The organism is Hydrogenophaga sp. (genome assembly GCF_030373225.1).
Classification (GTDB): Bacteria; Pseudomonadota; Gammaproteobacteria; order Burkholderiales; family Burkholderiaceae_C; genus Hydrogenophaga.
In genome coordinates this window covers 168818-213929 of record NZ_JAUCZG010000002.1, presented here as the reverse complement: position 1 = coordinate 213929, position 45112 = coordinate 168818, and the positions used below count along the sequence as shown (strand labels likewise).

At 64.9% G+C, this 45112-nt stretch carries 43 protein-coding genes (1 of these 43 only partly in view); 30 read left to right on the top strand and 13 right to left on the bottom strand.

Features of this window, described 5'->3' with window-relative positions; genetic code table 11:
• Positions 1–547 precede the first annotated feature (547 nt).
• Together QUV35_RS02240 and QUV35_RS02235 are read left to right on the top strand one after the other, a co-directional pair.
• Entirely contained in the window at positions 548–1255 is a 708-nt protein-coding gene (locus tag QUV35_RS02240; protein ID WP_300870516.1) for an antitoxin Xre/MbcA/ParS toxin-binding domain-containing protein, read from the top strand.
• Positions 1252–1728, top strand: coding sequence for an RES family NAD+ phosphorylase (locus QUV35_RS02235; RefSeq protein ID WP_226463135.1), 477 nt, complete (start codon positions 1252–1254; stop codon positions 1726–1728). The genes QUV35_RS02240 and QUV35_RS02235 overlap by 4 nt, the downstream gene beginning before the upstream one ends.
• A gap of 426 nt (positions 1729–2154) precedes the next feature.
• Here QUV35_RS02235 and QUV35_RS02230 read toward each other — a convergent pair whose 3' ends face one another.
• Complete coding sequence (locus tag QUV35_RS02230; protein WP_300870514.1) at positions 2155–4020, bottom strand: AMP-binding protein; 1866 nt, start codon at positions 4018–4020, stop codon at positions 2155–2157.
• 489 nt (positions 4021–4509) lie between these two features.
• The gene (locus QUV35_RS02225) at positions 4510–5544 is read right to left on the bottom strand and encodes an AraC family transcriptional regulator (protein WP_300870512.1); all 1035 of its coding nucleotides are present in this window, start codon (positions 5542–5544) and stop codon (positions 4510–4512) included.
• A 111-nt stretch (positions 5545–5655) separates the two neighbouring features.
• On the opposite strand from QUV35_RS02225, the gene QUV35_RS02220 reads away from it, so the two are divergent.
• From QUV35_RS02220 to QUV35_RS02155, 14 genes are all read left to right on the top strand, one after another.
• Positions 5656–6837, top strand: coding sequence for a lipid-transfer protein (locus QUV35_RS02220; RefSeq protein WP_300870511.1), 1182 nt, complete (start codon positions 5656–5658; stop codon positions 6835–6837).
• A 16-nt stretch (positions 6838–6853) separates the two neighbouring features.
• Complete coding sequence (locus QUV35_RS02215; protein ID WP_300870510.1) at positions 6854–7294, top strand: MaoC family dehydratase N-terminal domain-containing protein; 441 nt, start codon at positions 6854–6856, stop codon at positions 7292–7294.
• 13 nt (positions 7295–7307) lie between these two features.
• Positions 7308–7733: a MaoC/PaaZ C-terminal domain-containing protein gene (locus tag QUV35_RS02210; protein WP_300870509.1), complete on the top strand. Its 426-nt coding sequence runs from the start codon at positions 7308–7310 to the stop codon at positions 7731–7733.
• A gap of 18 nt (positions 7734–7751) precedes the next feature.
• Positions 7752–8582 carry an SDR family NAD(P)-dependent oxidoreductase gene (locus QUV35_RS02205; RefSeq protein WP_300870508.1) on the top strand — a complete coding sequence of 277 codons (831 nt, stop codon included), beginning with the start codon at positions 7752–7754 and terminating at the stop codon, positions 8580–8582.
• A gap of 10 nt (positions 8583–8592) precedes the next feature.
• A complete protein-coding gene (locus QUV35_RS02200) occupies positions 8593–9744 on the top strand; it encodes an acyl-CoA dehydrogenase family protein (RefSeq protein WP_300870528.1) in 1152 nt (383 codons plus the stop codon).
• Positions 9741–10799 carry a CaiB/BaiF CoA-transferase family protein gene (locus tag QUV35_RS02195; protein WP_300870507.1) on the top strand — a complete coding sequence of 353 codons (1059 nt, stop codon included), beginning with the start codon at positions 9741–9743 and terminating at the stop codon, positions 10797–10799. The genes QUV35_RS02200 and QUV35_RS02195 overlap by 4 nt, the downstream gene beginning before the upstream one ends.
• On the top strand, positions 10792–11577 hold the full coding sequence (locus tag QUV35_RS02190) for an ABC transporter ATP-binding protein (protein ID WP_300870506.1): 786 nt from the start codon (positions 10792–10794) through the stop codon (positions 11575–11577). The genes QUV35_RS02195 and QUV35_RS02190 overlap by 8 nt, the downstream gene beginning before the upstream one ends.
• Positions 11574–13529, top strand: coding sequence for an AMP-binding protein (locus QUV35_RS02185; RefSeq protein ID WP_300870505.1), 1956 nt, complete (start codon positions 11574–11576; stop codon positions 13527–13529). The genes QUV35_RS02190 and QUV35_RS02185 overlap by 4 nt, the downstream gene beginning before the upstream one ends.
• Positions 13526–14410 (top strand): branched-chain amino acid ABC transporter permease, encoded by an 885-nt coding sequence (locus tag QUV35_RS02180; protein WP_300870504.1) that lies wholly within the window; start codon positions 13526–13528, stop codon positions 14408–14410. Before QUV35_RS02185 ends, QUV35_RS02180 begins: the two co-directional genes overlap by 4 nt.
• Positions 14410–15459: a branched-chain amino acid ABC transporter permease gene (locus tag QUV35_RS02175; RefSeq protein ID WP_300870503.1), complete on the top strand. Its 1050-nt coding sequence runs from the start codon at positions 14410–14412 to the stop codon at positions 15457–15459. Before QUV35_RS02180 ends, QUV35_RS02175 begins: the two co-directional genes overlap by 1 nt.
• 39 nt (positions 15460–15498) lie before the next feature.
• Complete coding sequence (locus QUV35_RS02170; protein ID WP_300870502.1) at positions 15499–16731, top strand: ABC transporter substrate-binding protein; 1233 nt, start codon at positions 15499–15501, stop codon at positions 16729–16731.
• Positions 16732–16746: 15 nt separating this feature from the next.
• Positions 16747–17550, top strand: coding sequence for an ABC transporter ATP-binding protein (locus tag QUV35_RS02165; RefSeq protein WP_300870501.1), 804 nt, complete (start codon positions 16747–16749; stop codon positions 17548–17550).
• 4 nt (positions 17551–17554) lie between these two features.
• Positions 17555–18343, top strand: coding sequence for an enoyl-CoA hydratase-related protein (locus QUV35_RS02160; RefSeq protein WP_300870500.1), 789 nt, complete (start codon positions 17555–17557; stop codon positions 18341–18343).
• 147 nt (positions 18344–18490) lie between these two features.
• Positions 18491–19966 (top strand): AMP-binding protein, encoded by a 1476-nt coding sequence (locus tag QUV35_RS02155; protein ID WP_300870499.1) that lies wholly within the window; start codon positions 18491–18493, stop codon positions 19964–19966.
• A 230-nt stretch (positions 19967–20196) separates the two neighbouring features.
• Here the strand turns inward: QUV35_RS02155 and QUV35_RS18870 are convergent, their stop codons facing one another.
• Together QUV35_RS18870 and QUV35_RS02150 are read right to left on the bottom strand one after the other, a co-directional pair.
• The gene (locus QUV35_RS18870) at positions 20197–20277 is read right to left on the bottom strand and encodes a PEP-CTERM sorting domain-containing protein (protein WP_366945385.1); all 81 of its coding nucleotides are present in this window, start codon (positions 20275–20277) and stop codon (positions 20197–20199) included.
• Between the two features lie 288 nt (positions 20278–20565).
• Positions 20566–23268 carry an FAD-dependent oxidoreductase gene (locus QUV35_RS02150; RefSeq protein WP_300870498.1) on the bottom strand — a complete coding sequence of 901 codons (2703 nt, stop codon included), beginning with the start codon at positions 23266–23268 and terminating at the stop codon, positions 20566–20568.
• A 611-nt stretch (positions 23269–23879) separates the two neighbouring features.
• On the opposite strand from QUV35_RS02150, the gene QUV35_RS02145 reads away from it, so the two are divergent.
• The 9 genes from QUV35_RS02145 to QUV35_RS02105 all read left to right on the top strand — a co-directional run bounded on the left by QUV35_RS02145 (position 23880) and on the right by QUV35_RS02105 (position 31787).
• On the top strand, positions 23880–24224 hold the full coding sequence (locus QUV35_RS02145) for a DUF2946 domain-containing protein (protein ID WP_300870497.1): 345 nt from the start codon (positions 23880–23882) through the stop codon (positions 24222–24224).
• Between the two features lie 117 nt (positions 24225–24341).
• The gene (locus QUV35_RS02140; protein ID WP_300870496.1) at positions 24342–24824 is read left to right on the top strand and encodes a copper chaperone PCu(A)C; all 483 of its coding nucleotides are present in this window, start codon (positions 24342–24344) and stop codon (positions 24822–24824) included.
• A gap of 42 nt (positions 24825–24866) precedes the next feature.
• Positions 24867–25319 (top strand): DUF2946 family protein, encoded by a 453-nt coding sequence (locus QUV35_RS02135; protein ID WP_300870495.1) that lies wholly within the window; start codon positions 24867–24869, stop codon positions 25317–25319.
• A gap of 90 nt (positions 25320–25409) precedes the next feature.
• Complete coding sequence (locus tag QUV35_RS02130) at positions 25410–26039, top strand: hypothetical protein (protein WP_300870494.1); 630 nt, start codon at positions 25410–25412, stop codon at positions 26037–26039.
• Positions 26040–26103: 64 nt separating this feature from the next.
• Entirely contained in the window at positions 26104–28044 is a 1941-nt protein-coding gene (locus tag QUV35_RS02125) for a TonB-dependent receptor (RefSeq protein ID WP_300870493.1), read from the top strand.
• Between the two features lie 11 nt (positions 28045–28055).
• Positions 28056–29024, top strand: a complete 969-nt coding sequence (locus QUV35_RS02120; protein WP_300870491.1) for a ChuX/HutX family heme-like substrate-binding protein — start codon at positions 28056–28058, stop codon at positions 29022–29024.
• Entirely contained in the window at positions 29021–29911 is an 891-nt protein-coding gene (locus tag QUV35_RS02115; RefSeq protein ID WP_300870489.1) for an ABC transporter substrate-binding protein, read from the top strand. The genes QUV35_RS02120 and QUV35_RS02115 overlap by 4 nt, the downstream gene beginning before the upstream one ends.
• A complete protein-coding gene (locus QUV35_RS02110; protein ID WP_300870488.1) occupies positions 29908–30966 on the top strand; it encodes an iron ABC transporter permease in 1059 nt (352 codons plus the stop codon). Before QUV35_RS02115 ends, QUV35_RS02110 begins: the two co-directional genes overlap by 4 nt.
• Complete coding sequence (locus QUV35_RS02105) at positions 30963–31787, top strand: heme ABC transporter ATP-binding protein (protein ID WP_300870487.1); 825 nt, start codon at positions 30963–30965, stop codon at positions 31785–31787. Before QUV35_RS02110 ends, QUV35_RS02105 begins: the two co-directional genes overlap by 4 nt.
• 851 nt (positions 31788–32638) lie before the next feature.
• On the opposite strand, the gene QUV35_RS02100 is transcribed toward QUV35_RS02105, so the two are convergent.
• Positions 32639–34744, bottom strand: a complete 2106-nt coding sequence (locus QUV35_RS02100; RefSeq protein ID WP_300870486.1) for a reductive dehalogenase domain-containing protein — start codon at positions 34742–34744, stop codon at positions 32639–32641.
• Positions 34745–34824: 80 nt separating this feature from the next.
• Between QUV35_RS02100 and QUV35_RS02095 the strand changes: the two genes are divergently transcribed.
• Entirely contained in the window at positions 34825–34974 is a 150-nt protein-coding gene (locus QUV35_RS02095) for a hypothetical protein (protein ID WP_300870485.1), read from the top strand.
• 23 nt (positions 34975–34997) lie between these two features.
• Positions 34998–36062, top strand: coding sequence for an OmpA family protein (locus tag QUV35_RS02090; protein WP_300870484.1), 1065 nt, complete (start codon positions 34998–35000; stop codon positions 36060–36062).
• A 42-nt stretch (positions 36063–36104) separates the two neighbouring features.
• On the opposite strand, the gene QUV35_RS02085 is transcribed toward QUV35_RS02090, so the two are convergent.
• The 3 genes from QUV35_RS02085 to QUV35_RS02075 form a co-directional block, all read right to left on the bottom strand.
• Positions 36105–36392 carry a hypothetical protein gene (locus QUV35_RS02085; protein WP_300870483.1) on the bottom strand — a complete coding sequence of 96 codons (288 nt, stop codon included), beginning with the start codon at positions 36390–36392 and terminating at the stop codon, positions 36105–36107.
• Positions 36393–36427: 35 nt separating this feature from the next.
• Positions 36428–36790, bottom strand: coding sequence for an ankyrin repeat domain-containing protein (locus QUV35_RS02080; RefSeq protein ID WP_300870482.1), 363 nt, complete (start codon positions 36788–36790; stop codon positions 36428–36430).
• Positions 36791–36899: 109 nt separating this feature from the next.
• Entirely contained in the window at positions 36900–37571 is a 672-nt protein-coding gene (locus tag QUV35_RS02075) for a class I SAM-dependent methyltransferase (protein ID WP_300870481.1), read from the bottom strand.
• Between the two features lie 131 nt (positions 37572–37702).
• Here QUV35_RS02075 and QUV35_RS02070 point away from each other — a divergent pair, with 131 nt between their 5' ends.
• Positions 37703–38575: a LysR family transcriptional regulator gene (locus QUV35_RS02070; RefSeq protein ID WP_300870480.1), complete on the top strand. Its 873-nt coding sequence runs from the start codon at positions 37703–37705 to the stop codon at positions 38573–38575.
• A gap of 75 nt (positions 38576–38650) precedes the next feature.
• Here the strand turns inward: QUV35_RS02070 and QUV35_RS02065 are convergent, their stop codons facing one another.
• The 4 genes from QUV35_RS02065 to QUV35_RS02050 all read right to left on the bottom strand — a co-directional run bounded on the left by QUV35_RS02065 (position 38651) and on the right by QUV35_RS02050 (position 42009).
• On the bottom strand, positions 38651–40441 hold the full coding sequence (locus tag QUV35_RS02065) for a hybrid sensor histidine kinase/response regulator (protein WP_300870479.1): 1791 nt from the start codon (positions 40439–40441) through the stop codon (positions 38651–38653).
• The gene (locus tag QUV35_RS02060) at positions 40432–41097 is read right to left on the bottom strand and encodes a response regulator transcription factor (protein ID WP_300870478.1); all 666 of its coding nucleotides are present in this window, start codon (positions 41095–41097) and stop codon (positions 40432–40434) included. Before QUV35_RS02060 ends, QUV35_RS02065 begins: the two co-directional genes overlap by 10 nt.
• Positions 41098–41188: 91 nt before the next feature.
• Positions 41189–41596: a hypothetical protein gene (locus QUV35_RS02055; protein ID WP_300870477.1), complete on the bottom strand. Its 408-nt coding sequence runs from the start codon at positions 41594–41596 to the stop codon at positions 41189–41191.
• 11 nt (positions 41597–41607) lie between these two features.
• Complete coding sequence (locus QUV35_RS02050) at positions 41608–42009, bottom strand: hypothetical protein (RefSeq protein WP_300870476.1); 402 nt, start codon at positions 42007–42009, stop codon at positions 41608–41610.
• A 203-nt stretch (positions 42010–42212) separates the two neighbouring features.
• Between QUV35_RS02050 and QUV35_RS02045 the strand changes: the two genes are divergently transcribed.
• Together QUV35_RS02045 and QUV35_RS02040 are read left to right on the top strand one after the other, a co-directional pair.
• Positions 42213–43685: a hypothetical protein gene (locus QUV35_RS02045; protein ID WP_300870475.1), complete on the top strand. Its 1473-nt coding sequence runs from the start codon at positions 42213–42215 to the stop codon at positions 43683–43685.
• Between the two features lie 32 nt (positions 43686–43717).
• Positions 43718–44719, top strand: a complete 1002-nt coding sequence (locus QUV35_RS02040) for an alpha/beta hydrolase fold domain-containing protein (protein ID WP_300870474.1) — start codon at positions 43718–43720, stop codon at positions 44717–44719.
• Positions 44720–44745: 26 nt separating this feature from the next.
• Here the strand turns inward: QUV35_RS02040 and QUV35_RS02035 are convergent, their stop codons facing one another.
• Positions 44746–45112, bottom strand: partial view of a type 1 glutamine amidotransferase domain-containing protein gene (locus tag QUV35_RS02035; RefSeq protein WP_300870473.1) — the 3' portion only. 317 nt of this gene lie beyond the right edge of the window; the window shows 367 of its 684 coding nt (coding positions 318–684); its start codon lies off the right edge, out of view; it ends in the stop codon at positions 44746–44748.

Here is a 45112-nt window from a genome sequence, read left to right as displayed (position 1 = left end):
TCGCCGTCAACCAACCATCTCGGCTCGGAGACTACCGCGAGAGCGGTTTAGTACTCAGACTGAACTGAGGCCTTCACTGTTGTCGCGCGGCCGGCAGCTTCCGACCCAAAGGCGGCCTCCACAGGCCCGATCTGGTTACCTCGAAGCAGTCGCTGGGGCCGAGCTACGGTACAAATGTGTTGGCGCCGACTCAGAGTTGGCCCAGGGGGGCGGACAGATACAGCGGTGCGACAGAAATTGTCAGCCGAGCTCAAGGATGTCTTCGCAATCGTGGGGCGTTCGCATAGTCAGGGTGGAAGTCCGTCAGGGGCAAGACGCCGGTACCCCGGTGACTCGACGCGCAGCGCGACACCCGGACCCACCGGGATCTCCCAGGGTCAGATCCGCCGCAGTAATCGCCCCGGCGCCCCCAACGCCCCCGTTTTGTCGACGCAGTCGACCCGGCTCGCTGCGGGGCGACATCCCTCAACACCAGGCGGGGCGATCCTGCCGGCCTCCACGGTCGCCATAAGCCCACCCTTGCTGGCAAGTTGTGCAAATCGAGGCTATGATGAGCATCAACTTGGACGAGGCTAAAATGACAAACTTAAGCGAGAAGACCGCCCCCGCAAAGGCATCGGCCATGCGCCGTGCAGTGCAGCCAGCAACTGCCGCCGCAGTCGCAAGGAAGTCGGGGCGGGCTGGGGAGGCCGATGTCATGGTTTATCAGCAGGGCGCCGGGCACTCGAAGACTTTGGAAGAGTCGGTCGTCAAGCGAGTCAAGGTGAACATGGCGCCCGGCAAGGGCAGGTCGATCACTTACGTTCACTCCAAGGGCGTCGACGCATTTGTGACCCGCGTCGCCAAAGCGACCCCGATGGAGATCGTCGAGGTCGAGCGGCACGGGATTGACAGCATCTTTCTGAAAGACTTGTCCAAGTACATGGATGTCCCAGCTGTGCGCATCTTCGACATCGTCGGCATCCCCAAGGCGACGGCAGAGAAGAAGGTTGCGGCGAAGGCACTGATTGCAGGTGCCGGAGGCCAAGCGGCCCTCGGCCTCGCACGGCTACTGGCCATCGCCAAGGGCATCGTCGAGAACTCGACGGCCGCGGAAGCAAAGGGCTTTGATGTTGCCAAGTGGCTAGGCCACTGGATCGAGCGCCCCCAGCCCGCGTTAGGCGGCCGGAAGCCAGCTGATCTCATCGGCACGCCGACCGGACTCGACATGGTCACCAGAGTCCTAGGTGCCGTCGAGAGCGGGGCTTACCAGTGATCCTCTGGCGAATCGCTGCCGACACCAGGACTTATGGCGCCGGCGACCTAAGTGGCGCTGGCGCGGCGAAGAGTCCGGGTCGCTGGAACGATATTGGACAACCCGTCCTGTACACCGCACCGACGATCGCGATTGCGGTGCTGGAGACAGCTGCGCACATCGACGATGGCGGACTTCCACTGAATCGCTATCTAGTCGAGATCACGGTACCGGACACAACATGGTCTGCCAGAGACATTCTGGACACAAGCAAGCTCGACATCACCTGGTCGGCCATTCCCTCAGGACGCGGTAGCGTGAAGCCGGGCTCCGACTGGATAAGGGGAGGTACGGCAGCACTTCTCGTTGTTCCCTCGGTCATCGTGCCCGAGGAGCCGGCTGTGATCATCAACACGGGTCATCCTGACGCCGCTGGCCTCAAGGCACGAATCGTACGCCTGTTCGAGTACAACCGCCTGTTCCGCGCAGCTTAGACGCTCACCGCATAGGTAGACCTAAGGCCGACCCCCGGCTGCCCGCGCCGCTCCGGCAGGGTTTCCGCCATAAGCAGGCAGCTGTTTGACTTCTCCGCTCAAATGCCACGAGGGCATGGCACGCCATTGGCGACCGCATGATGGGCGGCATTTCCCCTAAGCAGTCTGCGTGCCGATCCCGCCGGATATGTGCCGGCATTGACGGAATAGGCTAACTCCGCAGCAGTCGCTCGGCGATGGCAGCTTATGGCCGGCAGCGCCAGTTCGCGGCCCTCTTCGGGAGCCGACCTTGGTCGGCAATGGCTGGAGCATTGGAAGTCAGCTTGCTGGCAAGCCCTTGTGCTCACACTGCCGGCCAGATGCCGACCTTGCTGGGTGGCCTGCCAATGCCTGCTTCAGAAGGTGTTTCCAGTCAGTTCAGCCTTGTCAACTGGCGATCGCGATGCGTGCCTCGAACAGGTAGCTGGCCAGCGCTTGCGTGATCGTCGGCATGGCGCTGGCTGCGGTGGCAGGCAAGGTCACGTTGACGATCAATCCCCTGGTCCCGCCGGCGCTGACCTCCACAAGCGCATCCGGCAACTGATGCTCTTCACTCAGTACGGTGCTGACCAGTCTCGCGGCGGCATCGCAGCGCAGCTCGGGTTTGAAAATCTTGCCTACCGATGTCACAGGGATGGCGTCGACAATGTAGAAGTGCTTGGGCCAGGCGGGGCGCTCGCCGATGTGTTGCTGTGCGTGGGCGTGCAACTCGGCATCACTCACAAGCGCACCAGGGCGCAAGGTCAGAAAGCACACCGGCAATTCGCCCGCATAGCCGTCGGGCATGCCCACCGCAGCGGCCAGCGCCACGGCGGCGTGCTCCGCCATGGCGTTCTCGATCATCACCGGGTCGATGTTGTGGCCGCTGCGGATGATCAGGTCTTTGGAGCGCCCGGCCATGTAAAGGCGCCCCTGTTCGTCGGTGTAGCCCAGGTCACCGGTGTTGAGAACGCCGTTGTCGAAGATGCCGGCGTCGTGCGACGGGTTGCGGTAGCCCGGCGACACGTGGGGCCCGCTCACACTGACCACGCCGACCTCCCCCGTGTTGCAAACCTCACCCAGTTGCCCGTCGGTGCCGAATCGGCGAACCTCCACGCGCGTGTAGGGCAGCGCCCAGCCCACCGATCCCGCCTGGCTCGCGCCGGCAAACGGGTCGTAAGCGATCAGGCCTGATGCCTCGGTCATGCCGTAGACCTCGTACAGGTTGCAACCCGTCACCTGACGGAAACGGTTGCCCACCGCTGGCGGCAACAGGGCTGCGCCGGTGACGCCGGCACGCACCGAGCTGATGTCGGCGCCATCCAGCGGAACCTCCAGTACGGCGCCCATCGAGGTGGGCACACCCCCCACCAGCGTGGCCTTGTACTGCGCCACCAGGCGCCAGAACCCTTGCACCATCGCGGGCGTACGCAGACCACCCGGTGACATCACCAGCAGCTCCATGCCCGCCAGGAACACGCCCAACCCACAGGCGATCGTGCCGGCGACGTGGAAGAGCGGGAAGGTGCCGGTGAAAACATCATCGGACCGGTAGTTGCCCATGGCCGCACCGCCAAACGCGGCGGTGAGTTGTCCACGGTGCGTATGGGCAACCAGCTTGGGTGTGCCGGTGGTGCCGCCGGTGTGAAAGTAGGCCGCCACGTCGTCGTCTTTGCCGGGTTCGCCGAAGACCAGATGGTCTTCCGGTTGCGCCGCCAGCGCGGTGTGAAAGTCGATCACGCCCTCAACAGCCGGTGTGCCGGGCGGCGCCACGCGGATCAGCGTGAGACCGGGCAAACGCTCCCGCAAAGCCAAGGCCTTTTGCCAGATGTCCAGCACCGGGTGTGGCCCCAGGGCCACCAGAATGCGCGAGTCAGACGCTTCAAGCAATGCGGCGATGTGCTCGATCTGCAGCAGGAAATTGATCGGTACTGCATAGCCAGCCGTCTCGGCGCCCCACAGCGTGGCGTGCGTCTCGATCAGGCTGGGCAGCATGTAGGCCACGCCCGGGCGGGGTCCGCCCAGGCTGTGAAACAGGTTGGCCGAGCGCCGCACCATGCCCAGCAACTGGGCGTAGTTGACGCGGCGGGGCTGTTCGTCCGGGGCGCCAGTCATGATCATGGTCACGGCGGTGCGCTCGGGCTGACGCGCGGCGGAGCCAATGAAAACGTCGAGCACACTGCGCTCGGGCAAACGCTGTTCCAGCGTCATGGCGGCTTCGAACTGCCTTAACTCGTCGAGTGTGCGGATGGGAAATTCGTTGAAGGTTGCCATGGCACGCTCCTGTTGGGTTGGTGTGCCATGGTGGCAGGATTGATCCAGGACTCCCGACGGAATACCCTTGGTTCGTGCCCATCAAGGGGCCTCGGATCGGTGCACGGCATCCCTGAACGTCGGGTGATGTCATCACTTGTGTGGCCCGAGGGTGGCCTCCTGATCCATTTTTATGGAGTTCAATGATCACACTGGTGGCCACGAGATTGAGTACGGCGGGGTTTTCGAGTCATCGCCCCCTCCCGCCAGACAGGCATTGCCGTTTCGTGGGCGAACTTCTGCTGCGGGTCGAGAGCGTCAGGCCAGGTCATGAGAAAGCGGTCGTACCTGAAACGAATCAGCCGCCCAGGGGCGGCTGAAGTAACGCCTTCGCTGAGTCTCGTTGGTGAAGGTCGTTCGCCGTCGTGCAGTGATCGACCATGCAAGCGACCGCTCTACTGATGGCACCAAGCCCACGGTGGAGAGAGTGGAACGTGCTTTTCCTCGCCACTACCGTGCCCGATAGGTCCCACAGGTTTGACCCGTCCAGCGTTTGAACGCACGCTGAAAAGTTGGGCTGTCGCTAAATCCCAATTCGCTGGCCAGCTGCACAAGCGACACCCGTGACGACGATAGCCGCGAAATGGCGAGATCGCGCCGCAGGTCATCCTTCAGCCATTGCAGCGACGTATGCTCTGCCGCCAGGTGGCGCTGAAGACTGGACGGAGTGGTGCGGATCCTGGACGCCACTTCTTCAAGGGATGGCCACTGCGGGTAACTGCGCATAAGGCAGTTGCGCACCCGCTGGCTCACTGTGCCAAAGTTTCTGGGTGGTGAGAGAACTTGGGTGTAGGCATCGGTGAGAAAGGAGCGCAGTGCTGGCTCGTCGCGGCTCACGGGCGTCTTCAGTTCTGAGCTTTTGAACCAAAAACCGAACGCGGCTTGTTCATAGAGTCTTGTCGCAGGGAAGACCAGGTCGTAGAGCTCTGGTTGGAGCGGCTTGGGGTACGTGAAGCTGAAATGCAGCACAGGCAGGGGAACGTTGATCAGCCAGGCCGCCAGGCGCCACATCACGCGCACCATGGTTTCCTCGGCAAACGGGGCGATGTGCCCTGAAGGGACCGTGGCTTGCATGTGCATGCCGGCTTCATCGCCCTGGACTTGAAGCGAGAACGTGATGTCGTCCTGCAAAACGTTCAGTGCCGATGTCATCCGCTTGATGGCGTCTCGCAGGTCGGATGCCGACAGTCCTTCACGCGCCGTCAAGGCGAAGCTGCCCGGCTTGAATGGACGGGAAAAAAGTCCCAGGCATTCGTCCTTTGAATCGTTCATGAGTGCATAGAAAAGCGCCGCGTATTGCATGGGCGTCACACCCGTGTGGCCGGGTGTGCGCAACGCCACCGGGTCCACCCCAATCTGGCGTAGATGGCCATCGATGTCGATCCCTTTGTTCTCCAGGCCCGAGAGCAATCCCATCACAAAAACAGGTGCAATCGACGTCCCGGTGTTTACCCTAGATTTTCGAGTTTTGAGGTCTTTTGCCATCGTTGTCCAATTTTCGCCTATCGCAGAGCCAAGGGTCCAAGCCTAGCATCCATCCCATCTTGCAGGCCCGATTTTTCGGGGCGTTGACCGTCGGTAAACACGAGGATTTTTATGACACGAGATGTGCATGTGGTCGGGGTCGGAATGATCCCGTTCACCAAGCCCGGGGCCAATGAGCCTTACCCCCAAATGGGGTCGGAAGCCACCCGCGCAGCGCTGACAGATGCCGGCATCGGCTACGAGTTGGTGCAGCAGGCCTATGTGGGCTATGTCTATGGCGACTCCACGGCCGGTCAGCGCGCGCTGTACGAAGTGGGCATGTCCGGCATCCCGGTGGTGAACGTCAACAACAACTGCTCTACCGGTTCGACTGCATTGTTTCTGGCGCGCCAGGCGGTGACCAGTGGTGCGGTGGATTGCGCGCTTGCGATGGGTTTTGAGCACATGAACCCGGGCGCCTTGGGTGCGGTTTTCAACGACCGCCCCAGCCCGTTTGAGCGCTTTGATGCGGCCACCGACGCGTTGGTGCAAGCCGACCTGCCGCTTGCCCTGCGTTACTTCGCCGGCGCTGGCAAAGCCCATATGGACGAATTCGGCACACCGCTCAACACCTTCGCCAAGATTCGCGCCAAGGCCAGCCGCCACGCCTCCAACAACCCACTGGCGGTGTTCCGCACCGTGGTGACCGAGCAAGAAGTGATGGAAGCCAAGATGCTGTGGCCCGGCGTGTTGACCCGACTGATGGCTTGCCCACCCACTTGCGGTGCTGCAGCCGCCATCGTCTGTTCGGCCGAATTCGCGAAGAAGCACGGCCTGGACCAGCGCGTGCGTATCCGCGCGCAGGCCATGACCACCGACCGCCCGATCACCTTTGAAGCGCATGACATGCGCGAAGTGGTGGGCTTCAGCATGGCCAGGGCCGCAGCGCAACAGGTGTACGAAGCCGCGGGTGTGGGTCCGCAGGACATCGATGTGGTCGAACTGCACGACTGCTTCGCACAGAACGAACTGCTGAGCTACGAAGCACTGGGCCTGTGTCCGATTGGCGGTGCTGAAAAGTTCGTGGACGACGGCGACAACACATACGGGGGCAAGGTCGTGACCAACCCTTCGGGCGGCCTGCTCAGCAAAGGCCACCCGCTGGGCGCCACCGGTCTGGCGCAGTGCTTTGAACTCACGCACCAATTGCGCGGCACTGCCGAGCAGCGCCAGGTGGACGGCGCACGTCTTGCGCTGCAGCACAACCTGGGTCTGGGCGGCGCCTGCGTCGTCACCCTGTACGAAAAAGCCTGAAGCTGGAGACACCTGCATGATCGACAAAAAATGGATCGGCCACGTGCTGCCTTCCTCGGAGATGGCACTGGACCGGAGCCGCCTGCGCTTCTTTGCCAAAGCGATTGGGGAGACCGCACCCGAATACATCGACGTGCAAGCCGCACAAGCAGCGGGTTACGCCGACCTGCCAGCACCGCCCACGTTCCTGTTCGGCGCCGAACTCGATTCGGGTGCCACCGACGAGCTGCTCAACCTGCTGGCGGTGCCCATCGCCAGGCTGCTGCACGGTGAACAGAGTTTCACCTTCCACCAGGGCGCCTGTGCCGGCGACACCATCACGGTGCAATCTGAAATCAGCGACATCTACGACAAGAAAAACGGCGCACTCGAGTTCGTGGTCAAGACCTCGCGCGCCACCAACCAGAAGAACGAAACGGTCGCCGAGATGCGCACCGTGCTCGTCGTCCGCAACTGAAACGATGACCCCCATGACACAACAAACGCCTACGTTCGCTCGGATTCAGGTCGGCGACACGCTGCCCGCGTTGCAGCTGCCCGCGGTGGACCGCACCACACTGGCCCTGTTTGCCGGGGCCTCCGGCGACCACAACCCCATGCACATCGACACCGACGTGGCGCGCCGCGCCGGCATGCCCGATGTGTTTGCCCAAGGCATGCTGGGCATGGCCTGGTTGGGCCGCGTGGTCACCGCCTGGGCGCCTCAAAGCCGGTTGCGCCGGTTTGACGCGCGCTTCCAGGGCATCACGCACCTGGGCAACGCCATGCGCTGCACAGGCCGCGTCACGGAGAAGCTCGAACACAACGGTGAGCACTGCGTTCGCATCGAACTGGCCAGCGCCAACCAGTTTGGACAAACCAAGATCGTTGGCGAAGCCCTGGTGGCCCTGCCTTAAACCCATTCAAGGAAAAACATGAGCAAGAAACTCGAAGGCAAAGTCGCCCTGATCACCGGGTCGGGCCGCGGTATCGGTCGCTCCATCGCCCTCAAGCTCGCCGCCGAAGGCGCCCGTGTGGTCGTGAATGACCTGGACGAGGCGCCGGCCCAGGAGGTGGTCGCTGCGATCCGCGCAACGGGTGGCCAGGCGGTTGCCTGCGTGGGAAGTGTCACCGCGCCCGACTTTGCCGAGCGCTTCATTGGCACCGCCGTGAGCGAATTCAAAGGCCTGGACATCATCGTCAACAACGCCGGCTACACCTGGGACAACGTGGTGCAGAAGATGACCGACGAGCAGTGGTACGCCATGATGGACGTGCACCTCACCGCGCCGTTTCGCATCCTGCGTGCCGCGCAACCGGTGATGCGTGCGCTCGCCAAACAGGAAAAAGAAGCGGGCCAAACGGTGGTTCGCAAGGTGGTCAACATCTCGTCGGTGGCGGGATTGTTTGGCAACGCCGGCCAGACCAACTATTCCACCGCCAAGGCCGGCATTGTCGGCATGACGCAGACGCTGGCCAAGGAGTGGGGCCGCATGAACGTGACGGTCAACTGCGTGGCTTATGGCTTCATCAAGACCCGTCTGACGGTGAGTGCTGACAGCGATGCGACCGAGAACATCGACGGTCGCGAGATCAAGGTGGGGGTGAACCCCGACCTGATGGCGGCCATGGAGCGCATGATCCCGCTGGGCCGCGGTGGCTCGCCCGACGAAGCGGCTGGTGCGGTCTATCTGCTGTGCATTCCCGAGTCCGACTACGTGAGCGGTCAGACGCTGATGTGCAGCGGCGGCTTGACGGGGATCTGACGCCATGAGCATGCTGCCCCAGCTTTACCGCCACGCCTGGATGGACGAAGAGATCGAGGCTTTCCGCGTACAGGCGCGCCGTTACATCGAGCGTGAGATGGTGCCGCACCTGGACGGCTGGCGCCGCCAGGGCTTTATTCCGCGCGAGGTCTGGCGCGCCTTTGGTGAACTCGGTTTTCTGATGCCTGAGTTGGCCGAAGCCTACGGCGGTGCCGGGGCCAACCTGGCTTACCAGTTGGTGGTGCAAGACGAACTGGCACGCGCCGAGGTGCCCGCCAACTCGGCGGTGCACACCATAGCCGCACATTACATCGTCGATTACGGCACCGAAGAGCAGAAGCAGCGCTGGCTGCCCAGGCTGGCCAGCGGCGAACTGCTGGCGGGAATTGCGCTGACCGAGCCCGGTTGTGGCTCCGACTTGAAAGCGCTGCGCACCAAGGCCGGCAAAGACGGCGAACACTATGTGATCGACGGCGCCAAAACCTTCATCACCAACGGCTACACCGCCAACCTGCTGGTGGTGGCCGTGCGCACCGGCGGGCCTGGCGGCAGCGGTGTGTCGTTGCTGGTGCTGGAAACCGAAGACCTCCCGGGTTTTCGCGTCGGTCGACGCCTGGAGAAGCTGGGACAGCATGCATCGGACACCGCCGAGCTGTTTTTTGACGGCGTGCGCGTGAGCGCAGACCGCCTGCTGGGCGAGCAGGAAGGGCAGGGCTTTCGCCAGTTGATGAGCCAGTTGCCTTTTGAGCGTTTGATGCTGGCCGTCCCCGCGGCTGCGGTGATCGAACTGGCGGTCGCCCTCACGGTCGAGTACACCCAGGGCCGAAAGGCTTTTGGCCAGAGCGTGTTCGACTTCCAGAACACCCGCTTCAAGCTCGCCGAATGCGCCACGCTGGCCCACGTGGTGCGCAGCTTTGTCAACGACTGCATCCAGCGCCTGCTGGACGGCACGCTCGACGACGAAGCCGCCTACATGGCGAAGTGGTGGTGCACCGAGCAGCAAGGCAAGGTGACCGACGAATGCCTGCAGCTCTTCGGAGGCTACGGTTACATGGCCGAGTACCCGATCGCGAGGCTCTATGCAGACGCTCGCATTCAACGCATCTATGGCGGCACCACCGAGATCATGAAAGATCTGATCGCCCGGAGGCTCGGCGCATGAGCACAGCGCTGTCTTCACCACTGGCCGGTGTGCGCATTGTCGAGTTCGAGGGCATTGGTCCGGGTCCGTTGGCTGCGCGCATGCTGGCCGACATGGGTGCCGAGGTCACGGTGATTGCGCGCCCGCAGCAAGGCGCCGTGACGGCGCAGCTGGGTGGCACTGGCGAGAACCCCATGCGGTTGGGCAAAGCCGTGGTGATTCTGGACTTGAAGCAAGGCGCGGCCCGTGAGCAGGCGCTGGCCTTGGTGGCGCATGCCGACGCGCTGATTGAGGGCAATCGCCCCGGCGTGATGGAGCGACTGGGTCTGGGGCCGGCGGAGTGCGCCAGGGCCAACCCGCGCATCGTTTATGGCCGCATGACCGGCTGGGGCCAGAGCGGCCCGCTGGCGCAGGTCGCTGGGCACGATCTGAATTACGTCGCGCTCTCCGGGCTGCTCTCGCTATCGGCGCACCGGGGCGAGCGTCCCATCGTGCCGCCGACCGTGGTGGGCGACGCCAGCGGAGCGCTGGGCTTGGCGTTTGGCATGGTGTGCGCGATTCTTCAGGCGCGCGGCAGCGGCCAAGGCTGTGTCGTGGACGCCGCCATTGTTGACGTCGTGGCCATGCTCGGCGGCATTGCGCATTGGATTCGCAGCAGCGGTCAGTTAGACGGTCCGCAGCCGAGTCCGTTTCACGACTCGCCCTTCTACGACGTGTACCGCTGCGCGGACGGTGGTCACATCACGCTGGGCGCGCTGGAGCCGCAGTTCTACGCGCTGCTGATCGACAAACTGGGCTTGACTGATGTTGAACTGAAACAGCAGTTTGACCACCGCACCTGGCCTGCGCTGAAGGCGCGCCTGGTGGCGCTTTTCGCCAGCCAGCCGCGTGCCCATTGGGAGGCGCTGCTGGAGGGTACCGATGTCTGCTTCGCACCTGTTCTGAGCGTGGAGGAAGCGGCGCAGCACCCACACAACACGGCTCGGGGCACCTTCCAGCGCACGCCCTCAGGCAACCTGTGCAGTGTGGCCGCTCCGCGTTTTCATCAACTGCCCGGAGCCAACACCCATGACTGAAGCGACGCGCCAACCGGCCATGCTGGAAGCACGTGGCCTCACCCTGAAGTTCGGCGGCGTCACCGCACTGGCCGACATCTCGGTGGACATCGGACAGCAGGAACTGGTGGCGCTCATCGGCCCCAACGGCGCCGGCAAAAGTTCGCTGCTGAATGTGCTGTCCGGGTTCTATCGACCGAGCCAGGGCAGCGTGCGATTTGATGGCGCGGATATCGGCCACCTGCCCGTGCACCGTGTGGCCCAGACGGGGCTGGTGAGAACTTTTCAGGGCACCCACTTGTTGCCGCACATGAGTGTGCTCGACAACATTCTGGTGGGGCGCTACATGCACATGAAGAGCACCCTGACCACCGCCTTCTTTTACTACCCCTTTGCACACCGCGAAGAGATTGCGCAGCGGGCCATTGCCGAAGAGATCCTCGGATTCCTCGAGCTGGAACACCTGCGTCACCAGAAGGTGGGCACGCTGGGTTACGGCATGCGCAAGCGGGTCGATCTCGGTCGTGCGCTGGCCATGGAACCGCGCATGCTGCTGCTGGACGAACCCATGGCCGGGATGAACGGGGAAGAGAAGGAAGACCTTGCCCGTTTCATTCTGGACATCCGCGAATCGCGGCAAATTCCGGTGGTGCTGGTCGAGCATGACATGGGTGTGGTGATGGACATCGCCGACCGCGTGATTGTGCTGAATTTCGGTCGCAAGATCGCCGACGCTTCGCCCGCCGCCGTGCAGCAAGACGAGCACGTGATCTCGGCCTATCTGGGAGGAAAGGCATGAGCGCCCACACAACCAAGCCACCACAGACACTGCCCCAGTGGCTGCTGCACAACGCGACCACCCGTTCGGCGGAAGTGGCGCAGCGGCACAAGCTTGACGGCGTGTGGAAAGAATTCACCTGGGCCGATGTGCGCGACGAGGTGTGCGCACTGACGCTGGGCTTGCGCGCACGCGGCGTGCAGCGTGGCGACACCGTGGTGCTGCTGAGTGAAAACCGGCCGCAACTCTATTGGGCGGAGTGGGCTGCGATGGCGGTCGGCGCCAAAGTCGTGGCTCTGTATCCGGACGCGGCAGAAGCTGAGCTGGATTACGTGGTGGCGGATGCGCAGGCCGTCTGTGTGTTCGCGGAGGACCAGGAGCAGGTCGACAAAGTGCTGCCCGTGATGGAGCGACACCGCGGTCTGCACACCGTCGTGTGGTGGGAACCAGGGGGCCTCTGGTCGTATGAGAACGAGGGCTTGCTGGGCTGGGAAGCCTTCAGGGGAACCGCGACGCCAGCCGACAGGACGTGGTTCGAGGAGGCGGTCGCCAAAGGGCAAAGCGGCGACATCGCCGTGCTGTCCTACACATCGGGCACCACCGGCGCGCCGAAGGGCGTGATCACCACGCACGCCTCCTTGTTGCACAACGCCGACCTGATCGGCAGGACGGTGCAGGTGCCCGCGGGTTGCGAGTACCTGTCGTACATCCCGCTGTCGTGGGCCACCGAACAATGGGTGGGTGTCACCCTCGGGCTCATGGCGCCCATGCGCGTGAGCTTCGCCGAGCGGCCAGACCAGATTCAGGAAGCGATTCGTGAGCTGGCCTGTGAGATGGTGTTCTTCGGACCGCGCCAGTGGGAGAGCCTGGCCGCACGTGTGCATGCGCGCATGCTGGATGCGGCCCCGTGGCGACAGAAAGTGGTCGACTGGGGCATTCGCATCGGTCGACTGGCGCGTGCAGATCAGCTCGACATGCGCACACGTGCGTGGTGGGTGCGTGCGCTGCTGCCCCTGGCAGACCTGCTGGTGCTGAAGCCCTTGCGCGATCAGCTCGGTCTCAAGGGCGCCCGGATCGCTTTCACGGGTGGCGCTGCTGTGGCGCCCGACATCTTTCGGCTGTTTGCATCCATGGGTGTGATGCTGCGCAACGTGTATGGCTGCAGCGAGTTCGGCCTGATCACCGTGCACCAGGGTGAGCGTGTCAACGCCGAAACGATTGGCGAGCCGGTCACGCTGCACAGCGCCTGGGGCGAGCCGATGGAATGGCGTCTGAGCGAGGGCGGTGGTCTGGAAGTGCGCGGCGGTGCAGGCTTTGCCGGTTACTGGGGAAAGCCGGAGAAAAGTGCGGAGAAGATGAGCGAGGGATGGCTGCTGACCGGCGATGCGGTCGGACAGGGGCCCAGCAAGACCGAACTGATCTACTACGACCGCCTGGAGCACATGACCCGGCTGCAGAGTGGTCACCTGTTTTCCAAGCAGTTCATTGAGGTGCGCCTGCGTTTTTCACCCTACATCCGCGAGGTGATGGTGGTGGGCGATCCGACCCGGGAGCGGGTCACCGCTCTGGTGAACATCGACGGCGATGTGTTTGGACGCTGGGCTGAACGCAATGGCGTGTCGTACACCACTTTCACCGATTTGTCGCAACGCCCCGAGGTGCTTGCTCAGGTGGCGAAGGAAATCGAGCGCGTCAACCAGGTCTTGCCGCAACCCGCGCGGCTCTCGCACTTTGTGAACTTGCCCAAAGAGCTGGACGCGGACGAAGGCGAACTGACCCGCACCCGCAAGCTCAAGCGCGATTTCATCGAGCAGCGCTACGGCGTGCTCATCGAGGCGATGTACGCAGACCAGCCCAGCACGTCGATCGAAATTCCGGTGCGCTACCAGGATGGCCGATCCGGCGTGCTCCGGGCCGACGTCACAACCGGGCATGTGTCCTCAGGTATGTCCAACGGAGACAAAAACCCATGATCGACTTTTTCAACTACGTGCTGAACGGCTTCCTTCAGGGGCAGATCTACGCCCTGCTGGCGCTCGGATTCATGGTTATTTACCGTGCCAGCAAGGTGTTCAACTTTGCCCAGGGCGAGCTCATGATGCTGGGTGCGTACACGGTCTGGACACTGACCCTGGGCGCGAACCTCTCGCCCTGGCTGGCCATTCCGCTGGCCTTCATCTGCGCCATCGCCTACGGCTGGCTGATCGAGCGGCTCTTCTTCGAGCGGCTGGTCGGCGAGTCGGTGTTCTCGATGGTGATGGTCACGATCGGTCTGGTGATCCTGATTCGCGGGGCCGTGCTGGTGGTGTGGGGCCCGGCGGACCGCTCGTTCCCGACGCTTCTGCCACCGGCGCCGCTGATTGTGGGCGACATGATCTTCCCCTCGTCGCTGCTGTTCGGCGCGGTGCTCACGCTGTTCGCCACGCTGGGGCTGTCCTGGTTCTTCAATCGCACCCGCGCCGGGCTCACGCTCACCGCCGTGGCAGAAGAGCCCACCACCGCCATCTCGCTGGGCATCTCGGTCAAGCGCGCCGTCACCCTGGCCTGGATGATGGGCTCGGTGATCGCGACGGCTGGAGCCATCGTGCTGCTCAGTGGCCGTTCGCTCACCGTGGGCACCGCTGACGTGGCGCTCGCCGCCCTGCCGGTGGCGTTGCTCGCGGGCCTTGAATCCATTGGCGGTCTGATCATCGCAGGCGCCATCGTTGGCATCGTGCAGGCACTGGTGGCTGCGTATGTCGATCCTGCCATCGGCGGTTCGGCCTCGTCCATCGTGCCCTTCGTGTTCATGTTGTTCATTCTGCTGGTGCGACCCACCGGCCTGTTTGGCTGGCGCCATGTGGAGCGTGTGTGATGGATCCGTCCGGTACTTTCTTCACGAACTACGCGGGTGACCGCTCCCTGGTGCGCACCCGCGCCCAATGGATCTGCCTGCTGGCCTTGGTGCTGGTGCTCGCAACACTGCCATGGTGGGCTTCGGACCGCTGGATCAGCATTGGCTACACCACCTTCATCACCGCTGTGGCGGTGGTGGGACTGCAGATCTGCACCGGTTACGCAGGGCAGATCAACCTGGGGCAATCCGCCTTCATGGGTGTGGGCGCCTATGGCGCAGGATTGGCCCTGCTGGCTGGCTGGAACGCCGTGGCGGCGCTGCTCATGGGCGGCGCGGGTGCGGCGGTTTTTGGCGTGATGTTTGGTCTCACGGCCTCGCGCATCAAGGGCTTTTACCTCGCACTGACCACCATTGCTGCCCAGGCCATTTTCCATTTCCTGGTGCTCAACCTGCCGGGCTCATGGCTGGGCGGGGCGGGCGGTCTGCACGTGGAGTCGGTCTCGGCATTCGGTCTGTCGCTCGGCAACGATCGCGCCATCTACTGGTTTTCGCTGGTGGTGCTGATCGTGATGGTGGCGGGGGCCTTCGGCATCGTGCGTTCGCGTCACGGCCGCAGCTTCGAAGCCGTGCGCGATGACGACGTTGCCGCCGGCATGATGGGCATTCCCGTGGCCGCCACCAAGGCGCGCGCGTTTCTCGTCAGCGCCTTCTACGCCGGTGTGGCCGGGGGGCTCTGGGTGGTGGCTCTGCGGCACGTGTCGGTGGAGCAGTTCACGCTGTTCAACGCCATCTGGATGATCGCCATGATGATCGTCGGCGGCCTCGGCTCCATCACGGGCGCACTGGTCGGCACCGCCATGATCCAGCTCGCCCGCGAGGGTGTCACCAGCCTTGGGCCCCGATTTGTGGAATGGGTGCCGGCCCTGGGGCAAGACTTCGTCTTCGCCGCGATGAATGTGCTGCTGGGCACCGTGATCATCCTTTTCCTGCTCTTCGAACCGAAGGGCGTGATGTACCGCGTCCAGATCACCAAAAAGGCGTACCGCCTTTGGCCTTTCCCGTACTGACCGCCGGGGGCGGCAGATTTTTTCAACCCAGGAGACATCATGAAAAACTTGAAAACATGGGCAGCCCGCGCCGCCATCGTGGCCGGCATGGCCTCATCCTTCGTTGCGCCCGCCAACGCGCAAACCGTGTACCAGGTGCCTGCGATGGCCGACTTTTCCGGGCCCTTCGCGGCCATCATGCCGATGGTCGGCCCGGGCCGCGAGAGCGTGGTCGCCTGGTGGAACGCGGAAGTCGGCGCTGGACTGGGTGTGAAGCTTGAGATCAAGGCCTACGACACGCGCTACGACACGGCGCAGACCGCCAGCCTGTGGCCTGGCGTGCTGGCCACCAAGCCCCTGGTCGGACTGGCGCTGGGCGGTCCCGACACGTCCGCGCTGCAACAGCGCCTGCCCACCGACAAGGTGCCCATGGTCCTTGCATCAGCGACCAACGGCTTTGGCTGGCGACCCAACCAGTGGGTGATGTCCACCCGGCCCACCTTTGTCCATGAGATCGGCGGCTTCGTCGAGTGGTTTCAGAAAAACAAGGTTGGCGGCACGCGCCCGGTGAAAGTCGCGATGTTCACCACGGAGGCGTCACCCACCTTCGCGGACGTGGGCAAAGGCGTCATAGCCTACGCCAAGGCCAACCCCGCGATGATGAGTCTGGTTGAGATGGTCTATGTCGAGCCGCAGCCGGCTGACCTGACGCTGCAACTGCGCCGCGTGCTCAACGCAGGCGCTGAACTGATCCTGGTGCCCACCAATATCCAGCAGGCAGTGGCGGTCAAGCGCGCGATGCAGGCCCTGGGGAAAAATGTGCCGATCGCTCTGAGCATTCACAACTCGCCCGCGATGCTGCAAAGGCTTCTGGGCAGCATGGCGGCCATGGAGGGGGACTACGAAGTGCATTCCGGGGTGATCGCAACCGAGGAAGACACCGACGCCAAGAAGTTCTACGACATGCTCGTGGCCAAGTACGGCATGAAGGCACCGTGGCACTCGCTCACCACCATCGGCATGAACCAGTCGATCGTGATGGTCCGTGCGGTGGAAGCCGCAGCGAAGAAACACGGCGGTGACAAGCTCACGGGCGAGCTGATCTACAACACGCTGATCGAGACCAACTTTTCAGCCAAGGATTTTCTCGGGATGACCGGCGGCGACATCGACTTCTCCGTCGAAGCGCCGTTCCCGACCAAAGATCCGCGCGTCAACATCGGCCAGGTGGTGGGCGGCAAGCTGACCACGGTGGCCAAGGGCGTGCCAGTGCCCAAGCTCGCCAAATGGTGAAAGTGAGGGCCCTCCGTGTCTGAACCGCTGATCGTTCTCAACAACGTCGAGGTGCTCTACGCCGACGTGATCCTTTCGCTCAAAGGCATCACGCTGGCGGTGGCCTCGGGAGGGTGCACTGTGCTGCTCGGCCCCAATGGAGCAGGCAAGAGCACCACCCTGAAGACCATCTCCGGCATGCTGGACGTGGAGGAAGGCCGCGTGTCTTCGGGCAGCGTGCGCTTGCTGGGCAGGGACATCACTGGCACGTCCACCGAGCAGATGGTGGCCGATGGCGTGGTGCACGTGGTCGAAGGCCGCAAGGTGCTGCGCCACATGACAGCCGAACAGAACCTGATCGTGGGCGGCCACCGGCTCGCACGCCTGTCTGAGGTACAGCAAGGTCTGGAGCGCGTCTATGGGTTGATTCCGCGCCTGGCAGAGTTGCGCACGCGCACCGCCGGATACCTCTCCGGGGGCGAACAGCAATTGCTCCTGATTGGGCGCGCCATGATGGCGCGACCCAAGCTGCTGATGATCGACGAACCGTCATTGGGCCTCGCGCCCATGATGGTGAGCGAGATCTTCGAACTGCTCGGCAAGCTGCGGGCAGAAGGGGTGTCCTTGCTGATCGTGGAGCAGCATGCCCAGGCCGGGCTGGACATTGCGGATCACGGCTACATCCTGGAAAACGGCCGCGTGGTGCTGGAAGGTACTGCCGCCGAGCTGCGGGCCAACGAAGACATCCAGGAGTTCTACCTGGGGCGACAGGCCGGGGGTGAGCGCCGCAACTACCGCGAGGTCAAACACTACCGCCGCCGCAAGCGCTGGCTGGGGTGAAGTCATGACCGAGTTGGACGGCATGGAGTGGCACGCCGATCCGGTCATTGGCCGGATCGTGCTCAACCGACCCGCGCACCACAACGCCCTGGGCCTTGCGACGGCCGGAGCTCTCGCGCGGGCCATTGACGAGGTGTTGATGATGCAACCCCGCGTTGTCGTCATCGAAGCGCGGGGTTCCATTTTCTGCGCCGGTGGCGACATCCGGGAGTTCGAGCAGGCGGGCGATTCGCTTGACCAACTGATCGACGACATCCTGAACCATTTGCTGCCCAGCTACCTCAAGCTCGCGCTGGCCACTTGCCCCATCGTCACGGTGGTGGGCGGCCCGGTGGGCGGCGCAGGGGTGGGCTTGGCGCTTTGCGGGGACTTTGTGCTCGCCAGCGACACCATGAAGCTGCACACAGGGTATGCGGCCCTCGGCCTGTCCCCCGATGTGGGCGCCTCATACTTCCTTGCACGGCGCATTGGCACCGTGCGTGCACAACAATGGCTGATGCTGAGCGACCCGATGGACAGCACGCAGTGTCTGGCTGCTGGCGCGGTGGATCAGGTGCACCCCACAGCCCAGCTGAATGCCATCGCGCAGGCCCTGGTGCAGCGACTGGCTGCTTGTGCACCGGCCTCGCTGACGGCGATGAAGCAACTTTCGCTCGAACGCTCAACACGGTCGCTTCAGGCCTACCTCTCCCTTGAGCAGCAACTGCTCAAGGCATGCGCGAAAACCGCTGACGCACGCGAGGGCATTGCAGCCTTTGTGGCAAAGCGCAAGCCGCTTTTTGGCGGTCACTGATTGCGCCCCGCCATCGCTCTGGACACTCAATGACATCCAAGCTGCATCGTTTTTTTGGGGCGGGTCTTCAGCTTGCGCAGCCCGTCTCCAGAGGAGCGGTCTTTCGGCTGCTGGTCTCACAAACACTTCATTTCTGACGAGCAAGCCATGACGCCAACCTTCTCCACATTGATCGACCTTTTCGCCCACAACGCCGAGGCACATCCGACCGGCGCTGCGGTGATCGTCGATGGCAATGTCCACTCCCATGAGGCGCTCTATGTGGCCATGCAGCGTCAGGCTGCAGCCCTCTCGGCTCTGGGCGTGCAGCAGGGAGACAGAGTCCTCGTGGTCGCCGGGAACCGTACCGAAGTTTTGGTGCTGCTCGGTGCCGCGGCGTGGCTTGGTGCGATGCTGGTGCCTCTCAACCTGCGCCTGTCGGAAGCGGAACTGGCTCAACAGGCCCGCGATGCAACACCCACGGTGGCCGTCGTGGACGCAGCCTGCGAACCGCTGTGGCGCAGCGCATGGCCGGGTGGCATGCCAGGCGTGAGCCTCGTGGTGCTGGAGCCAGCGGCGTGGCCCTCGATCACCTGCGCAGGAACCGCGCCAGCCGCGTCGGTGCCTCGGTGCGATGACGCCGGCTCTGGCGCGCTGATGTTGTACACGGCCGCCGTTGAAGGCCACGCGCGCGGTGCGGTGCTCGCGCAGTCGCAACTCACTGCGTCGGCGCAACAGATCGCACAAACCTGGGGACTGACCGAAGAAGACCGCTGGCTCGGCGTGCTGCCTCTTTTCCACGCGGCCGGCATCGGCCTTTCTCTGGTTTTACTCAGTGTCGGCGGCGCATGCGTGATGCTGCCTCGCTTCGACCCCGCAGCTGCAGTTGCAGCCGTGGAGCAGCATCACGTGACAGTCTGCGCCACCTTCGCGCCCATGCTCACCGGGATGCTTGACGCGGCACATGCCAGCGGCGCTTCGCTGGCCAGCCTGCGCATCGCGATGGGCATGGAACCGCCGGCCGCAGTCGAACGCCTGTGTGCCCTGAGTCCCTTGGTCGCGTTTTGGTCCGCCTATGGACAGGCCGAAGTCTCCAGCATGGTCTGTCTGGGGAGGCAATCTGATCGACCCGGCGCCGCAGGCCAGGCGGTGGCGCCTTCGCAGGTGCGCATTCAGGACGCAGCCGGCAAGCCAGTGCCTGTCGGCGCAGAAGGCGAAATCGCCGTGTCCGGACCCACGGTTTTCCTGGGCTACTGGGACCTGAAAGAGCAACGCCCCTTCAAACCGTCCGACCCCTGGCACCGCACCGGAGACCTTGGTCGCCTGGATGCAGACGGCTGGCTCTGGTATGCAGGCCGTGCACCTCACAAACAGTTGATCAAAACGGGCGGTGAGAACGTGTACCCCGCCGAAGTGGAGCAGGTGCTAATGGAACATCCAGCTGTTGCTGAAGCCTTCGTATTTGGTCAGCCCGACGAAAAATGGGGTGAAGCCATTCACGCCAGATGCGCGCTCAAGCCTGGTGCAAAGGCCACGACCGAGGATCTGATTGGCTTCGTGGAGCGTCGACTGGCAAGGTACAAGCGACCAAAGATCCTGGAAATCATGGATCCCCCTTTGGAGCGAACCGTCCGTCGTGCATAGGGTTGTTTTGATGGTTTTGGCCTGATGGGCTGGGACTCAAGCAGCGACTGCGAGATGGGCGGAACAGGGAAGCGTTCTGGCGCCCATCGCCACTGGCCAAAGACTGATTTGAGCCTGTTCGCGTGAAGTCGACTGACCGAGACGACTGACCGCAACCGCTGGCGGATTCAACCGGTCGATGCAACACAGTCGCTGAACATCTCCTCAAGTTGTCTCGGAATCGTGGGCCGTCAGGACCGGCGACGTCGCACCATGCGCGCCACGGCCACGCCGCCGGCCAGCATCAACGCCCAGGTGGCCGGCTCGGGCACCACCTTGCCCTGGATGGCGCCGAAGTGGTTGCCCGCCGCTCGTGACCCGCCGTGGTGCCCGAGGCCACGAAGGCAGCCGAGTTCACGTCGGTGCCGGAACGCATGGACCGGGTCACGTTGGTGAAGGTGAACCGCAGTGCACCGGTCTGGTCGCCATGAACATCCAGGCTTTCGACATTCCAACCCGGGCCGTTGACGCTGACGTTGTCGGCCGGTGCAGGACCGAGGTTTGAAGTGACGCCCAAGGTGCTTTGCACATCCGACACCAGGACCGACAGGCCACTGCCGTCAACCCAGCGTGTAATCGTTCAGATCGACTGTTTTCACGGCGTTGACGTACTCCCGCGTGAAGCCTGGAAACAGCGCGATCACGCGACCGCTCTCCAGCCGGTACCAACTGCGGCACTGGCTCCACACCGAGCCGCCCAGGCGGGCCTGCAGCCGCTGGTTGTGTGTGGTCATCACGTCAGGCCGCACGTCGATCCAGCGCTGGCCACCCCGGCGCACCGCCTTCATGCAGGCGATGGCGTGCTGCACGCCGGGTTCGATGTAGAGCAAGGTGGACGTGTGGCCCGTGGCGGTGTTGGGCCCGAGCATGAGGAAGAAGTTGGGAAAGCCCGCCACCGTGATGCCGTGGTAAGCCTCGGGACCGGCCTGCCAGCGGGCGCTCAGCGTCTGGCCGTGCAGGCCCGTGACCTTGATCGATGACAGCATGTGTGCCACGTCAAAACCCGTGGCGCAGATCAGGACGTCGACCGGGCGCTCGCGGCCGTCGGAGGTTTGTACGCCGTGGGGTGTGATGCGTTCGATGCCCTGCGTGACCAGCTCCACATGGGGTTGGCTGAGCGCACGGTAGAAGTCGTTTGAATAGATGATGCGTTTGCAGCCGAGCGGATACGTCGGCGTGAGGCGTGTGCGCAAGTCTTCGTCGGGGACCTGCTTCAGCCGGTGTACGGCCGCCGTCTTGAGCATGCCCTTGCGGGCCAGCGTGCCTTCATCGAAACCCCGGCGGCCCCATTCCAGCACCTGGACCCAGCTCCAGCGCACCATCCGGTTGTACAGACCGGACTGGGCGAGCCAGCGATCGACTGCGGTGTAGGGTCGGTCCATGCGGGGGAGAACCCAGTTGGCGGTGCGCTGGAAAACCTGCAGATGCGCTGCTTGTGCCGCAACGGGAGGCACGATTTGTGATGCCGTGGAACCGGTGCCGATCACCGCCACACGCTGGCCTTTCAGTGGGCAGGTGGCGTCCCAGCGGGCCGAGTGCAGTCGGCGGCCCTGAAATTCGTCGAGTCCGGGAATCTCGGGCCACCGTGGCTGACTCAGCGGGCCCGCGCTGCACACGAAGAAGCGCGAGCGCATGCTCTGTGCGTTGCTGGTGGTCAAGGTCCACTGGCCCGTGGCCTCGTCAAAGCTCGCTTCGCTGAGCTGGGTGTTGAAGCGGATGCGGGCGGTGATGCCATGGCGCTCGGCCAGCTCGCGCATGTAGGCCTGGATCTCGGGTGCAGAGGCGAAACGCCGGGTCCAGCGCGGGTTGGGCGCGAAAGAAAACGAATAGGCCGGTGCCGGAACGTCCACGTGTGCGCCAGGGTAGGTGTTGTCCCACCAGGTGCCTCCCAGCCCGGCCTGTTTTTCCAGCAGCACAACGTTGTGGATGCCAGCCTGCTGCAGCTGGATGGCCATGCAAAGACCCGACATGCCTGCACCCAGGATCACCACCTCGTGCTCGGGCATGCCCTCACGCGCGCGAGGCAGGTGCGCGTGCATGAAGGAGACCAGCCGCGTGATGGCTTCATCGGCGCTCTTGAGCACACCACCGTGCAACTGGAAGACATGCCAGCGTCCCTGTGTGATCTCGCAGCGTGATGTCACCCCTGCGGATTGCAGGGCCTCGTGCAGTGCGAGCGCCTGATCGTGCAGCAACTCGTCGGTGCCGGCCTGTATGAGGGTGGGCGGCAGGCCGCGCAGATCGCCGCGAATGGGTGAAATGCCCGGCTCGGTGACAGCGTGTGTGCCCCGGTAAAAGCCCGTGCACGCCAGCGCCCACGGCACGCTGAGCATGGCTTCGCCAGGGGGTGGCGTGGGCAGAGGATCGGGCATCACGGCATCGGCCAGCGGTGACAGCAGCAACAGAGAGGCTGGCGTTGCGCCCCCCGCATCGCGCAGGGCCAGTGCAGCGGCCAGCGCCAGGCCGCCCCCAGCCGAATCACCACCGATGGTGACCGGACCGTCGGCCGCAAGCGCTGCGAAGGCGGCCAGCGCGTCATCGATTGCGGCCGGATAAGGGTGCTCGGGTGCGAGCCGGTAGTCCAGCACGAACACCGGCAGACCGCTGGCCAGCGCCAGTCGAGCCGTGAGGGCGCGGTGCGTGACGGGCGAGCCGATGCAGTAGGCGCCTCCGTGCAGATACAGCAGGGCGCCGGCCGACGCGCCCGCCGTGCCGACCTTGCGACTGCGCACCCACTCCCCTGACACGCCACCCACCGTCCCCGGCGAGATGCTCACCGAGCGCGGAACCGGCAAGGTCAGACGCGCCAGGGCCTGCAGCCATCGGCGCTGGAAGCGGATGGAAAAGCGCGGCGAGAACACCGGCTTGATGAGCATTTGCAGGGCGATGCGCTGCAGCCCGGCCAGCAGGGATTCGAGCAAGCCTTGCGGCTTGAAAACGATGGGGGGTGTGTGTGGTGTCATCGCCCGCCAGTGTAGGCAATCGGCCCAGCCGCTGGCGGCGGCGGGCGATCTGTGCGCGCACCTGTGCGGGCGCCCGGCGTTCACCGTGATGCCACCCTCTTTCACGCCCGTGGCTGGGTTGGGCTGACCGCCCTCCATCTCCACGGAGATGCGCAGTGGGTCCTTCAAGGTGTCTGCTGTGTCGAACAGCGGCTGTTTGTCTTCCTGATTGTCCTTGTTGCAGGCCGACGGCTGGCCCATCATGAGCATGATCAAACCCATGAGGTGGTCGCCCACAAGGCCATCAGCGGTTGCAGACATATGCTGGACGTTGGCAGGCTGACTGACTGCAACGGGCCGAAAGCAACTATTCGCATTGGGGGGCAGCGGTCGCTCAAGGTGAAGTTCGGCAGCTGCATGCTCCAAGGACAGCTGTGCACCTGAAACCGGTCATCGGGCTTGCGAGCCCCTCACATCTCGGATCACGGCTTCAGTGAGCAGAGCGTGAGGTCATGGTGATCTCTTCGCCGGCAGCAATCGCTGCACCCCAGTCGGTCATCGTGACAACGTCGGTTCGAGGCTGGTTGCGGACGCACAGCCATCAAGTGGTCAGTAGTTGAGAGGTCAAATTCCTGTCGTTGGAGCAAGCCGAACTTTACGACGGGTGCGCTTCCTACAGCGGTCGCTCAAATACGAGAAATGAGGAATCCAGGTACGAGCCTTTTCCTTGCAGTTGTGTAGGGGTCCTCTTCATACATACGCAGGTTTCAATCTGCTTTCAGAGCTCCTACGCAGCGCTCACCTCTATGGCTTGGAAACCTGCGATTCATCCATAGAAGCTCGAGATCCAATCAACGGATCACACCCCGCTGATAAACTTCATGTAAATGTTATCGAGCCGACCGTTCCATCGAATCACCGCTTGGCTGGCCATGTTGGCAGTGCTGTGGGGTGCGCTCATGCCCACGCTGGCGCAGGCCGTCGTCGCCAGCTCGGACGGCCCGGGCTGGATGGAGGTGTGCAGCACGAGCGGGGTGGTGTGGGTGCGGGTCGACGTCGCGGTCGATGCTTCCATCCCCGAGCCTTCCCCGATGGCGGCAGACTCGTCTGCCTGCGCCTGGTGCCTGCTGCAGGGCAGTGCCGATGTGCCGCCGAACCACGCCTCCACGGCGCTGGTGACCCACGCGCCGGGCGCCCTGCCCGACACCCTGTTCGCGTCGATCGTGCCCGTGGCGGTGTGGTCGACGGCGCAATCGCGCGCCCCGCCGCTCGCCTGAGCTTTCCGGATCCGAGGCTTCGGCCCGTGCGGGTCTGTCGCGCCGTTCCCTGGTCTTGCTGCGTGCGCTTCGCGCCGACCCGAGCCTTTGCCTTTCCCCAACCCCCCTGGAGCTCCCATGAAAAAACTCATCATCGCCACCTTGCTGTCGCTCACCGCCAGCGCCTGGGCCCAAGCGCCCGCCAACGTCGAAGTCAAGGACGCCTGGGTGCGTGCCACCGTGGCGCAACAGAAAGCCACCGGCGCCTTCATGCAGCTCACCGCCAAGGCCGACAGCCGCGTGGTGCAAGCCACCTCGCCGGTGGCCGGCGTGGTCGAGATCCACGAAATGGCGATGGAAAAAGACGTGATGAAGATGCGCGCCGTGCCCGCACTCGCCTTGCCCGCTGGCAAGACGGTGGAGCTCAAGCCCGGCGGTTACCACGTGATGCTGATGGACCTGAAGTCGCCGGTGAAAGAGGGGGATGTGGTGCCCGTGTCGCTGGTGGTCGAGGGCAAGGACGGCCTGCGCCAGACGATCGAGATCAAGGCCACCGCCCGCGCGCTCAACACGCCGGCCGCGGCCAAGGCCGATGGCCACGGTGCCGGCCACAAACACTGAGCGCCTTTCTTCCGACCTGACACCGGCCTGCTTGCCGCCGCCATGACCCGCTGCGCCTGGTCCCGCTGCAGCCACGCCTTCGCCCGCTGGGTGTTGGCGCTGATGCTGCTCGCCGCCCTGGCGCCCGCCCTGTCGCGGGCCATGGGGGTGCAGACGGGCGGTGCGCCGCCGCCTGGCCAGGCGGGCGTGGACTGGATCGAGATCTGCGGACCCAGCGGGGTGCGCTGGATCGCGCTGGGCGGGGCCGAAACCGCCAGCGTCGCAGACCCCGTCAAATCGGTCGAGACGCCATCGCTGCCGTCTGCCCACGCGGCGGTGCTGGACCATTGCGCCCTGTGCAGCCTCGGCGTCGATCGCTGCCTGCCCGTGGACATCGCGCCGCTGGATGCCTCCGCCCGTGGGCCGCACGCGCAGCCTCCCACCCAGCTGACCCCGCGCCTTCCCGACTGGCCCCACGCCCGACCCAGGGCCACCGGCCCACCCCTCCTATCCTGACCTCGCGGGCAGCGGCGTCCCTTGCGGATGCGCCTGCCCCCAGCCGATCCCGTCCGCCGGGATCTGTCCTTGTCAGTGCAGGAGATGTCTTTGTCTTTCCAACATGTTCCTTCGGTGCGGGTGCTCGCCCGTGCCGACACCGCGTGGTCGCCCGGCGACCGCGGTCTTTTGTGGCGGGTCTCTTACGGCGTGCTGCGCCTGGACCGTCCCGCCCACGGTGATGCCGATGTCCGCTCGCTCGTGCAGCTGGCGCTGCCGGGCGATCTCGTCGGTCTCGAAGCGTTGTGTGTGCAGCCCTACCGGCTGGGCGCCTCGGCGCTGACCCCGGCACAGCTGGAGCCGGTGGAAACCGGCTCCGTCGAAGAACGCGAGTCCTGGTTGCAGGCCGCCGTGATGCAGCTGCAACGCCGCAGCCTGGACATGACCGCGTTGCGCAGCGGGCCTGTGCCCCAGCGGGCGGCCCAGCTGCTGCGCCTGCTCGGCCACGAGAACCACCTCGGCCTGTTGGGCAGCACAGCCCAGGCCGACGCCATCCGCGCCACCTTGCCGCGCCTGCGCGAGCTCGCCGAGGTGGTTGATGCCAAGCCCGAAACCGTCTGCCGTGCGCTCGCCAGGCTGTTGCCTTCCCGTGGCGGACAGCGCGGTCCTGTCGCGGCGCTCGCGCGTTGGCATGCCATACCCCCCCTTGCATCTGCCCTGTCTGAACGCCGCAGGTCATAGCTGATTACCCCTCGTATCGAATTCAGAGCCCTCACCCCGAACTCCTTATATGCCTCCAACAATCATGCAAGCTAGCCGCCTCACCATCTCCTTGTGCTTCGCACTTTCCGTTTTTCAAACTGCTCTCGCGCAACCCACTGCCTCCTCTGACGCAACGCTTCGGGCGGTTGTCATCACCGCCACTTCGCGCGAACAACCCATTCAGGATGTGCAGGCTTCGGTACAAGTCATCTCTGCCAAAGACCTTGAGGCCTATGCCGGTACCAGCGTGACCGAGGCGTTGAAGCTGGCGACGGGTGTCGATGCGCGCGCCAACGGCACCAGTGCATTTGTGGCCATGCGCGGCCTCATTTCCAACGCGGGCTCCCCAGTGCTGATCCTGGTCGATGGCCTGCGCCGCACGGGAAAATACGGCACATCAGGCTTGAACCTGCTTTCCACAGAAGATGTGGAGCGCATCGAAATCGTGCGTGGCCCCATGTCTGCGTTGTATGGGGCCGACGCCACCGGCGGCGTGATCAACGTGATCACCAAGGCCCCACAACCGGGCCAAGTAAAGCGGGGCAGCACACGCCTGACACTGGGCGCCGTACAGGGCGGTGATCGTGGGACGGCCATCGCCGGCGCCACCTTGTACGTGGGAACCCAAGGCGCGGGCCACCGCTTCAGCGTCGAGCAGCGCCAGCGCGATCTGTTTCGCTACCCAGGCACAGCAATGACTACCTACGACCTCAGCAAGATCGACGAAACCTACCTGAACTACGAAGGTGTGGTGCAACTGGTGCCAGGCCAACAGCTGCGCTGGTTGCTGGAATCTGTTGACCAGGATGACATGGGGCCGGGTCGCACGGCACGCGCACCCATCACCGACTTCACCACCCATGAACGTGAAGAGCGTTACACCGCCGCCTTGCGGTACACGGGCGCGGTAGGGCAGGGAGCGCTGTCGGTGGACCTTTCACACGGCAACAGCAAGGCGTCCACCACGCGCAGTTTCCCGACCATTGAAACCACGGACTACGACCAGACTCAACTGGATGCCCGGTACGCTCTGGACCTCGGACAGCACACCCTGGTGGTGGGAGCCGGACAGCGCGATGAAGATCTGAACGTGAGCATCGTGGCGCAAGTGGCCAGGACCACCAACCAACATGTGCTGTTGCAGGACGAATGGAGACTGGCCCCCGCCTGGAGACTACTTGCAGGACTTCGGTGGGACGATTTCTCCACCTTCGGCAGTGCCACCACACCACGGGTCTCGCTCGGATATTCGCCTGGACCCTGGAGTTTTCGTGTTGGCTATGGCGAGGCCTACCGGGCCCCCTCAGCGCTGGAGCAATATGCGCGGTTCACACGCGGGCGCTCATTGATCCTGGGGCAAGCCGATATCCAGCCGGAAACCAACAAGGCCTGGGAGCTGGTGGCGGGCTACTCGGCATCGAGCTGGTCGGGCGAATGGGTGTTGTTTGACTCGCGGGTGACCAACCTGATCCAGACCGTCAATCGCGCTGCCCTGCCGGGTGATCCCGTGGGTGTGACCACCCGAGCCGTCTACACCAACATTGGCAAGGCCAGATTGCGCGGCTCCGAACTTGGCACCACTTGGCAGCTGAACCCGCGCTGGTCGATCACAGGAGGTTGGGACTATCTCGACGCCACAGACGGTCAGACAGGTGCCCGCCTGATTCAGCGCGCCAGGCACACCCTGCGAGCGGGGGCGCGCTACGAGCAAGGTTCCTGGCGCCTCGATGTGCAAGGGCGCTACCTGCGCGACTACTACGCCAGCGTTGCGGTGACCCCGCCTGCGGTCACGCCGCCGCCCACCAACAGCAACTTCGGTACGCTGGATGTGAAGCTCGGCTATCAGGTCAGCCCTGCATGGTCGCTGGCATTGGGTGTGGACAACCTCAACAATCGACGCCAGCCCGCCAACTACAGCGCGACAGGGTCTGTGCAGGATCCACCTGCGCGCTTCTGGTATGCGACTACTACCTACCGATTCTGAAGGAGAAGAGCATGACGATAGACACCACGGTCGAGAACCGCGCGGCGTATCTGCTGGCCAATCCTGACGCCCTGCGCAGCGCATGGTCGGACCTTCTGCAGCAGCACCACCACTTGCATGGACCGGATGCAGCACAGCGCCTTGGGGTGCCCGAGGCGGCCCTCTTGGCCAGTCGAATGGGTCATGGCGCGACCGAGTTGTACACAGATCTCACGGAGCTGCTCGCGCCCTGTGAAGCGTGGGGCAAGCTTCTGCTCGCTGCTCGCAACCGTCTGGGTGTGGGCTTGTTCATCATGGACGACGCACGCGTCGATGTTGACCAGACTCTCCTGCGTTTTCGGACGTCACAGCACGATGCGCTGGTCACCTCGCAGGGTATAAGCCGCTGCTTCTTGTTTGAAGAGCACGACGCCCATGGACATACGGTGAGCCTGAACTGGTTCGATGCCCAGGGCGATGCCATCGGACGCCTGTTCCTCATGTCCAAGTCAGGTCGGGAAGTTGCGATGCCCTGGCTGAAGGCGCACCCGTTGCAACACGCGAGCTCAGTCTGGTCCGCCACGGTGGAGGCGAACGCGCCACATCTTGTGTTGCCTCTGTCAGGCCGGAACGAAACTGCCAAGCAACTCATGGCGCAGGGCAAAGCTGCAGCATCCCTGGGCCAGGCAGCCCTGCTTGCCTGCGGGCATGTCAAAGAGGTTTCGGTCGACGTTCGAGGACGCGGCGTGGCCGCCCGCTACCAAGGCCCACTGAGAAAAACCTCGTCGACACCTCCCGCTGTGCACGCGGTCGATGCCGCCTGTAAGCTGCACCTGCGAATGGCGGGGGTGATCGAAGCCCTGCAAGTGCAGTCACCGGACGGCTCCATCGGCGTTCGCCTGCTTGAAGCCGACGGCGGTTCCATTGACCTTGTCCCGGATGAATCGCCCGCGCGGGCTGGTGCCTGGCTGGCGGGGCTGGAGACGGGGGTAACCCTGTGAACCTGCCCAACGACGTGAATTGCAGTCGTCGCACGTTTGGCATGTTGCTCGGCGCAGGGCTGACGCTCGTGACAGCTGCCACTGCGAGCGCTCAGGCAAAGGGGCGCGCAGAACGATGGATTGTGACCAACAGCTACGTTGCCGAGATCGTGGTCGCACTGGGTGGGGGGCAGCAGATCGTGGCACTGGGGGGCGGATCAGATCACCTTACCGAGCTAAAGGCCGTGCCGCGTCTGCCGGGCTTTCGGCAAACCTCGGCCGAACCCATGCTCTCGGTGTCGCCGACCAGGGTGCTTGTGACCAACGAGTGGACCGTGCCGCAAACCCTTGAACAACTGCGCGCAGCCGGTGTTGCCGTGCATGTGCTTAGCGCAGACCAAACGCCTGACGGTGTCGAAAAGCGCATTCGCGTGGTGGCCGAGCTGCTTGGGCGAGAGAGCGAAGGAGAGGCTCTGATCGCCAGGTTTCATCGGGAGATGGCCGTGGTTCGTGCAGACGTGGCACGCCAGTCTCGCCGGCCGAGAGCGTTGTTCATACTGGCCGGTGGCAGCCGACCCACGCTGGTCGGCGGCCGAAACACCAATGTCGCGGCCCTGCTGGAACTGGCCGGTGCTATTAACGTAGCGCAGGATATTGAAGGCTTCAAGGTGATGAGCACCGAGGCCATGATCGTCGCCGCACCGGAATTCATCCTGACAAACCAGGACGGCACTTCGCCTGTCGACGGCGTACCTGTGGCCCTGCGCGCGCCAGGTGCAATGGATACACCCGCGGGCAAGGGAGGGAGGCTCATCACCGTACCAGGCCACTTCCTTCAAGGCATGGGCATCTTCACGCCACAGGGTGTGCGCACGCTGGCACGGCAGATCCATCCGGGCTTTCCATGAGTCAGGTCTGGACCCGACAACGCGCCGCGCCATGGGTGTTGATCATCACTGCCTTGATGTTTCTGGCCACGGCGGTGATCGCCATAGGAACCGGGGCGGTGGCCATCGCACCGGGCAAGGTGGTGGCCATCCTGCTGGGGCAAGCCCATCCCGACATAACTGACGCGCAGCGCGTCGTGGTACTGAACGTACGGCTACCGCGTGTGCTGCTCGCGCTGCTGGCGGGCGCGGGGCTGGCATGTGCCGGTGTGATGATGCAGGCCTTGTTTCGCAACCCGTTGGCTGATCCAGCGCTCATCGGGGTATCCGCGGGTGCGGCATTGGGTGCCGTTTCCGTGATCGTGCTGGGCGCCACGGTGCTGCACGGTCTGGCCCTGGTGCTCGGTGTGTGGACCTTGCCCGTGGCGGCATTTCTTGGCGCCCTGGCCACCGCCACGCTGGTATTTCGCCTTTCGCAGCGCGATGGCGTGCTCGATGCCACCACCATGCTCCTGTGCGGTATCGCCATCAATGCGCTCACTGGAGCGGGCATTGGCTTGCTCACCTACCTGGCCACCGACGAGCAACTGCGTAACCTTACCTTCTGGAGCCTGGGAAGCATGGGCGGAGCGACATGGTCTTCGCTGCTGGGCGCAGCGCCGGCCATCGTGCTCATGGTGCTGGTGGGGCCGTGGTTGGCTCATCAGCTCAATGCTTTGTTGCTGGGCGAGTCAGAGGCGCTGCACTTGGGAGTGGCGGTTGAGTCGCTCAAGCGAACGGTCATTGCGCTCACCGCCGCATCGGCCGGCGCGGTGGTCGCCGTCAGCGGTGTGATCGGGTTTGTTGGTCTGGTGGCACCGCACATGGCGCGCCTGTTGGTTGGGCCGGACCACCGACTGGTGTTGCCGCTGGCATCACTGTTGGGCGCCATGGTGTTGACCGCGGGCGACATGGTCGCACGCACCGCGGTGCGGCCCGCCGAGCTACCCATCGGCATCCTCACCGCTTTCATTGGTGCTCCATTCTTCCTGTGGTTGTTGCGTCGCCGCCAGGGCACGGAGGAAGCGCGTCCATGAGCGGGTCTGTGAGGCCTTCCGCGCTCATGGTGAGTGGCCTACGTGTGTCTCGCGGTGGCGGCGATCTTGTGCTGATCGACGATCTGCGCATCGCACCCGGCGAATTTGTGGCCATCATCGGACCGAATGGCGCAGGCAAGTCCTCGGTGCTCAAGGCGGTCACGGGTGAATGGGAGTCAGTTGGCGCAATCACACTGCTGGGCCGCTCACTTTCCGAATGGAAGCGCGGCGATCTGGCGCGGCGCATGGCGGTGATGCCGCAGAGCTCACAACTCGCGTTCGACTTCACGGTGCGCGAAGTGGTGGCAATGGGTCGCCTGCCGCATCGCGGGGAATCTATCCATACCGCAGTGCGGGTGGTGAACGAAACACTGAGTGCACTGGCGCTGGACGAGTTTTCGCATCGACGCTTTACCACCTTGTCGGGTGGTGAGCGCCAGCGGGTTCAGTTCGCACGCGTTCTCGCACAGATATGGGACGAACCGTCGGACCGCTTGCTGTTGTTGGACGAGCCTACCTCTGCGCTGGACCTCGCGCAGCAAAAGGCGGTGCTCGACCATGCGTGGCACCAGTCAAGGCAGGGTGCTACGGTCGTGGCAGTGATGCACGACCTCAACATGGTAAGCCGATATGCTGACCGTGTCCTCGTGTTCAGCAATGGCCGTCTGGTCAAGGACGCACCTCCGGTGGAGGTCCTGACAGAGGTGGGCATTCAGTCCGTCTTTGGCTTGCGTGTCGGAGTTGAGAGATCGATCTCAGATGGGCTGCCGATCGTGCTGATGGCGCCACCACTGGCTACGGAGAAGGTGTGGCACGGTTAATAGCTGCTCAATTTTCCACCTTCGCTTCGGCGATAGTCCCATTCCAAGTGGCCACCCTCCGGGCGATTCAGAGCGGCGTGCTGCGCCGCACGGTGGAGCAAGTGATTTCGATTCAGATGCTGGCCGAGTTCATCGAGCCACCACAGCCGCAGGTGAATCCGCGCCGTCTTTGGCGAGCACAAGGGCCGATGCGGATACCTGCTTGGAGTGCATGGCTTTAAGTTCGACCTGTTCAACACGCATCGTGGGCGGTCTCGCAACTGTCCCAGCTACGATTGTTGCAGTACGAGAACGCAAAGCTCAGGCGCATGTGCGCTGACTGACACTTATGTACCACGCGCTCAAGGCTGTCGTTGACCGAAAGCTATGACCCTGGAGCGTCGCGAGATGGTCGTGCGTGTCTGAAATGCTAGCGGCGGGCGCTTGCTGGAGGAAGAACATCTGGGGGGCGGCGCATCCAAACGCCGTGTGTGCGCCACACCTAGTCCTGCGAAGTCTGCAGCACCACAGAAAGCTGACCCTCAAGCCCACTCACTGCCAGGGACTGAATGACTGCAGTATGGCAACGACCACGCGCGCGTCATTGCATCCCCATCGTCTGCAACCGCTGCACAGCCGCCCTTCAGGATGGATGTTGTGCGGTAGTCCAAGCCACAAGATCTAGCCACCTCGCCAAGTAGACACAAGGTTCAATCTGCACCACACACAGCGACACAGTGTCGTGTTGCAGGTTGCTGTGAGGCTTCAAATCACAAGGGGTTTTTGGCGTCGGGCGAGTTCCCCATCGGCTACCCCAAAAAACATCGCGCGGAGCAGCCGGCTTGCCACCCGATGGATCGCAACGCGGGACTTCAGGCGTCTGGCGTGCGGTTGCTGCGACGTCGGCGCGCCGCCACGGGTGACTCGGCCGCCGCATAGGCCTGCAAGCCGGCCTGGCGGTCGATGGGCGACACCGTCTGCAAGGTCGTGCCACCGGCGGGCTGCAGCGCGGGCGGATAGAACGCGAGCTTCTGCACCGCTGCCAGCTTGTCGGTGCGCGACGGGTCCAGGTCGCGCTCGTTCACGCCGCCCGCAGGGGTGACCGCCGCACCGTCCACGATCTCCAGATCGAACCACCAGCGCTTGACCGCGTTGCGCTGGCCACCGCCGCTGCTGTCGTCGTGGGCAATGAGCTGGCGGCGCGAGGCCGGCACGTCGATGGACAGCCACAGCAGACGCTCGGACTCGACCAGATCCTCCCGGTTGTAGGGGCAGGTCTTCATGCAGCGGCCGCAGGCCGATCCCTTCATGTTGGTGAGCCGGTACTTGCCGCATTTTTCGACGTCGGGCTTCCAGATCTCGTAGCCGTTGAACATCACCTTCGGCCCGAATGGGATGGCGTTGCAGGGGCACTCGCGCGCGCACTTCATGCACAGATGGCACATGGCCTGAAGACCGAAGTCGATCGGCTTGTCCACCGCCAGCGGAAGGTCGGTCGTGAACAGCACCGACTTCGAACGTGGGCCAATGAAAGGATTGAGGATCAGCTCGCCAATGCGCGAGAGCTCGCCCAGGCCGGCCATCAGCACGGCTGGCAGGTGCAGCAGTTCGGAATGGGCGTTGGAGTGTGCGCGCGCCGAGTACCCCATGCGCCGCACGTGGGCCGCCATCACGCCGGCCATCGTGGCCCCACGCAGGTAGGCCCGCATCGACTGCGCACCCGAGATCCAGTCATCGCCCGAGGCGCCCTCCATGGTCTCGAATCCCTGGTCGATGAGCATCACCACCGCATAGCGGTGGTAGGGCTCGATCGGCCGGCCCTCGACCTCGTCGTGGGAGTAGTACATCCAGGGCTCGGCCTCGCAGATGCCCACCAGGTCGGCGCCCATCACGTGGGCCAGCGCCTTGATGGCGTCGGCGTTGCGCTGCGGGTCCGACAGATCACCGCCCAGGCCGGTGGGCTGCAGCGGTTCGCGCGTTCCCTGCAGAGGCACCAGGCCGCGGATCAGGGGCGTCATGGCAAAGGCCAGCGGATGCTTGACGGCAAAGCGGCTGCGCTCGGTCCTGGCTTTGTCGCCCAGGTCGCCGGCCAGCGCGCGTGTGAACAGGTCGGCGCGCTTGGGCACGCGGCGGATTTCGTCGCGCAGCACCAGCGTGGTGGGCTCGTCAACACGGCGGATGCGCTCCATCGCGTAGCGGCCCATGTGCACCGGGCGCCGCGCCAGCTCATCGTCTTCGAAGCCGGGCCGGGTGCCCATGGCACCCATGTAGGTTTCGGCGTCCGGCCAGGCCAGCGAGGCTTCGGGTGCGATCGGCAGATCGGTGGCCAGCGGATAGTCGGTGGTGACCACGCCGATGCGAAAGCCGCGTGTGGAAAAGGGCATCGCCAGCACGCCATCGACGGCTTTCGCCACGCCGGCGCGCTGGGCCAGGGTGGCCAGATGCACCTGCGTCTGGCCGGCCACGTGCCCGCGCGCCGACCAGCCCAGCGCGCGGATGTAGCCCGCCATGACCACCGCCACTTCGGCACACCGCAGGTCGGTGCGCTCGGCGTTGGTGCCGCAGATCCAAGGCGCGCCCGGCTCGCCAGGCTTGGGTTCGCGGCTGAATTCGACCAGCAGCACGAAGGCGTGGGTGTGCGCGGGGTGTTCCGCCTGCAGCCAGTCCTGTGGTTCAAGCTCGCAGACACCGGCCAGCGTGGCTTCCAGAAAGTAGGCCGAGGCCTTGAGGTTGCGTGCGCGGGTGACGAGGTCAGCGGGCACCGGCGCTTGCGCGGGCGCGGTCGCGCCATCCAGGTGGCTGTCGAACAGCGCCCTGTATTCGGGCAGCGCACCCAGCATCGCGTCGGCACCCGGCGGGCTTGCATCTTCCGGCTGGCGCGCACCAGCGACCGGCTCCACGGTGCCACGCAGCAGAAGTTCGGTTGGCAAGACACCGAGGTCAAAGGGGCGATCACGGTTGGAAAAGAGTCGGGCCATGGAGCCTCCTGCGTGGGCGGGCCTGAACTGTATCAAGCTGCCCGGCTTGGGCCCTTCCGCACCGCCCTGAGGCCCGCTCGGTGGGCTACAACCTGCGCGGCTTCTCCGACGACGAGCTCCAGGGCTCGGCCTACACCCGCAAAGGCGTCTACCTCCGCCTGCGCTTCAAGTTCGACGAAACCCTGTTCCGCGACGACGACGCGGTCACCAACCGTTCGCTGCCCCGTTGAAGCGACACAGAACCCTGCACGCCATGAAAACACCTTCACTGCCCCTCATCGCGCTGGGCCTGGGCCTGGGCATCGGCCTGGCCGGCTGCGCCGTCACCGACCCGCGTGTCACCGACCGTGCCCCCGGCGCGCTGCCGCCCCACGCGGCGCCCGAGCGTCTCACCGACGAAGCCATCCGCGCCGATCACCGTGCCATCAGCGCCCTGCGCCAGCGCCTGGCCGGGCTCAACCAGAACGGCCGCGTGCCCACCGGCAACCCGCACTGGGCCAAGGCGCAGTGCTGGCTCGACATGGCGCAGCAGAACTACCACGAGAACGACCGCAGCCGTGTGATCGAGGAGGCGCTTGCCGAATCGAAGGCCCTGGTGGACGCGCTGGAACAAGGCAAGCCGCCGGCCGACCGGACGCCCGCCGTCGGCAACAGCGTTCGCCTGCGCGAAGACCTGTGGACCCGCGCGGCCCGGGTGAAGTCCACCCCCGCTGCCGCCTGCGTGGTCGCGCAGGCCGCCTGCCTGGAGGTTCAGCTGGTCTGGTCCGGCCACGAGTACGCCGAAGGCGGCTGGCGCCATGCCAACCCCTACATCGGCATCGCCGAACAGCAGGCCGACGCGATGGACCGCGGTGCGGCCGCCTGTGCGGCGCCGGCACCGGCCGCCGCTGCGGTGGCACCGGTGGTTCGGGAGGTGGTGATCGAGCGCCTGGTGCTCACCACCGATGCCCTGTTCGACTTCGACCGCGCCAGCGTCAGCGACATCCGCGCCGCCGGCCGCGCCCGGCTGGATCTGCTGGCCGAGCGCGCCAAAGGCCTTCGGGGCATCGAGCGCATCGTGCTGGTCGGCCACACCGACCGCCTGGGCAGCGCGCAGCACAACCAGCCGCTGTCGCTGCAACGCGCCACCGCCGTGCGCGACCACCTCGTCGCCCGCGGCTTGCCCCCGGCGCTGTTCGTGGTGGAAGGCAAGGGTTCGGAACAGCCCGTCAAACGCTGCGAGGACAAGCAGCCGCGTTCGCAGCTCATCGCCTGCCTGCAGGACAACCGCCGCGTGGAAGTCGAGATACGGGGGCGGGTGGCTGCCGCCACACCCTGAACCGCTCACCCGCCCGGGGCCGGAGCCTGCCGGGGGGGCAGATCACCTCGCCACTTTTCGATCGATCTGCGTCACCACACCCGAGTGAAAGGTGAGGACGGTCAGGGTCTGACGGTCTCTGGCGTGTGGAAAGTAGGTCCAGGTCTTCTCTTCGGGTTCTCCCCGGACCACGCGCCTGAACGCTTCGTGGTCGGGCTTGCCGATCCTGAAAAGCACCTCACCCTCTCCCATGCCCTTTCGAACGAACTTTCGTTCTGCGGCGTCTTCGGCCCTGGTGGATGTGCCCACGCAGGCCAGCACACAGAGGGCCAGAAGCTGGATGGACAGCATGGCTTGCGATCCGAAGAGGGCGCTCGCGCGGACCGTCAACGGCGCCCCCGTCCGATGAGCCTGCCCAGCCAACCCCTGCGCTGTTGTTGCATGGGAGGCGCAGGTGTGGCCCCCAGCTGCACCAGCCAGGCCTCCAGCCCGGCCAGGCCGACGTGTCGCGCTGCCTCGACAGGGGTCATGGCATCAAACTCCGAGTGAAGCCTGGGGTCGGCCCCGGACTCGAGCAGAAAACGGGCAACCTCTTCCTGTCTCGCCAGAATGGTCGCCACGAGCGGCGTGGACAAAAACTCGGGATGGGCGTAGTTGACGTCCACACCGCGCTTCACGTGGTATTCGACCAGTGCCAGATCGCCACCTTCGGCGGCGGCATACATTTCTTTCCAGTTGCCTCCAGACATGGATCCTCCAGACAAGGTGACAAGGGTTTCGGGGCCAGATCCTGAATTCTGCCGGCAGCCATGAATGCCGTGACAGGCTCGACCGGCCTCGGGCTCAGGGTCGGCAAACTCAGGCCGTCTTGCGCGCCACGATGAAGCACCGGATGTCCTTGCCGCGCGTGCCGTGCCGCTCCACCGAGACGATCTCCATGCCGTGCCGGGTGATGGCCGACTGCAATTCGCCTGCCTTGAAACAGAGGACGTGAGGCGCTTTCCCGATGGCGCGCATCAAGGGCAGCGCCACGCGGGGAATGAGGGGATTCATCTCCGCCAGGCAGGGCGTCTTGGAAATCAACAGGCCACCCGGCTTCAACGCCTGTACCGCAACCGACACGGCCTGATCAAGATCGTTCACCAGGTGCAGCAGGTTGAAGGCCAGCACCGCGTGGTAGGCCCCCTGTCCGAACGACGGCATGTCCGCATCGGCCACAGCAAAGCTCAGCTGCGCCACAGGCTGCGACGCCAGCTTCTCCCGCGCGATGGCAATCATGTTGGCCGAGAGGTCGGTGGCCAGCAGGCTGCGGGTGGAGGGCGCCAGCTGCAACGCTGTCGTGCCCGTGCCGCAGCCGATCTCCAGCACGTCCTGATCGTCGGTCAACAAGCCGCGCACGCGCCGCAGCGTGGCGTCATAGCCGGCCAGGTCGGCAATCGGGTCGGCCGCGTATTTGTGCGCCACGCGGTCCCAGAAAAGCGCCTTGGTGCGCGCCATGGCGCGGGTTTGAGAAAAGGGTCCTGAGGTCACGGTGGGAGCGTTGCTGTGGAAGGCCATGTTTGCGAACGAATGGATGATGGGAATGGGTGGCAGCGGGATACTATCCATGCGCCGCACCGCAGGGAATCGCGGTTAATTGCAGTGAAGATATGCATTGACGTATGAATCAACTCGACTGGAACCAGCTGAAGGCCTTTCTTGAAACGGCCGAGACGGGTTCGTTGTCGGCCGCCGCCCGCAAGCTCGGACTCACCCAACCCACGCTGAGCCGCCAGGTGGCGGCCATCGAGCAGCGCATGGGCGTGACCTTGTTCGAGCGTGTGGGCAAGGCCATGGCGCTCACGCCCACCGGGCTGGAACTCCTGGAACACGCGCGCACGATGGGAACCGCCGCCGAGGCGCTGGGCCTGGCGGCCACCGGCCGCTCGCAGGCCGTGGGTGGTGTGGTTTCCGTCTCGGCCACCGACGCGGTGGCGGCCCACGTGTTGCCTCCCCTGGTGCGCCGGCTGCGCGAGCAGGAGCCGGGCATCGCCATCGAGGTGATCTCCTCCAATGCGCTGAGCGATCTGCTGCGCCGGGAGGCCGACATCGCCATTCGTCACGTCAAGCCGGAGCAGCCCGACCTGATCGCCCGGCTCATCCGCGAGGCCTCGGCCAGCTTTTACGCGTCTGAGGACTGGGTGCGCATCCACGGCCATCCGCGCAGCGCCGAAGAGGCCGCCCACCTGGCTTTTGTGGGCTCGGACCGCACCGGTCAGTATCTTGGCTATCTGCGCCAGCACGGCCTGCCGCTCACCGAGGCGAACTTCAGCTGCTATGCAGAGCATTCGGTCGCGCACTGGTCATTGGTGCGCCAGGGCATGGGCATTGGCGCCATGATGGACGAGATCGCAAGCGACACAGAAGGCATCGTGCGCGTGCTCGACGAGGTGCCCCCCGTGCGCTTTCCGATCTGGCTGGTCAGCCACCGCGAACTGCGCACCTCCCGGCGCATCCGGGTGGTGTTCGAGGCCCTGGCCAAGGGCTTGGGCTGAAGGGGCCCCGACGGCTCCACCTTCCGCGGGGCCCCGTGGCAGACCCTGACCCGCGCTGCGAGCCGGGATGGCCTCTCAGGGCTGGCTGGCGTCATGCCAGGTCGACAACAGCGCATGCAGCACGATCGGGTCCAAGGGTTTTCGCAAGACCAGATATCCCTCGCGCTCGGCCTCCTGCAGATCCTGCGACGCGAACTCACCGCTCACCATGGCACCGGCCGCCAGCGGACAGCGGCCCAGAACCATCTTGAGGATCTCGAACCCGCTTTCGCCCGAGCGCAGTCGCTGGTCGCAAAACACCGCCTGGGGCGTGAAACCGGCGTCCAGGTGTTGCAGCGCTTCCCGGGCTGTGGTGGCGTAGCGGCCGCTCACGCCCCAACCCTCCAGCAAGGCCTTCCACGCCGTCAGCACCTGTGGGTCGTCATCGAGCACCAGGCAGCGGCCGTGCAGCGGCGGCAGCGGTGTCAGGGTGTGCACCTCGGGCGCAGGCGGGTCGACCGGTGCCACATGCACCGGCAGCCGCAGCCAGAAACGCGATCCTCTGGCCAGGCGCGACTGAAAGCCCAGGGTGGCGTCCATGAGCCGGGCGCAGCGCGCCGCCACAGCCAGCCCCAGGCCATGTCCTGCGCTGTCCAGGCGCCAGGCGTGCTGGTTGCGGAACCAGGGGGAGAAGATCTGTGGTCCGTCTTCTTCCGCGATGCCCACACCCGTGTCCCAGACCTCGACCTGCCAATGCAAATCGCGACGCCGCAGCCCGATCAGGATGCCGCCGCGCTCGGTGTAGCGCAGTGCGTTGTGCACCAGGTTGACCAGGGCCTGGCGCAGCAGGCCGGGATCGGCCCAGACATGAGCCGCTTCCCGCGGCAGATGCAGGCGCAGCGCCAGACCCCGCTGGCTCGCCTGCTCCCGGAACAGAATGGCGGTGTCGCGCAGCAAGGCCTTGAGTGCCACCGGGGCGGCACGCTGCGTGACGGTGCCGTTCTCCAGCCGGGTCAGGTCGAGCAGGGAGGTGAACATGAAGTTCATCGAATCCATGCCGGTCTTCAGATCGGCCAGCAGCGGTTTGAGACCCGGCTCCTGGTTGCGCTGGGCAATCGCTTCCACCAGCAAGGACATGGCGTGGATCGGCTGGCGCAGGTCGTGGCTGGCGGTGGACAGGAAGAGGTTCTTTTCCTGCAGCGCAAGCTCCGCGCCCTGCCGGGCGGCCTTGAGCTGTTCGATCAGCTGCTGGCTGCGCTCTTCCAGCCGGACCTGCTCCACAAAGAAGCGGTGGGAGATCAGGGCATCGCGGTACACACCGACGCTGAACAGCAGGCACAGTGGCAACACATACGGCCAATGCGACGGAAACGCCCACACGCTGAGCAGGGTGCAGGTGACCCAGCCGGAGAAGAAGAAGCGCAGGAAAACACTCATCGTCGCGTTCTGGTGGGTGGCATTGGCCGCCGCGATGCAGGCCAGCGATGCAAAGAGCAACAACGCGAACTCATACGGGGCCTGCCCCGCCGTGAGCACCACGGAAGCGCTCAGGCCAGCGCCGTGCAGCAGCGCGATGTTTTCAATGCGGGGCTGCCACTTGTGCAGCAAGGACCCGGCGTCCAGCACCCTCAGGTCGCGCGCAAAGTGCCGTCCGATGACCCGCATGGCCAGTGCCGACAGAAAGAAGGCTCCCGCCCACACGGCCAGCCAGGTCGCGTCCTGCAGCCGCGACAGGAACCAGACCAATGGCGCTGCCACCAGGGGCATGATCGAAATGCCCAGGCGGTGGCGAGCGAAGGTCAGGTCCAGCATCTGGACCCTGCCGGCGGCAGACAGATCGCGGGTGTCGACGGGCAGCAGGGGACCGAAGGTTTCGGTCATGCGCATGGCGGCGGCTCCAGAACCAGCCGACGCCCGCGCAGGTGGGTCAGTATCTCGACCCGGGTCTTCACACCCAGGCGCTCCAGAATGCCGGTGAGGTGTTCCTTCACCGTGCTCTCGGACACATCGAGCGTGTGCGCGATGCGTTTGTTGGGCAGACCGCGCAACACCAGCGCCAGGATCTCGCCCTGGCGCGGCGTCAGGCCCAGTTCCGCGGGTGTCACAGCCCATTCCCGGCTGCGGTGCGCCGGGGCCGGATGTGCCGCATCCGGCTCGAACCAGCGCTGGCCTGCCAGCAGGGCTGCAAAGGCGCGTGCAAAGACCTCGGGCGTGGCCTGCTTGTGCACGAAGCCTTGTGCGCCCGCGCCTTGCACACGCAGGTGCACCGAGGGGTCGTCGTCGCCGCTCATGGCCAGCCACGGCGTTTCCCCGCAGTGCAAGCGCCACTGCGCCAGCGACCCCAGGCTGCTGCTGTCGGCCAGCCAGACGTCGGCCACCAGCAACAGCGGGCAGCCGCCCGATTGCAGGAGGTCCTGCACCTCGTCCCAGCTGGCAGCCACACAGACCGTCAACGCGGGGTGGAGCGACTGCAGGTACTGCGCCATGCCGCGGCCCACCAGCGGGTGGTCGTCGAGCACGATGACGTAGGAGCTTGGCGGCATGGAACGGTCGGGTGGGTGTGCGACAGCTTAGCGCCCATCGCGTGCTTGCAGGCGATCGCGGAAATCGCCGCCGATGCGGTTCAGCGCTCCATCATTTTTGCGACAGTGCGGCCTTGAAGTCCGCCAGCACCGACGGCTCCCAGCTGGTGGGCTCGGGCAGTTTGAACAGACTGACCGGTTCCCGGCTCACGATCTCGATCTGGTAGTGGCTTGCCGTGGGTGTGGTGGGCCGGATGAAGAAGCCCACCACTTTTCCCGTGGGCCCGTGGCTCATGCGCGAGCGGATGGCACCGGACGGCTTGTGGCTGTCGATGATGACCATGCCGTTGCCCATGGCGCTCATGGCTGCCTTCCAGACACGGTCGTAGTTGTAGCCGGCGCCCCGCAGCTCGAACACCTTGGCTTCGGGCATGCCCTGCTTGACGCTTTCTTCGTTGACCGTGGTGAGCGCGCATCCGCCCAGGGCGCACAGCGCCAGAATGAGAACAATTTTTTTCATGGCTGTTCAGGCTACTGGTTGCTGCGCAGTCCGCTGGGTCGCGGTGCCGGGCCGGTGCACTTGAAGATGATCTTGCGCCCGGCCAGTCCCGGGCAGCTGGTTTCGATGCCACCCACCACGGTTCGGGCCTGGCCGCCTGAGGAATAGTCGCCAACGATGGTGTATCTGTCTTCACCCTGGCAGGCGGCGGCAATCGCCGCGTAGGCCTGGTCTCTTCGCGACTTCACCTGGAAGGCCATGCCGGCATCGCAGTACGAGATCTCACCGGTCGATCCCCTGGGAATGATCGAGGTCCCGATGCCGCCTGATCGCGTTTCTTCCGGCGAATAGATGTGAGGGGCCTTGACGTTTCCGGCGCATCCGGTGATGGCTGCGACAAGCGCCGTGGTGAACAGGATACCGAGTGACTTCATGTTGAACATTCCCTGATGAGAGGCTGCCGGAACGGGCCGGCCATGAGCAGTGTCTTGCCGTCAGCGTCATGAAGGAACCCTACCGAGGTCGGGTCGCTGGGGGCCTTGCCCAAAGCGGACGATGAACCCGACTTGAGAAGGGTTCCCGGGTGGATTGGCGAACTTGAGAATGAACCGGTCGTTCTCAAAGCAAGGAAACCCTCATGCGTCGATCACCGGCCTTTTTCAGAACCGTTCCGTGGCTTCTTCTGGTCGCCCTGCTGGCGGCGTGTGGTGGGGGTGGCGGCGACGGCGACAGCGATGGCTCTCCAGTTGCCGCCTACACCATTGGTGGACAACTCAGGGGTCTGGCCACAGGCCAGACCGTGTCGGTCTCGAACAACGGCATCGACACCCTCACGCTGGGCGTCAACGGGGCGTTCAACTTTCCCACGTCCGTGCTGGCGAATGCGGCCTATGCCGTGACCGTGCGCTCGCATCCCGCGGGCCAGCGCTGTTCCGTGAGCCAGGGCAGCGGCAACGCCTCGGGCAACGTCGCCACCGTGGAGGTGAGTTGCGAGGCATTGGCGTCCAACACCGTCACCATCGGCGGCAGTGTGAACGGTCTTGGTACGGGCAAGGTCGTGGAGCTGCAGAACAACGGGGGCGATGACCTCACGGTGGGTTCCAACGGTGGCTTCACCTTCCCGACCAGCGTGTCGGTCAATGCGGCCTACGCCGTCTCGGTGCTCACGCAGCCCGCCGGGCAAACCTGTGTGTTGACCCAGGCCTCCGGCACGGCCAGTGCCAGCGTCTCATCGGTGGTGCTCACCTGCCGCAACCTGGTGGCCGGTGTCGTCAGGCCTGTGTATTTGTCGGACACCTACCGCGAAGACCGTGCCGGCTTGCTGGCGCAGGCCAATGCGCAGGGCGCCAGCGGCTACGCCTACCTCACCGGTTTTGCCGCCAGCGGCAACGACTTCATCAACCTCTACGTGAGGGACCTGCCCACCACCTACAGCTGGGAAGCGCTCGATCCACCGGGCAACGCCGCGGGGCTGCTGGCGCAGCTCAACGCCCAGGGCGCGCGCGGGTTCGCCCACAGCACCTTTCTGGTGGACAGCGTGGTCTACGTCAGGGATGCCGGGGGCTTCGCGCCGTTCAGCCACGAACTGCTGCCCAGCCAGAGCTCCAGCGCGGGCTTCCTGAACCAGGCCAACGCACAGGGCGACCGGGGCTTCTTCTTTCTGGGAGAGTTCACGATCGGCGGCAGCACGGTTGCGATCTACAGCCGGGACAGCAGCGGCGCGCGCTACACCTACGAGCTGCAGACCACCACGACCGCCGCCACGCCCGACACCTTTCTGGCGCAGGCCAACGCGCAGGGCCGGCAGGGCTACCGCTTCATCGGCGAATACGCCTTTTCCGGCAACCCTGGAAACGATGCATTCAGGAACGTGTACGTGAGGGACATCGCGCAGTCGGCCACGTTCGAATACCTGGCCTTGCCCGCAACCACCAGCACCTCGGCGCTGGTGGCGCAGGCCAACACCGAGGGGGAGCTGGGCTCGATCTTCCACGGACCGGTGATGTTTTTCCCGGGCGGCTTCTCGCAACCCGGCGTTGCTCGGCATCTGTACGTCCGGCCCGTCCAATGCAGCGGCACCTGGATCTGCCGTCCGGCCAGCCCGCTGTGAGGGCGCCGGCAGCCAGGCAGCGAGCCGCCGCCATGAGAACGTCCATCCACAGCCCGGTGGAAGCCACCTCGATTCCGGATGCGCCAGGGCCGCCCCGGGACGCAGCGGGCCACGAGTCGGTCAACGCAGGACGGACACTGTCCTTTCAGGCCAGGCTGGTCGGGGCCCAGCTGCGCTGGCTCGTCCGCCCCTGGATGAGCCCGCGCACACCGCTTCGCCTGCAGCGGCTGCTGACGGGTTTGCTGCGATGGACCCTACCCCAGGGCCAAGGCGTGCTGACGCAGCGGCTGCACCTGAATGACCGACCCTGCGACCGGCACCTGCCCCCGGGCCCGGTGAACAGCGACGCTGCCATCGTGTACTTCCATGGCGGTGGCTACACCGTGTGCTCACCCGACACGCATCGAAGCCTCACACGCCTGCTGGCGCTGGAGGCCCGCAGGGTGGTCCATGTGCCGGCGTACCGGCTCGCACCCGAGCATCCCTACCCGGCGCAGCTGGAAGATGCCCAGGCCTTTGTGGCGACGCTGGAGAAACAGGGCATGGATGTGCGGAAGATGGTGTTCGCCGGTGATTCGACGGGCGCTCATCTGGCACTCACCCTCACGCTGCTGCGCAGGGAGCGCGGGCAGTCGCTTCCCGGGTCGCTGGTGCTGATCTCTCCCTGCGTGGACTGGACCCTCGTCCACCTGCCGGACCGCAGCACGGACCGACTGCTGACGCCCGGCTGGGTGACCTGGACACGGGACGGCTACGTGGCGCCCGCCATGCGATCCTCGCCGCTGGTGACCCCGATCCACGCCGACCTGCGTCACTTGCCCCCGGTCCTCATCCAGTCCTCCAGCAGCGAGTTGTTCTGTCGGGAGGCAAGGCGCCTGTACTCGAGCTTGCTGGGCGCCGGTGTGGCCGTGACCTGGCAGGAATGGCATGGCCTGTGGCACGACTTCCAGATGCACGCCGCGCTGGTGCCCGAAGGGCGTGAAGCCGTGCGCCGCATCGCCCGCTTTGTGCAGGCGGCGGTACCCGTGCGCTGAGGGGGTCCCCGGCGCGCCCGGGCCTTTCAGGTCGCCTGCAGTTGTGCGAGCACGGCGCGCGCGGCAGCGGCCGATGAAGCGGGGTTTTGTCCCGTGATCAGATGGCCGTCGGTGACCACGAAGGACTGCCAGTCCTCGCCCTTCTGGTACAGCGCTCCGTTGGACGCGAGCATGTCCTGGATCAGGAACGGCACGATCCGGGTCAGTTGCACGGCTTCTTCCTCGGTGTTGGTGAAACCCGTGACCTTCCTGCCCTTGACCAGTGGCGCGCCGTCGGCCGATTTCGTGTGGCGGAACACGGCCGGTGCATGGCAAACCGCCGACACCGTCTTGCCGGCAGCAAACATCGACTCGATCAACTGGATCGAATGTTTGTCTTCGGCGAGGTCCCAC

Coding starts and splice junctions, on each gene's coding strand:
- QUV35_RS02240 (WP_300870516.1), top strand. CDS start 548: ATGATGAGCATCAACTTGGACGAGGCTAAAATGACAAACTTAAGCGAG.
- QUV35_RS02230 (WP_300870514.1), bottom strand. CDS start 4,020: ATGGCAACCTTCAACGAATTTCCCATCCGCACACTCGACGAGTTAAGG.
- QUV35_RS02225 (WP_300870512.1), bottom strand. CDS start 5,544: ATGGCAAAAGACCTCAAAACTCGAAAATCTAGGGTAAACACCGGGACG.
- QUV35_RS02220 (WP_300870511.1), top strand. CDS start 5,656: ATGACACGAGATGTGCATGTGGTCGGGGTCGGAATGATCCCGTTCACC.
- QUV35_RS02215 (WP_300870510.1), top strand. CDS start 6,854: ATGATCGACAAAAAATGGATCGGCCACGTGCTGCCTTCCTCGGAGATG.
- QUV35_RS02210 (WP_300870509.1), top strand. CDS start 7,308: ATGACACAACAAACGCCTACGTTCGCTCGGATTCAGGTCGGCGACACG.
- QUV35_RS02205 (WP_300870508.1), top strand. CDS start 7,752: ATGAGCAAGAAACTCGAAGGCAAAGTCGCCCTGATCACCGGGTCGGGC.
- QUV35_RS02200 (WP_300870528.1), top strand. CDS start 8,593: ATGCTGCCCCAGCTTTACCGCCACGCCTGGATGGACGAAGAGATCGAG.
- QUV35_RS02195 (WP_300870507.1), top strand. CDS start 9,741: ATGAGCACAGCGCTGTCTTCACCACTGGCCGGTGTGCGCATTGTCGAG.
- QUV35_RS02190 (WP_300870506.1), top strand. CDS start 10,792: ATGACTGAAGCGACGCGCCAACCGGCCATGCTGGAAGCACGTGGCCTC.
- QUV35_RS02185 (WP_300870505.1), top strand. CDS start 11,574: ATGAGCGCCCACACAACCAAGCCACCACAGACACTGCCCCAGTGGCTG.
- QUV35_RS02180 (WP_300870504.1), top strand. CDS start 13,526: ATGATCGACTTTTTCAACTACGTGCTGAACGGCTTCCTTCAGGGGCAG.
- QUV35_RS02175 (WP_300870503.1), top strand. CDS start 14,410: ATGGATCCGTCCGGTACTTTCTTCACGAACTACGCGGGTGACCGCTCC.
- QUV35_RS02170 (WP_300870502.1), top strand. CDS start 15,499: ATGAAAAACTTGAAAACATGGGCAGCCCGCGCCGCCATCGTGGCCGGC.
- QUV35_RS02160 (WP_300870500.1), top strand. CDS start 17,555: ATGACCGAGTTGGACGGCATGGAGTGGCACGCCGATCCGGTCATTGGC.
- QUV35_RS02155 (WP_300870499.1), top strand. CDS start 18,491: ATGACGCCAACCTTCTCCACATTGATCGACCTTTTCGCCCACAACGCC.
- QUV35_RS02150 (WP_300870498.1), bottom strand. CDS start 23,268: ATGTCTGCAACCGCTGATGGCCTTGTGGGCGACCACCTCATGGGTTTG.
- QUV35_RS02145 (WP_300870497.1), top strand. CDS start 23,880: ATGTTGGCAGTGCTGTGGGGTGCGCTCATGCCCACGCTGGCGCAGGCC.
- QUV35_RS02140 (WP_300870496.1), top strand. CDS start 24,342: ATGAAAAAACTCATCATCGCCACCTTGCTGTCGCTCACCGCCAGCGCC.
- QUV35_RS02135 (WP_300870495.1), top strand. CDS start 24,867: ATGACCCGCTGCGCCTGGTCCCGCTGCAGCCACGCCTTCGCCCGCTGG.
- QUV35_RS02125 (WP_300870493.1), top strand. CDS start 26,104: ATGCAAGCTAGCCGCCTCACCATCTCCTTGTGCTTCGCACTTTCCGTT.
- QUV35_RS02120 (WP_300870491.1), top strand. CDS start 28,056: ATGACGATAGACACCACGGTCGAGAACCGCGCGGCGTATCTGCTGGCC.
- QUV35_RS02110 (WP_300870488.1), top strand. CDS start 29,908: ATGAGTCAGGTCTGGACCCGACAACGCGCCGCGCCATGGGTGTTGATC.
- QUV35_RS02105 (WP_300870487.1), top strand. CDS start 30,963: ATGAGCGGGTCTGTGAGGCCTTCCGCGCTCATGGTGAGTGGCCTACGT.
- QUV35_RS02100 (WP_300870486.1), bottom strand. CDS start 34,744: ATGGCCCGACTCTTTTCCAACCGTGATCGCCCCTTTGACCTCGGTGTC.
- QUV35_RS02090 (WP_300870484.1), top strand. CDS start 34,998: ATGAAAACACCTTCACTGCCCCTCATCGCGCTGGGCCTGGGCCTGGGC.
- QUV35_RS02085 (WP_300870483.1), bottom strand. CDS start 36,392: ATGCTGTCCATCCAGCTTCTGGCCCTCTGTGTGCTGGCCTGCGTGGGC.
- QUV35_RS02080 (WP_300870482.1), bottom strand. CDS start 36,790: ATGTCTGGAGGCAACTGGAAAGAAATGTATGCCGCCGCCGAAGGTGGC.
- QUV35_RS02070 (WP_300870480.1), top strand. CDS start 37,703: ATGAATCAACTCGACTGGAACCAGCTGAAGGCCTTTCTTGAAACGGCC.
- QUV35_RS02065 (WP_300870479.1), bottom strand. CDS start 40,441: ATGCGCATGACCGAAACCTTCGGTCCCCTGCTGCCCGTCGACACCCGC.
- QUV35_RS02060 (WP_300870478.1), bottom strand. CDS start 41,097: ATGCCGCCAAGCTCCTACGTCATCGTGCTCGACGACCACCCGCTGGTG.
- QUV35_RS02055 (WP_300870477.1), bottom strand. CDS start 41,596: ATGAAAAAAATTGTTCTCATTCTGGCGCTGTGCGCCCTGGGCGGATGC.
- QUV35_RS02050 (WP_300870476.1), bottom strand. CDS start 42,009: ATGAAGTCACTCGGTATCCTGTTCACCACGGCGCTTGTCGCAGCCATC.
- QUV35_RS02045 (WP_300870475.1), top strand. CDS start 42,213: ATGCGTCGATCACCGGCCTTTTTCAGAACCGTTCCGTGGCTTCTTCTG.
- QUV35_RS02040 (WP_300870474.1), top strand. CDS start 43,718: ATGAGAACGTCCATCCACAGCCCGGTGGAAGCCACCTCGATTCCGGAT.